General features: G+C 62.5%; 62 protein-coding genes and 4 pseudogenes (1 of these 66 only partly in view). 44 read left to right on the top strand and 22 right to left on the bottom strand.

The window, feature by feature from the left end; genetic code table 11:
* Together AC04SG_RS11125 and AC04SG_RS11120 are read left to right on the top strand one after the other, a co-directional pair.
* A pseudogene (locus tag AC04SG_RS11125) lies at nucleotides 1-33 on the top strand (DnaJ domain-containing protein); its annotated part reaches 120 nt to the left of the window's first position; the annotation flags it as partial.
* Between the two features lie 19 nt (nucleotides 34-52).
* Nucleotides 53-325, top strand: a pseudogene (locus AC04SG_RS11120) (RT0821/Lpp0805 family surface protein); the annotation flags it as partial.
* Nucleotides 326-368: 43 nt separating this feature from the next.
* Here AC04SG_RS11120 and AC04SG_RS11115 read toward each other — a convergent pair.
* The 4 genes from AC04SG_RS11115 to AC04SG_RS11100 all read right to left on the bottom strand — a co-directional run bounded on the left by AC04SG_RS11115 (nucleotide 369) and on the right by AC04SG_RS11100 (nucleotide 4,975).
* Nucleotides 369-1,880 (bottom strand): lipopolysaccharide biosynthesis protein, encoded by a 1,512-nt coding sequence (locus AC04SG_RS11115; protein ID WP_488551052.1) that lies wholly within the window; start codon nucleotides 1,878-1,880, stop codon nucleotides 369-371.
* Nucleotide 1,881: 1 nt separating this feature from the next.
* Complete coding sequence (locus tag AC04SG_RS11110; RefSeq protein WP_281401926.1) at nucleotides 1,882-2,814, bottom strand: glycosyltransferase family 2 protein; 933 nt, start codon at nucleotides 2,812-2,814, stop codon at nucleotides 1,882-1,884.
* A gap of 131 nt (nucleotides 2,815-2,945) precedes the next feature.
* Nucleotides 2,946-4,322: a sensor histidine kinase gene (locus AC04SG_RS11105; RefSeq protein ID WP_488551051.1), complete on the bottom strand. Its 1,377-nt coding sequence runs from the start codon at nucleotides 4,320-4,322 to the stop codon at nucleotides 2,946-2,948.
* Nucleotides 4,319-4,975, bottom strand: a complete 657-nt coding sequence (locus AC04SG_RS11100; protein WP_488551050.1) for a response regulator — start codon at nucleotides 4,973-4,975, stop codon at nucleotides 4,319-4,321. Before AC04SG_RS11100 ends, AC04SG_RS11105 begins: the two co-directional genes overlap by 4 nt.
* Nucleotides 4,976-5,240: 265 nt before the next feature.
* Between AC04SG_RS11100 and AC04SG_RS11095 the strand changes: the two genes are divergently transcribed.
* The 4 genes and pseudogenes from AC04SG_RS11095 to AC04SG_RS11080 all read left to right on the top strand — a co-directional run bounded on the left by AC04SG_RS11095 (nucleotide 5,241) and on the right by AC04SG_RS11080 (nucleotide 8,093).
* A complete protein-coding gene (locus tag AC04SG_RS11095; protein WP_488551049.1) occupies nucleotides 5,241-6,164 on the top strand; it encodes a DnaJ C-terminal domain-containing protein in 924 nt (307 codons plus the stop codon).
* A 35-nt stretch (nucleotides 6,165-6,199) separates the two neighbouring features.
* Nucleotides 6,200-6,415 (top strand): annotated as a pseudogene (locus tag AC04SG_RS11090) (methyltransferase family protein); the annotation flags it as partial.
* Between the two features lie 222 nt (nucleotides 6,416-6,637).
* A complete protein-coding gene (gene fabI, locus AC04SG_RS11085; protein ID WP_488551048.1) occupies nucleotides 6,638-7,459 on the top strand; it encodes an enoyl-ACP reductase FabI in 822 nt (273 codons plus the stop codon).
* Nucleotides 7,460-7,505: 46 nt separating this feature from the next.
* The gene (locus AC04SG_RS11080) at nucleotides 7,506-8,093 is read left to right on the top strand and encodes a histidine phosphatase family protein (RefSeq protein ID WP_488551047.1); all 588 of its coding nucleotides are present in this window, start codon (nucleotides 7,506-7,508) and stop codon (nucleotides 8,091-8,093) included.
* A gap of 178 nt (nucleotides 8,094-8,271) precedes the next feature.
* On the opposite strand, the gene AC04SG_RS11075 is transcribed toward AC04SG_RS11080, so the two are convergent.
* Nucleotides 8,272-8,526, bottom strand: a complete 255-nt coding sequence (locus AC04SG_RS11075) for a DUF1344 domain-containing protein (RefSeq protein ID WP_023747552.1) — start codon at nucleotides 8,524-8,526, stop codon at nucleotides 8,272-8,274.
* 184 nt (nucleotides 8,527-8,710) lie between these two features.
* Here AC04SG_RS11075 and aroC point away from each other — a divergent pair, with 184 nt between their 5' ends.
* The 3 genes from aroC to AC04SG_RS11060 all read left to right on the top strand — a co-directional run bounded on the left by aroC (nucleotide 8,711) and on the right by AC04SG_RS11060 (nucleotide 11,448).
* Nucleotides 8,711-9,826, top strand: coding sequence for a chorismate synthase (gene aroC / locus AC04SG_RS11070; protein ID WP_488551046.1), 1,116 nt, complete (start codon nucleotides 8,711-8,713; stop codon nucleotides 9,824-9,826).
* 81 nt (nucleotides 9,827-9,907) lie between these two features.
* Nucleotides 9,908-11,008 carry a 3,4-dihydroxy-2-butanone-4-phosphate synthase gene (gene ribB, locus AC04SG_RS11065; protein ID WP_488551045.1) on the top strand — a complete coding sequence of 367 codons (1,101 nt, stop codon included), beginning with the start codon at nucleotides 9,908-9,910 and terminating at the stop codon, nucleotides 11,006-11,008.
* Between the two features lie 17 nt (nucleotides 11,009-11,025).
* Complete coding sequence (locus AC04SG_RS11060) at nucleotides 11,026-11,448, top strand: hypothetical protein (RefSeq protein ID WP_488551044.1); 423 nt, start codon at nucleotides 11,026-11,028, stop codon at nucleotides 11,446-11,448.
* 63 nt (nucleotides 11,449-11,511) lie between these two features.
* On the opposite strand, the gene AC04SG_RS11055 is transcribed toward AC04SG_RS11060, so the two are convergent.
* Nucleotides 11,512-12,735 (bottom strand): MFS transporter, encoded by a 1,224-nt coding sequence (locus AC04SG_RS11055; protein ID WP_488551043.1) that lies wholly within the window; start codon nucleotides 12,733-12,735, stop codon nucleotides 11,512-11,514.
* Between the two features lie 119 nt (nucleotides 12,736-12,854).
* Here AC04SG_RS11055 and AC04SG_RS11050 point away from each other — a divergent pair, with 119 nt between their 5' ends.
* The 8 genes from AC04SG_RS11050 (at nucleotide 12,855) to AC04SG_RS11015 (ending at nucleotide 19,511) form a co-directional block, all read left to right on the top strand.
* Nucleotides 12,855-13,463, top strand: a complete 609-nt coding sequence (locus AC04SG_RS11050; protein WP_488551042.1) for a TetR/AcrR family transcriptional regulator — start codon at nucleotides 12,855-12,857, stop codon at nucleotides 13,461-13,463.
* Nucleotides 13,464-13,557: 94 nt separating this feature from the next.
* A complete protein-coding gene (locus tag AC04SG_RS11045) occupies nucleotides 13,558-14,535 on the top strand; it encodes a hypothetical protein (RefSeq protein WP_488551041.1) in 978 nt (325 codons plus the stop codon).
* Nucleotides 14,536-14,606: 71 nt separating this feature from the next.
* Nucleotides 14,607-15,533 carry a histone deacetylase family protein gene (locus AC04SG_RS11040; protein WP_488551040.1) on the top strand — a complete coding sequence of 309 codons (927 nt, stop codon included), beginning with the start codon at nucleotides 14,607-14,609 and terminating at the stop codon, nucleotides 15,531-15,533.
* Nucleotides 15,534-15,536: 3 nt separating this feature from the next.
* Complete coding sequence (locus tag AC04SG_RS11035; RefSeq protein WP_142866766.1) at nucleotides 15,537-15,788, top strand: exodeoxyribonuclease VII small subunit; 252 nt, start codon at nucleotides 15,537-15,539, stop codon at nucleotides 15,786-15,788.
* Between the two features lie 45 nt (nucleotides 15,789-15,833).
* Complete coding sequence (locus tag AC04SG_RS11030; RefSeq protein ID WP_488551039.1) at nucleotides 15,834-16,100, top strand: DUF2277 domain-containing protein; 267 nt, start codon at nucleotides 15,834-15,836, stop codon at nucleotides 16,098-16,100.
* Between the two features lie 10 nt (nucleotides 16,101-16,110).
* Nucleotides 16,111-17,031, top strand: a complete 921-nt coding sequence (locus AC04SG_RS11025) for a pirin family protein (protein ID WP_477349748.1) — start codon at nucleotides 16,111-16,113, stop codon at nucleotides 17,029-17,031.
* 109 nt (nucleotides 17,032-17,140) lie between these two features.
* A complete protein-coding gene (gene dxs / locus AC04SG_RS11020) occupies nucleotides 17,141-19,054 on the top strand; it encodes a 1-deoxy-D-xylulose-5-phosphate synthase (RefSeq protein WP_352560091.1) in 1,914 nt (637 codons plus the stop codon).
* Nucleotides 19,055-19,226: 172 nt separating this feature from the next.
* A complete protein-coding gene (locus tag AC04SG_RS11015) occupies nucleotides 19,227-19,511 on the top strand; it encodes a hypothetical protein (protein ID WP_488551038.1) in 285 nt (94 codons plus the stop codon).
* On the opposite strand, the gene AC04SG_RS11010 is transcribed toward AC04SG_RS11015, so the two are convergent.
* Nucleotides 19,508-19,867 carry a GFA family protein gene (locus AC04SG_RS11010; RefSeq protein ID WP_488551150.1) on the bottom strand — a complete coding sequence of 120 codons (360 nt, stop codon included), beginning with the start codon at nucleotides 19,865-19,867 and terminating at the stop codon, nucleotides 19,508-19,510. The genes AC04SG_RS11015 and AC04SG_RS11010 overlap by 4 nt on opposite strands.
* An 86-nt stretch (nucleotides 19,868-19,953) precedes the next feature.
* Nucleotides 19,954-20,367, bottom strand: coding sequence for a GFA family protein (locus tag AC04SG_RS11005; RefSeq protein ID WP_488551037.1), 414 nt, complete (start codon nucleotides 20,365-20,367; stop codon nucleotides 19,954-19,956).
* A gap of 267 nt (nucleotides 20,368-20,634) precedes the next feature.
* Between AC04SG_RS11005 and AC04SG_RS11000 the strand changes: the two genes are divergently transcribed.
* Both AC04SG_RS11000 and AC04SG_RS10995 read left to right on the top strand, forming a co-directional pair.
* Nucleotides 20,635-21,399, top strand: a complete 765-nt coding sequence (locus AC04SG_RS11000) for a TlyA family RNA methyltransferase (RefSeq protein WP_488551036.1) — start codon at nucleotides 20,635-20,637, stop codon at nucleotides 21,397-21,399.
* Nucleotides 21,396-22,631 (top strand): class I SAM-dependent RNA methyltransferase, encoded by a 1,236-nt coding sequence (locus AC04SG_RS10995; protein WP_488551035.1) that lies wholly within the window; start codon nucleotides 21,396-21,398, stop codon nucleotides 22,629-22,631. The genes AC04SG_RS11000 and AC04SG_RS10995 overlap by 4 nt, the downstream gene beginning before the upstream one ends.
* A 7-nt stretch (nucleotides 22,632-22,638) precedes the next feature.
* Here the strand turns inward: AC04SG_RS10995 and AC04SG_RS10990 are convergent, their stop codons facing one another.
* The 6 genes from AC04SG_RS10990 to AC04SG_RS10965 all read right to left on the bottom strand — a co-directional run bounded on the left by AC04SG_RS10990 (nucleotide 22,639) and on the right by AC04SG_RS10965 (nucleotide 26,758).
* Nucleotides 22,639-23,292 (bottom strand): transglutaminase-like cysteine peptidase, encoded by a 654-nt coding sequence (locus AC04SG_RS10990; RefSeq protein WP_488551034.1) that lies wholly within the window; start codon nucleotides 23,290-23,292, stop codon nucleotides 22,639-22,641.
* 190 nt (nucleotides 23,293-23,482) lie between these two features.
* Nucleotides 23,483-23,872: a type II toxin-antitoxin system VapC family toxin gene (locus AC04SG_RS10985; protein ID WP_488551033.1), complete on the bottom strand. Its 390-nt coding sequence runs from the start codon at nucleotides 23,870-23,872 to the stop codon at nucleotides 23,483-23,485.
* Nucleotides 23,859-24,134, bottom strand: coding sequence for an AbrB/MazE/SpoVT family DNA-binding domain-containing protein (locus AC04SG_RS10980; protein WP_142866757.1), 276 nt, complete (start codon nucleotides 24,132-24,134; stop codon nucleotides 23,859-23,861). The genes AC04SG_RS10985 and AC04SG_RS10980 overlap by 14 nt, the downstream gene beginning before the upstream one ends.
* A 75-nt stretch (nucleotides 24,135-24,209) precedes the next feature.
* Nucleotides 24,210-25,622, bottom strand: coding sequence for a metalloprotease TldD (gene tldD / locus AC04SG_RS10975; RefSeq protein ID WP_488551032.1), 1,413 nt, complete (start codon nucleotides 25,620-25,622; stop codon nucleotides 24,210-24,212).
* 83 nt (nucleotides 25,623-25,705) lie between these two features.
* Nucleotides 25,706-26,203: a GNAT family N-acetyltransferase gene (locus tag AC04SG_RS10970; protein ID WP_488551031.1), complete on the bottom strand. Its 498-nt coding sequence runs from the start codon at nucleotides 26,201-26,203 to the stop codon at nucleotides 25,706-25,708.
* 6 nt (nucleotides 26,204-26,209) lie between these two features.
* Nucleotides 26,210-26,758, bottom strand: coding sequence for an invasion associated locus B family protein (locus AC04SG_RS10965; RefSeq protein ID WP_488551030.1), 549 nt, complete (start codon nucleotides 26,756-26,758; stop codon nucleotides 26,210-26,212).
* A 364-nt stretch (nucleotides 26,759-27,122) separates the two neighbouring features.
* Here AC04SG_RS10965 and coxB point away from each other — a divergent pair, with 364 nt between their 5' ends.
* From coxB to AC04SG_RS10885, 16 genes and pseudogenes are all read left to right on the top strand, one after another.
* Nucleotides 27,123-28,019 carry a cytochrome c oxidase subunit II gene (coxB, locus tag AC04SG_RS10960; RefSeq protein ID WP_488551029.1) on the top strand — a complete coding sequence of 299 codons (897 nt, stop codon included), beginning with the start codon at nucleotides 27,123-27,125 and terminating at the stop codon, nucleotides 28,017-28,019.
* A gap of 38 nt (nucleotides 28,020-28,057) precedes the next feature.
* Nucleotides 28,058-29,710: a cytochrome c oxidase subunit I gene (ctaD, locus tag AC04SG_RS10955; protein WP_192256330.1), complete on the top strand. Its 1,653-nt coding sequence runs from the start codon at nucleotides 28,058-28,060 to the stop codon at nucleotides 29,708-29,710.
* A 70-nt stretch (nucleotides 29,711-29,780) separates the two neighbouring features.
* Entirely contained in the window at nucleotides 29,781-30,725 is a 945-nt protein-coding gene (locus tag AC04SG_RS10950) for a heme o synthase (RefSeq protein ID WP_352560068.1), read from the top strand.
* Nucleotides 30,722-30,883 carry a hypothetical protein gene (locus AC04SG_RS10945; protein ID WP_488551028.1) on the top strand — a complete coding sequence of 54 codons (162 nt, stop codon included), beginning with the start codon at nucleotides 30,722-30,724 and terminating at the stop codon, nucleotides 30,881-30,883. The genes AC04SG_RS10950 and AC04SG_RS10945 overlap by 4 nt, the downstream gene beginning before the upstream one ends.
* A gap of 8 nt (nucleotides 30,884-30,891) precedes the next feature.
* On the top strand, nucleotides 30,892-31,518 hold the full coding sequence (locus AC04SG_RS10940) for a cytochrome c oxidase assembly protein (RefSeq protein WP_142866751.1): 627 nt from the start codon (nucleotides 30,892-30,894) through the stop codon (nucleotides 31,516-31,518).
* Between the two features lies 1 nt (nucleotide 31,519).
* A complete protein-coding gene (locus tag AC04SG_RS10935) occupies nucleotides 31,520-32,401 on the top strand; it encodes a cytochrome c oxidase subunit 3 (protein WP_142866750.1) in 882 nt (293 codons plus the stop codon).
* Nucleotides 32,402-32,496: 95 nt separating this feature from the next.
* A pseudogene (locus tag AC04SG_RS10930) lies at nucleotides 32,497-32,625 on the top strand (L,D-transpeptidase family protein); the annotation flags it as partial.
* 22 nt (nucleotides 32,626-32,647) lie between these two features.
* A complete protein-coding gene (locus tag AC04SG_RS10925; protein ID WP_112563894.1) occupies nucleotides 32,648-33,034 on the top strand; it encodes a DUF983 domain-containing protein in 387 nt (128 codons plus the stop codon).
* Entirely contained in the window at nucleotides 33,031-33,786 is a 756-nt protein-coding gene (locus tag AC04SG_RS10920; RefSeq protein ID WP_488551027.1) for an SURF1 family protein, read from the top strand. The genes AC04SG_RS10925 and AC04SG_RS10920 overlap by 4 nt, the downstream gene beginning before the upstream one ends.
* Nucleotides 33,787-33,859: 73 nt before the next feature.
* Nucleotides 33,860-34,870: a 4-hydroxy-3-methylbut-2-enyl diphosphate reductase gene (ispH, locus tag AC04SG_RS10915; protein WP_488551026.1), complete on the top strand. Its 1,011-nt coding sequence runs from the start codon at nucleotides 33,860-33,862 to the stop codon at nucleotides 34,868-34,870.
* Between the two features lie 7 nt (nucleotides 34,871-34,877).
* Nucleotides 34,878-35,840 carry a homoserine kinase gene (locus AC04SG_RS10910; protein WP_488551025.1) on the top strand — a complete coding sequence of 321 codons (963 nt, stop codon included), beginning with the start codon at nucleotides 34,878-34,880 and terminating at the stop codon, nucleotides 35,838-35,840.
* Nucleotides 35,837-36,382 carry a ribonuclease HI gene (gene rnhA, locus AC04SG_RS10905; RefSeq protein WP_112563900.1) on the top strand — a complete coding sequence of 182 codons (546 nt, stop codon included), beginning with the start codon at nucleotides 35,837-35,839 and terminating at the stop codon, nucleotides 36,380-36,382. The genes AC04SG_RS10910 and rnhA overlap by 4 nt, the downstream gene beginning before the upstream one ends.
* Nucleotides 36,383-36,412: 30 nt before the next feature.
* Entirely contained in the window at nucleotides 36,413-36,988 is a 576-nt protein-coding gene (locus AC04SG_RS10900; protein ID WP_488551024.1) for a histidine phosphatase family protein, read from the top strand.
* Between the two features lie 96 nt (nucleotides 36,989-37,084).
* Nucleotides 37,085-37,366, top strand: a complete 282-nt coding sequence (locus tag AC04SG_RS10895) for a ribbon-helix-helix domain-containing protein (RefSeq protein ID WP_112563904.1) — start codon at nucleotides 37,085-37,087, stop codon at nucleotides 37,364-37,366.
* Nucleotides 37,356-37,667: a type II toxin-antitoxin system RelE/ParE family toxin gene (locus tag AC04SG_RS10890; RefSeq protein ID WP_488551023.1), complete on the top strand. Its 312-nt coding sequence runs from the start codon at nucleotides 37,356-37,358 to the stop codon at nucleotides 37,665-37,667. The genes AC04SG_RS10895 and AC04SG_RS10890 overlap by 11 nt, the downstream gene beginning before the upstream one ends.
* 92 nt (nucleotides 37,668-37,759) lie before the next feature.
* Complete coding sequence (locus AC04SG_RS10885; protein WP_488551022.1) at nucleotides 37,760-38,419, top strand: hypothetical protein; 660 nt, start codon at nucleotides 37,760-37,762, stop codon at nucleotides 38,417-38,419.
* A 2-nt stretch (nucleotides 38,420-38,421) separates the two neighbouring features.
* Here the strand turns inward: AC04SG_RS10885 and AC04SG_RS10880 are convergent, their stop codons facing one another.
* From AC04SG_RS10880 to AC04SG_RS10870, 3 genes are all read right to left on the bottom strand, one after another.
* A complete protein-coding gene (locus tag AC04SG_RS10880) occupies nucleotides 38,422-38,901 on the bottom strand; it encodes a DUF2938 domain-containing protein (protein WP_488551021.1) in 480 nt (159 codons plus the stop codon).
* Between the two features lie 69 nt (nucleotides 38,902-38,970).
* Entirely contained in the window at nucleotides 38,971-39,447 is a 477-nt protein-coding gene (locus AC04SG_RS10875; protein WP_112563912.1) for a peroxiredoxin, read from the bottom strand.
* A gap of 110 nt (nucleotides 39,448-39,557) precedes the next feature.
* Nucleotides 39,558-40,364, bottom strand: a complete 807-nt coding sequence (locus AC04SG_RS10870; protein ID WP_488551020.1) for a protein-disulfide reductase DsbD domain-containing protein — start codon at nucleotides 40,362-40,364, stop codon at nucleotides 39,558-39,560.
* 215 nt (nucleotides 40,365-40,579) lie between these two features.
* On the opposite strand from AC04SG_RS10870, the gene AC04SG_RS10865 reads away from it, so the two are divergent.
* Complete coding sequence (locus AC04SG_RS10865; protein WP_023668405.1) at nucleotides 40,580-41,188, top strand: YqgE/AlgH family protein; 609 nt, start codon at nucleotides 40,580-40,582, stop codon at nucleotides 41,186-41,188.
* Between the two features lie 30 nt (nucleotides 41,189-41,218).
* Here the strand turns inward: AC04SG_RS10865 and AC04SG_RS10860 are convergent, their stop codons facing one another.
* From AC04SG_RS10860 to thrC, 4 genes are read right to left on the bottom strand one after another with little or no spacing between them, the layout of a single operon-like run.
* Entirely contained in the window at nucleotides 41,219-44,107 is a 2,889-nt protein-coding gene (locus tag AC04SG_RS10860) for an EAL domain-containing protein (protein WP_488551019.1), read from the bottom strand.
* Nucleotides 44,108-44,109: 2 nt separating this feature from the next.
* On the bottom strand, nucleotides 44,110-44,706 hold the full coding sequence (locus tag AC04SG_RS10855) for a GNAT family N-acetyltransferase (RefSeq protein WP_192256360.1): 597 nt from the start codon (nucleotides 44,704-44,706) through the stop codon (nucleotides 44,110-44,112).
* 20 nt (nucleotides 44,707-44,726) lie between these two features.
* A complete protein-coding gene (locus AC04SG_RS10850; RefSeq protein ID WP_488551018.1) occupies nucleotides 44,727-46,019 on the bottom strand; it encodes a M16 family metallopeptidase in 1,293 nt (430 codons plus the stop codon).
* A gap of 14 nt (nucleotides 46,020-46,033) precedes the next feature.
* Nucleotides 46,034-47,431: a threonine synthase gene (gene thrC, locus AC04SG_RS10845; protein WP_488551017.1), complete on the bottom strand. Its 1,398-nt coding sequence runs from the start codon at nucleotides 47,429-47,431 to the stop codon at nucleotides 46,034-46,036.
* Nucleotides 47,432-47,559: 128 nt separating this feature from the next.
* Here thrC and AC04SG_RS10840 point away from each other — a divergent pair, with 128 nt between their 5' ends.
* The 7 genes from AC04SG_RS10840 to AC04SG_RS10810 all read left to right on the top strand — a co-directional run bounded on the left by AC04SG_RS10840 (nucleotide 47,560) and on the right by AC04SG_RS10810 (nucleotide 50,844).
* Entirely contained in the window at nucleotides 47,560-48,288 is a 729-nt protein-coding gene (locus tag AC04SG_RS10840; protein ID WP_488551016.1) for a hypothetical protein, read from the top strand.
* A 204-nt stretch (nucleotides 48,289-48,492) separates the two neighbouring features.
* Entirely contained in the window at nucleotides 48,493-48,816 is a 324-nt protein-coding gene (locus AC04SG_RS10835) for an ArsR/SmtB family transcription factor (RefSeq protein WP_112563924.1), read from the top strand.
* Nucleotides 48,813-49,238 (top strand): SRPBCC family protein, encoded by a 426-nt coding sequence (locus AC04SG_RS10830; protein WP_488551015.1) that lies wholly within the window; start codon nucleotides 48,813-48,815, stop codon nucleotides 49,236-49,238. Before AC04SG_RS10835 ends, AC04SG_RS10830 begins: the two co-directional genes overlap by 4 nt.
* 67 nt (nucleotides 49,239-49,305) lie before the next feature.
* Nucleotides 49,306-49,698, top strand: a complete 393-nt coding sequence (locus AC04SG_RS10825; protein WP_112564249.1) for a VOC family protein — start codon at nucleotides 49,306-49,308, stop codon at nucleotides 49,696-49,698.
* A gap of 25 nt (nucleotides 49,699-49,723) precedes the next feature.
* Nucleotides 49,724-49,945 carry a hypothetical protein gene (locus AC04SG_RS10820; protein WP_488551014.1) on the top strand — a complete coding sequence of 74 codons (222 nt, stop codon included), beginning with the start codon at nucleotides 49,724-49,726 and terminating at the stop codon, nucleotides 49,943-49,945.
* 5 nt (nucleotides 49,946-49,950) lie between these two features.
* Complete coding sequence (locus AC04SG_RS10815; protein ID WP_488551013.1) at nucleotides 49,951-50,415, top strand: DUF1801 domain-containing protein; 465 nt, start codon at nucleotides 49,951-49,953, stop codon at nucleotides 50,413-50,415.
* A gap of 12 nt (nucleotides 50,416-50,427) precedes the next feature.
* A complete protein-coding gene (locus AC04SG_RS10810) occupies nucleotides 50,428-50,844 on the top strand; it encodes a DUF1801 domain-containing protein (protein WP_488551012.1) in 417 nt (138 codons plus the stop codon).
* Between the two features lie 25 nt (nucleotides 50,845-50,869).
* Here the strand turns inward: AC04SG_RS10810 and AC04SG_RS10805 are convergent, their stop codons facing one another.
* Entirely contained in the window at nucleotides 50,870-51,559 is a 690-nt protein-coding gene (locus AC04SG_RS10805; RefSeq protein WP_352560033.1) for an HAD family hydrolase, read from the bottom strand.
* Nucleotides 51,560-51,748: 189 nt separating this feature from the next.
* Here AC04SG_RS10805 and AC04SG_RS10800 point away from each other — a divergent pair, with 189 nt between their 5' ends.
* Nucleotides 51,749-52,882 carry a DNA methyltransferase gene (locus AC04SG_RS10800; RefSeq protein WP_488551011.1) on the top strand — a complete coding sequence of 378 codons (1,134 nt, stop codon included), beginning with the start codon at nucleotides 51,749-51,751 and terminating at the stop codon, nucleotides 52,880-52,882.
* The last annotated feature ends 353 nt before the right edge of the window (nucleotides 52,883-53,235 follow it).

The raw sequence follows: 53,235 nt of genomic DNA, 5'->3' as shown, positions 1-53,235 counted from the left end.
GCGAAGGACCGGTTTGCCGCTGCCGAGTGCGCCGGCGCAGGCGACATCGGCGGACGCCGATAACGCTTCCGACCAGACCACGATCGGCAATGCGGTCTCTTCAGCCGACATAGAGGAGCTTCGCGGCCAGGCCGTGCCGTGGGCGAATGCCGGCACCGGCTCGCGCGGCTCCATCACGGAACTCGCCGAGTTGCAGGACAACGGCCAGACCTGCCGCAGTTTTACCGCCTCGCGTGAAAGCTTCGACGGCGTCGCTTTGTTCAAGGGTGAATTGTGCATGGCCGGCGCCGGCGGCTGGCGCATGCAGGATTTCAAGGCGCTCTAGGCGGTTATGACAAGTTGGCCGGGAGCTTTCTATCCCTGAGGCCTCAATGAGCGAATTTCCGGTAGAAGCGACCCGCAAATATGAGGCCCTCAAAAGCAAGGTCGGCCATGCCTTTTCGGCTTGAGCTGAATACCATGACAACTCCCAAGAAGATCCCATATGACGCGACGAGAGAGATGAATAGCGCCCCGAAATTACCCGGCAATGATGCTTTCAGGCCATACTCTGAAACGCCGGTTATTATCGCCGCAAAAAAGTACGGCCACAGTGTCCCCAGAAGCTGCCTGTAGGTAAGCGGGCCTCTTCTTGTTGCCCCCCACCACAGGACAGGGCCCTGGATGGTGCCCACGCATATGTAAAAAGCGGCTACGCCGGTAATTCCCCAAGGCAATCCACAAACGAATGAAGCGACGAACAAGGTGGAGCTCAAGGCCCCCCAGTTTCGCATTTCCTTGGTCCGGTCCTGACTGATGAAGAGCCAACCGGTGCTGCTGCTGATCGGTGCGAAAATTGCGCCAAAAGCAAGAACCGAAAACACCTGCGAAACCTCCGCCCATTTCTGCCCCAGCAAAGTGACGATGAGCAATTCGCTGTTTATGATGGCAAATATGACTACGGGATACGTCGCAAGAATAATCAATTCCAACATTCTGAAGTAAAAGCGGCGGTACGTGTCGGGATCATTCCGCGTTCTAGCCAAAGACGGGAGGGCGACCTTGGCTATCGGTGTGGTTATCTGGCTCAGTGGCATCAGTAGAAGTTTGTATGCCCGGTCGTATATTCCGAGTGGAGATTGACCTAAATATCGGCCGATTAGTATGTTGTCAAAATTTCTAGCGAAAAAGTTCAAGAAATTAAATGACGTTATGTTGGCGCCAAAATTCAAAAGCTTGAAATTTTCGCTATTGAGGACGGGTTTGCTGGGAATCCATCTGATAAGGATCCAAGTCAGCAAGAGAGTGCTCAGCGACACGGCGATTTGGCTGTAGACCAACGCCCAGTAGCCAGATCCATGCCAAGCGAAAAGGAGGCCTGTCGCCGCTCCAACCGAAAAACTCCCCAGTTCAACCAAAGCGATTTTTGAAAAAAGCAGTTGACGATTTAGCAAGGCCATATGCTGTGCGCAGAGCCCGCCGACTACGAAGGTTGCGCTGAGAGCCAATATGATCGGCACAAGGCGGGGCTCTTTGAAAAAAGCGCCTGCTGCCGGAGCGAGAGCTGTCACAGCTAAACAGACGGCCGCACTCAGCCCGACGTTAATCCAGAAAATGAAGCTTAGCTGGTCCTGGGTAATCTCGGCCCGTTGGACTGTAGCCTGCGTCAAACCAAAATCCGTAAACAGAGCTGCGAACGCAAACAATGGCGCCGCCATCGCCACGATGCCAAAGTCCTCAGGCAGGAGAAGTCGAGCAATAAGAATTTGATAGCAGAATTGCATCAAGAACTTGAGTCCCTGAGACACGAAGTTTACGGCCGCCCCGTTTACCGAGGCGACCTTCAGCTCCGTTCGGGACATGCGACTTTCTGAAAACGAAAATTTTTTGCGAGCCGCCATTTCAATTCGCTTGAGCCATCGTAACCTTGCCTTTGGCTTTTTTCAGGATAGACGCGGCGATCCGCCAATCCGTTATCCCTGCGATCGCAAGGGGCACCAGTTTGCGCTCCCTTATCAGAGTTTGAGCCTTGTATTCCGCCGAGAGGCGCTTCATCGCGCTAATGCGCTCCTTCAGCAGCGAAACGAGTTTCAGATTGCCCGACAGGCGTCGATCGAGCAAAAGCCTGTGCGATTGGTCGACCTGGCCATCGTAGTTTACCTTGGTCCTGCTCCAACCCGATCGGCGGTGGGTGTATATGTAACCAGGCGCGTTATCAGCCACATATCTTGCACCTTCCAGAAGGGCGTCCGTCACGAAGAGAAAATCCTCTCCGTGGCGAGAATAGGACGGGTAGCGCAGTGATCGATCGGTCAGGAACTTCCGCTTGAAGATAGGCTTGAGCAGTCCCCAGTCCGTATCCATGCCGAAGGGCCTCGCGTGAGCCAAAAAGGTCTCAATGTCTATCAGTGTTACGTCTTTAGTAAATCCGATGGTCGCGGGCCAGGACGTGTCGCTCGCCGGATCGTAATACGCGAACTTGTCGGTTACGATATCAGCTTCCTGTGAGGCAGCCATATCAACAAGTCGTTCAACCCGTCCCGGCGCGTATGCGTCATCTGCATCCAGAATTGCCACCCAGTCTCCTCGCGCGGCTTCCAGGCCGGCATTCCGGGCTTCTGCGGGTCCTCCATTTTTCGGCAAGCGAACAACGACGACGCGTTTGTCTTTCCGCGACAGCGCTCCGGCAACCTCGTGGGTGGCGTCTGTCGAGCAATCGTCGATGATTAAGATTTCGAGGACTAAATCACCCTGCGCCAGGGCGGAATTGACGGCGCGCTCCAGAAACGGAGTCGCGTTGTAGGCGGCGATCAGGACGGACACAGTTGGTCGCATGGGATGCTCTCGCGTGATCCAGGGGGTATTGGATCAGGCGTACCAGCCGTCGCTGAGAGCACGATTAGGCTGCGATGAAGCGAAACTGAAATCGAAGCGTCGCGCCGTGCATGACGGGCAGGGCCGCGACTTCAGGCTTGCGGCAACGTCACCGCGATGTGCAGGCCACCACCGGGCGAAGGCTGGCTAAGCTCGAGATGCGCGGAAAGACGCTCGACGATACCCGAAACGATGGCTAGACCCAGTCCGGTTCCCTCCACCTCAGGCGTATTCGCGCGATAAAACCGCTGGAACACCGCCTCCCGATGCTGAGCAGCGATGCCTGGACCATTGTCGATGATCGAGAGCCCCCAAGCGCCGGGTTCGGGAGAGATCGAAACTTTGATCTTACCGCCGGCGGGCGTGTACTTGATGGCATTGTCGATCAAATTGCCTATCAACAGGCGAAGCATGGCTTCGTCCGCATTGACCTCGGCCAACTCGTCGCCGTCGAGCGAAACATCGTGCCGCTTGAGCGTAATGAGCGCACCGAACTCGGCCATGACCGAGGCGGTGACTTCATAGAGCCGCACCGCTTTCAACTCGACCGGCTGATGGCTGATGCGCGCCGCCTGGAGCATCTGCTCGATGAGGCGGGTAGCCTTGTCGTTGCTGGCCATCAGGTTAGCAAGGATCGTCTCCCGTTCGGTGTCGCTGTCGCTATGGCGTAGTATCTGCAGCAGCAGCTTTATGCCGGCATGTGGTGTTCGCAACTGATGCGCTGCCTGGTCGGCGAAGCGCCTTTCCGCCGTCAGCGATCGGTCAAGCTTGGTGAGCAACTGGTTCACCGACATGCCCAGCGGGTAGAGGTCGCGCGGCAACTTATCCATCGGAATGACGGAGAGGTCGTCGGGCGAGCGACTGCGGATTTGACGGACCAGGCCGTGAATGGGCCCCAAACCGTTGTTTATTCCATACCAGACCAAAAGCCCGATGACTGGCACGAGCACCAACAGAGGGAAGAAGAGGTTGAGCATAATATTCGATACAAGCGTGTCGCGCAGGGTTCGCTTTTCTCCCACCTCGACAACGATCCCGGTATTCGGGATCGGAAGCGAATAGACCAGCCACGCCTCATTTGCATATTTCAGGTCGGTGAAGCCGGCCCTTTGGATAGGGATGCTCGCGGGGAAGGCCCCGTTGGAAAATATCCGGATTTGTCCGTCTTTCCACAGGCGGAATATGTGCGCGTCGGCGTAGTCGTCCGCCTGATCGTTTATGGCGAGTTGATTGCCCATCGAAAAGTCCATGTCTTTGACCTGGATAGGCGGCTGGCTGCCGGGTTTTTCGATCTGATGTTCCAGCAGCGTCCAAAGCACGTTGGCGTCATTGATCAGCTTTGCATCGTAGATATTGTCGATCTCCCGCCTGGCGCTGCGGAAAGCAAAAATCCCAATGACGGCGATGGCGATGAGGATCGTCGGCGTTATCCGGAGAAAGAGTTTCCAGGTCAGGGGCCAGCGCTTCATGGCTCGATCATATAGCCGACGCCCCGGATGGACCGGATGAACTCGGCGCCAAGCTTTCTGCGCAGATTGTAGATTATCACTTCGGTCGTGTTGCTCTCAACGGCACTGTCCGCGCTGTAGAGTGCGTATTCGATGTCGCTTTTGGTGACGTATTTGCCTGCCCGCTCCATCAGTAGCTTAAGCAGCCGGAATTCCTTGGCGGTCATCGTGATCTGGCCTTCGGCGCCGCGTACCACCATTGCCGCCGGATCCATTTCGACATCGCCGCTTTTCAGAATGATGTCGGTGCGGCCCTCCCGCCGGCGCATGAGGGCGCGCAGCCGTGCCAGCAATTCATCCAGATCGAACGGCTTTACCAGATAGTCGTCGGCTCCGTTGTCGAGCCCTTCGACCTTTTGAAGAGATGTATCGCGGGCGGTGAGCATGAGGATCGGTACGGCGTTGCGTTTTCTTCGCACCGACCGCAAGACCTCTATCCCGTTGACCTCGGGCAGGTTGATGTCGAGCACGACCACCTCGAAGACGAGATTTTCAAGGGCCGCGATCGCGGCCTCGCCATCCTGAATCCAGTCAACGCCATAGGCATGCTTTTCGAGGGCCTTCTTCAGCGAAGAGCCGAGGATCATGTCGTCCTCAACCAGAAGCAGGCGCATGGTTTGCTATGCCCTTCCGTCAGCTGAACCGGCTGCCCTCCGGTTGCAGACCAATGGCCGCCATCGCGGCTTTTTGCGGGCAAAATCAGCTTATGGTCGGGGTGTCTCGTCACGATTGCGAGAGATCGCAAACGCACTCGGACGAGTGGCTCAAAACGACGCCGGTGGTATTCTGGTTGGATAGGCGGCCCGCCACTGGAATTTCTTCCTATGCGAGCGCATATAGGGGGCAACATGGATTCACTCTTTTTCCAGAGCAGGACGAATGCGCGACCCCTATGAGGTGCTGGGCGTTGCCAAGAACGCATCGGCCAAGGACATAAAATCGGCCTACCGCAAACTCGCCAAGAAGCATCATCCGGACCAGAACCCGAATGATCCCAAGGCGAAGGACCGGTTTGCCGCCGCCAACCAGGCCTATGAGGTCATTGGCGACGAGAAGACCCGTGCGGCGTTCGACCGCGGCGAGATCGACGCCGACGGCAAGCCGAAATTCCAGGGTTTTGAGGGCGCTGCCGGTGGCGGCGATCCGTTTGGCGGCTTTCGCCGCCAGCAGGGCGCCGGCGGCTCGCGCTTCGAATTCCGCTCGGGCCGTCCGGGTGGCGATCCGTTCGACGGCAACAGCGACATTTTCAGCCAGATCTTCGGCGACGCTTTTTCCGGCGCGCGCGGCGCCGGCGACCGCCGTCAGCCGGTGCAGGCAGCGGACCTCAACGTGACGCTCGACGTCACCATCGAGGAGATGGCGACCGCCGAAAAGGTGACGGCTATGTTCCCAGACGGCCGCAAGATCGCGGTCAAGCTGCCGGCCTATGTCGAGGAGGGCCAGACCATCCGGCTGAAGGGCCAGGGCGAGCAAGGACCGGGGCAGCCGGGCGATGCACTGGTCAAGATCCACATCCGCAGGCATCCGCGCTACCGCATCGAAGGTCGCGACCTGCATGCCGATCTGGAGGTAGCGTTGGCCGATGCGGTGCTGGGCGCCAAGGTGCCGGTCGACACGCCGACCGGCAGGCTGGCGGTCAATGTCCCGGCCTGGTCGAGTTCGGACAAGGTTCTGCGGCTGAAGGGCAGGGGCTTGCCGGAAAAGACCGGCGGCCATGGCGATCTCTACGCCCATGTCCGCATCATGCTGCCGGAAGGTGGCGACAGCGAGCTCGAAGCGCTGATGCGCGGCCGCAAGGGCTGACGCGGCTGCATTTCGCCTGCCAGGGCAATTCCAGGATCCGGCACCCGATCTATGTCGGCTTTCTCCTGGCCTTCTGGGCGACGCCGTCCATGACATGGGGCCATCTTCTGTTTGCTGCAGGCAGCACCGGCTACATCCTGCTCGGCATCTTCCTCTAGGAACGCGATCTCGTCGCGATTTTCGGCGATCAGTACCGCCTCTACCGCAAGCAGGTGGGAATGCTCATTCCCTGCCGCAAAGTCGCGGAATAGGGTCGCATCCGGTACCGACCAGCCGATTCGGCTGGTCGGTGGCGGGCCCGGGCCGTCGAGGCGCGCTGGCCTGAGCCATTTGAAGCTCACAAACACGTTACACACCCCCAATCGTTGTTTGCCGAGTGTCTGAATTGAACGCGCGGCCCGTCTGCGCTTGATGCGCCTTTCTGCCTGTGCGATAGGCACTCCAAAGCAGAAAATCTTTCGGAGAGCGCTGACATGGCGGGTGGACAGGGCCTTATGGCCGGCAAGCGCGGGCTTATACTGGGCGTCGCCAACAACAGATCGATCGCCTACGGCATCGCCAAGGCCTGCGTCGACCACGGCGCCGAGATCGCGCTGACCTATCAGGGCGAAGCGTTCAAGAAGCGCGTCGAGCCGCTTGCGGCGGAATTGGGCGCCTTTGTCGCCGGCCATTGCGATGTCACCGACCCGGCGAGCCTCGACGAGGTCTTCGCCAATGTCGCCAAGCATTGGGGTGGCAAGCTCGACTTCCTCGTCCATGCCATCGCTTTTTCCGACAAGGACGAGCTGACCGGCCGCTATGTCGAGACGACTCGCGACAACTTCCTGCGCACCATGGACATTTCGGTGTTTTCCTTCACCACCATCGCCAAGCGTGCCGAGGCGCTGATGACCGATGGCGGCTCGCTGCTGACGCTGACCTATTACGGCGCCGAAAAAGTGATGCCGCATTACAACGTCATGGGTGTTGCCAAGGCCGCGCTCGAAGCCAGCGTGCGCTATCTCGCCGTCGATCTCGGCGGCAAGAAGATCCGGGTCAACGCCATCTCGGCCGGGCCGATCAAGACCTTGGCTGCTTCGGGTATTGGCGATTTCCGCTACATCCTGAAGTGGAACGAATACAATTCACCGCTGAAGCAGACCGTCACCCAGGAAGAGGTCGGCGATTCCGGCGTCTATTTCCTGTCCGACCTGTCCCGTGGCGTCACCGGCGAAGTGCACCATGTCGATTCCGGCTACCACGTCGTCGGCATGAAGGCGGTCGACGCGCCGGATATTTCGACCGTCAAGGACTAGTCCTGCCGCAATCTCTGCCCGTCTGTCCTGCTTTCTGGAAGACCTGATGGTTCCGCTCGTCTACATCGTGCGCCACGGCCAGACGCAGTGGAATGCCGAGTTCCGGCTGCAAGGGCAGGCCGACACCGACCTCAATGAACTCGGCCGCGAGCAGGCGACCCGCAACGGACAACGCCTGGCCGAACTGATCCGGAAGCCCGAAGATTTCGACTTTGTCGCCAGCCCGATGAAGCGGACGCGCGAGACGATGCAGCGGCTACGCTTGGCAATGCAGCTCGATCCCGACGCCTTTCGCACCGACCCGCGCCTGGTCGAGGTGCATTTCGGCGACTGGCAGGGGTACACCTTTGCCGAACTCGAGGCGCGCAGCCCAGGCTCGGTCAAGCCGCGCCGCCGCGACAAATGGAATTTTCAGCCGCCGGGCGAGGGCGCCGAAAGCTACCAGATGCTGCTCGAACGGGTGAAGCCGTGGTTCGAAGCGCTGGATCGCCAGACGGTCTGCGTCACGCATGGCGGCGTCGTACGGACCCTGTTTCGGATGGTGGAAGGCGTTTCCGAAGACGAAGCGGCAAGGCTGGAGGTGCCGCAGGACCGCGTGCTCAGGCTGCAGGACGGGCGGCTGGAGTGGCTTTAGGCTAAGCAATTCCAGGAAAAGTGTGAAACGGTTTTCCGTCCGGAATTGCGTGAATCAAAGAGATAGCCGGAGCATCGAGCGGCGAACAAACAGGACGTCTGTCCTGTTTTTGTCCGCAGGGCGAAAAACCCTGTTCGATGCTGGTCCTATTCGGTGTCGGCCCTACTCGGTGCCGGCCTTACTCGGTATCAGGCAGTTCCATGTCGGTGACGACGTTCTCGCCATTCGTCACGTCATAGGCGATCACGATATCCATGCCGGGCTTCAGCGAGTCGAGATCGGTCTCGGCGTTGAGCTTGTAGGACTTTCCGTCCTCCAGCGTCAGCGTCAGCGCGTCCTTGTCGACCTTCTTGATCAGGCCTTCGGTCTGGCCGGCATAGGCGGCGGTGGAAATCAGCAACATGGCGGCAGCAGCGCCGATCAGGGTACGCATCGTCGTCCTCTTTGTCATTGCGCCTGCACGGGTGGCGGCGAGCTTTCAACGGGCGGATGGAAGAGAGCAGAAACCAACCGAATGTGTCAAAACTAAAACCGCCGGATCACAGTTTGACCGCTGTGGAAAACGCCAATAGAAGGCACCCTTGATCCGGTTCCGCTGCCGGGCAGGGCAAAATTCCATGTCTCACAACACGTTCGGCCATCTCTTCCGCGTCACCACCTGGGGCGAAAGCCATGGCCCGTCGCTCGGCTGCGTCGTCGACGGCTGCCCGCCCGGCATCCGCTTCACGCGGGCCGAAATCCAGGCTGAACTCGACAAGCGCCGTCCCGGCCAGTCACGTTTTGTGACGCAGCGCCGCGAACCGGATGAAGTCAAGGTGCTGTCAGGCTTCATCCTCGACGAGGATGGCGAGACGATGATCACCACCGGCACGCCGGTCTCGATGCTGATCGAGAATGTCGACCAGCGCTCCAAGGACTATGGCGAGATCGCCCGCCAGTACCGTCCCGGCCACGCTGACTACACCTATGACGTCAAATACGGCGTGCGCGACCATCGTGGCGGCGGCCGCTCCTCGGCGCGTGAGACGGCAGCGCGCGTGGCTGCCGGCGCGCTTGCCCGCAAGGTGGTGCCCGGCATGGTGGTGCGCGGCGCGCTGGTCTCGATGGGCGAGAAATCCATCGACCGCGCCAACTGGAACTGGAATTTCGTCAGTGATGCCGAAAACCCGTTCTTCACTCCGGATCCAGCGTCCGTTCCGGTCTTCACGCAGTATCTCGACGGCATCCGCAAATCCGGCTCCTCGGTCGGAGCGGTGATCGAAATCGTTGCCGACGGCGTGCCGGCCGGCCTCGGCGCGCCGATCTACGCCAAGCTCGACCAGGACATTGCGTCCGGTCTGATGTCGATCAACGCCGTCAAGGGCGTCGAGATCGGCAATGGTTTCGAAGCCGCCCGCATCACCGGCGAACAGAATGCCGACGAGATGCGCATGGGCAATGACGGCAAGCCTGTCTTCCTGTCCAACAATGCCGGCGGCATTTTGGGCGGCATCTCGACCGGCCAGGCGATTATCGCCCGTTTCGCCGTCAAGCCGACCTCGTCGATCCTGACGCCGCGCAAATCCATCGACAAGGACGGCAACGATGTCGATGTCATGACCAAGGGCCGCCACGACCCCTGCGTCGGCATCCGCGCCGTGCCGATCGGCGAGGCCATGGTTGCCTGCGCGATCGCCGATCACTATCTGCGGCATCGAGGACAGACGGGAAAGGGAGTAGGCAGTAGGGATTAGGCAATTGGCAACAGGCCAGCCCGACCTTCCTCCCCTAATCCCTACCGCCCAACCCCTATTCCCTGCGAGCGAAGCGAGCCAATGCCTTACGACCAGAAGAAAATCGTCGAAGCCCTCCGCGCTTTCGAACGCGGCGAAATCGTCGTCGTCATGGACGATGACGGACGTGAGAATGAGGGCGACCTGATCGTTGCCGCCGTGCATTGCACGCCGGAAAAGATGGCCTTCATCATCCGCCACACCTCCGGCATCGTCTGCACGCCGATGCCGCGCGAGGAGGCGAAGCGCCTGAACCTGTCGCCGATGGTCGCCGACAATGATTCCGCCCACACCACCGCCTTTACCGTCAGCGTCGATTTCAAGCATGGCACCACGACCGGCATTTCAGCCGACGACCGCACGCTGACCGTGCGCAACCTCGCCAACGGCAATGTCGGCGGTTCGGATTTCGTCCGTCCGGGCCATATCTTTCCGCTGATCGCCCGCGAAGGCGGCGTGCTGATGCGCTCGGGCCATACCGAAGCCGCGGTCGACCTGTGCAAGCTCGCCGGCCTGCCGCCGGTTGGCGTGATCTCGGAACTGGTCAACGACGACGGCACCGTCAAGCGCGGGCCGCAGGTGGCAAGCTTTGCTGAGGAGCACGGCCTCAAGCAGGTTTCGGTCGCCGACCTCATCGCCTACCGGCAGCGCAAGGAAACGCTGGTCGAGCGCGTCGCCTGTTCGGACATCGACACGCTGGGCGGCAAGGCGCAGGTCTTCACCTACACGCTGCCCTGGGATTCCATGCACCATGTAGCGATCGTCTTCGGCGATATAAGGGATGGCGAGGACGTGCCGGTGCGGTTGCATTCCGAGGACGTGGTGACCGACGTCTTCGGCACCAGCCATCGGCTCGATGGCATCATGAAGGCGATGGGCGAGCGCAAGCGCGGCGTCATCGTCTATCTCCGGGAGGGCTCCGTCGGCGTCGCCCACCAGGAGCGCAAGCGGCCGCAGAGCGGCGACCGCGAGGACCACGAAGAGGCGCGCCGCCGCGAGAACGAATGGCGCGAAATCGGCCTCGGCGCGCAAATCCTGAAGGATCTCGGCATTTCGTCGATCAACCTGATCGCCTCGCGCGAACGCCACTATGTCGGCCTCGAAGGCTTTGGCATTCACATCGCCAAAACCGAAATTATCTAGGGTGGTGGGGCAATCGGATGAGCTTCGAGGCATACCTCAATTACTTTGAAGGCGGCGAAGAGAGCTACTTCCCCACTTCGATCATCGAGGAAGCCTTCGCGCCGTTCATCACCAGGCGTGAAGCTGAATTCTCATGCTGGGTCGTCACCTATGACGTTGCTTCGTCGGCCGACCTCTATCTCAATCTGGACCCCGATGACGCCTCGCAATGTTCCGGCTTCACCATCGCGCGGCCGCCAGACGATCCGCGCCTCTACGATGCGTTGTGGAAAATCGTGCGCGTCACCAGTTCGGTCGTTTATTGCGCTGGAGAATGCCCGCCCTTGGTCGGGCGCGCTGAAACAATACCCCATCTGAACCCGGATATGGTCGAGACACTGGGAAGTCCCGTCGTCGTTGTTGATGGGGACGAGATTCGCAACAGGTTTGAACAGTCCTAGGAAGCCCGGCTTCTTCAAGGTGAACGGCGTCCGGTCCGTGAGCTGAACCGGACGCTTGTGCTCCTATTCCGCGGGAACGGCGGCAGCCTCGCATCCGTCCAGCTCGCATTCATGGGTGGCCAGGCTGCGCTGTCCGGCCAGCACCGTGACCAGTGCGATAGTGCCGGCCGCGACCGAGACCCAGAACCCGTTCCGGGCGCCGAACTCGTCCACCACCGCGCCGGCGGCAAACGAGCCCAGCGCCATGCCGATGCCGATCCCGGTCATCACCCAGGTGATGCCCTCGGTCAGCATCGCTTCCGGCACGTGCCGCTCGATCAGGCCGAAGGCGGTGATGAAGGTCGGCGAAATCGCCACGCCGCTGACGAACACGGTCAGCGCCAGCACCGGCACGGTGCCGGCCGTCAGGGGGAGCAAAGTGCCGAGCGCGACAAGAGCGACCGCGATGGCCAGTTGGCGCTGCAGCGGTGCCTTCAGATTGAGCGCGCCGACAACGAGGCCGAGCACGAACGATCCCAGCGCATAGACGCCGATGACGAGGCTGGCGGCGCCCGGCTGGCCGAGTTCCTTGGTGATCGCCACCGTGCTCACTTCCGTCGTCGCGAAGGTGGCGCCGACGAAGATCAGGGCGAAGGTGATGATCTGCACTGGGCGCAGCCGGATTGCCGAGCCGCTTGTGACACGATCCACCGGCCGCACTTGCGGCTCGGTCGAGCGCTGCAGGATGAAAGCTGTCGAGCCGATGGCGAGGAACAGCGTGCTCACCAGAACACCAGCTTCCGGGAAGAGCGCGGCGCTCAAGCCCACCGACAGCGATGCGCCGGCGATGTAGACGAGTTCGTCCGCAGCCGACTCGAAGGCGAAAGCGGTGTTCATCTGCGGCCGGCCGCGGAAAATCTCGGTCCAGCGCGCGCGCACCATGGCCGGCATGCTGGGCATGGCGGCAGCCGCCAATGCCGACACGAACAATGTCCATATGGGCCAATCCTGATTGGCTGCCGCAATCAGCACCGCGAAGGCGAGTACGGTGACGATGGTGGTGGGAACCACGATCCGCGTCTGGCCGAGGCGGTCGACCAGCCGTGAGATTTGCGGTGCCACGAAAGCGTTGCTCAGCGCGAAGGCCGCCGCGACGGCGCCGGCCAGCCAGTATTCGCCATGCGTTTGCGACAGCATTGCCACGATTCCGATCGGCGCCATGGCGATCGGCAGGCGCGCCAGGAAGCCGGCGCTGGCAAAGCCCTTGGCTCCGGGGGCACGAAAGATTTCGGCGTAGGGGTTTTGCATTGCGGGCTCCTCGACAAAGGCCAATTCAACAATTACATACGATGCGTATGATTTTAAGATAGTGCATACGCGGCGTATGTCAATTGGCATACGATGCGTATGTGAATAGGGCCAGAACCATGCACAGACCCCGCAAGGAGATGATCGCCGAAACGCGCGCCAAGCTGATCACGGCGGCCCGCCATGCCTTCGGCACGATCGGCTATGCCGAGGCCTCGATGGACGATTTCACCGCCTCGGCCGGGCTGACGCGCGGCGCGCTCTACCATCATTTCGGCGACAAGAAGGGGCTGCTGCAGGCGGTCATCGCCGAGATCGACGGCGAGATGGCGGTTCGCATAAATGAGATCGCGTCGAAAGCGCCGACCCGCTGGCAGCATTTCGTCGACGAATGCACGACCTATATCGAAATGGCGCTGGAGCCCGAAATCCAGCGCATCATGTTCAGGGATGGCCCGGCCGTGCTGGGGGATCCAGCACTTTGGCCGAATGCCAATGCCTGCGTCGGTTCAATGACCGATCATCTGACCAGTCTGCAGCAGGAGGGGGTGGTCGTGCCCGGCGTCGACCCCGAAACCGCTGCGCGGCTGATCAACGGCGCCAGCAGCCAGGCGGCGCAGCGCATAGCCAATTCGAGCGACCCCGAAGCGACGTCGAAGACCGTGGTTGCGGCCTTCAAGCAGTTGCTAGAGGGGCTGCTCAAGAAGCAGGGTCCGCAGCCGGTCTGAAATCTCACCGGCCGAGGCCCGGCATTTGCCGAGATTGACAATTTTCGACCCAGGCTCATCCTCCCCAGCCATCTCTGAGGGGAGATTCGGGCGCATGTGGGATTTCGATATCGGCAGGTCGGTGTCCATCATGATCAGGACATGGCCATTCATCGTCTTTCGCATGATCGTCTATTTCGGCATCACGCTCGCCTACATCGTGGCGACCGGTAGCGGCGCCTCCGTCGGCTATGGCGTTGGCCATATCTCCACCGATCCCGACGGGCCGCTGTCGTTTGCGCTGTGGGGCGGCATCGTCGGCATCGGCGTCGTTTCGATCGCGCTTTATTGGGTCCGCGAATACATCCTCTACGTCGTCAAGGCCGGGCATATCGTCGTCATGGTGCATCTGATCGACGGCCGCGACATCCCCAATGGCCAGGACCAGATCGCCTATGCCAAGGATGTGGTGAAGGAGCGTTTCGCCGAGGCCAACATCCTTTTCGTACTCGATCAGCTGGTCAAGGGCGCCATCCGCGCCATCACCGGCCTGATCGGCGGCATCGCCGCCTTCCTGCCCATTCCGGGTCTGGGCGGCCTGGTCGCCTTCATCAACACGGTCATCCGCCTGTCGCTGACCTATGTCGACGAGATCATCCTGGGCTACAACATCCGCATCAACTCGTCCTCGCCCTTCGAGACGGCGCGGCAAGGCGTCGTGCTCTATGCCCAGAACGGCAAGACCATGGTCAAGAACGCGGTCTGGCTGGCGGTGATCATGTGGGGCGTGTCCTTCGTCATCTTCCTGCTGATGCTGGCGCCGGCCGCCGCCATCATGTGGTTCATTCCGGGGCAGCTCGGCGGCTGGGCCTTCGTGCTGGCGATCCTGCTGGCCTGGGCCTTCAAGGCGGCATTCATCGAACCCTTCGCCATCGCCTGCCTGATGCAGGTCTATTTCAAGACCATTGAAGGCCAGGTGCCGAACGCCGAGTGGGACCAGCGGCTGGCCGAGGCGTCGTCCAAGTTCCGGGAGCTCAGGGACAAGGCGCTGGCCTCATTCGGCGGCTCGCGCTGGACGCAGCCGAGCACCTAAACCCTGTTGAACGTCGAGGCGACGCGGCGTCAAACCATGGTCAAAGCGGCCGGGCGCGCCTATATCGGGTCATGGTCACAAGGCTCTACACCCATCCGATCTTCCTCGAACATCTGACGCCGCCCGGTCATCCGGAGCGGCCCGACCGCTTGCGCGCCATCGAGCGCGTGCTCGACGACGAGGCCTTTGCGGCGCTCGACCGGGTCACGGCGCCGCAAGGCGACGAGGCCACCATTCTCTATGCCCACCCCGAGGATTTCGTCGCCCGCGTCCGCGCCGCGATCCCCGAGAGTGGCATTGCCCCGATCGACGCCGACACCAGCGCCAGCCCGAAAAGCTGGCAAGCGGTGGTCACCGCCATCGGTGCGGCCAATGCCGCCGTCGACGATGTCTTCGAGGGCCGTATTGCCAACGCCTTCGTCGCCGCGCGTCCGCCCGGCCACCACGCCGAAAAGACCACCGCCATGGGCTTTTGCCTGTTCAACACCGCGGCGATCGCTGCGCGCTATGCGCAGAAGAAACATGGCGCCGAACGCGTCGCCATCGTCGACTGGGACGTGCACCACGGCAACGGCACGCAGGACATTTTCTGGGACGATCCGTCGGTGCTTTACTGCTCTACGCACCAGATGCCGCTCTATCCCGGCACGGGCGCCAAGACCGAAATCGGCGCCGGCAATATCGTCAACGCGCCGCTGGCGCCACAGACCGGCTCGGACATGTTCCGCGATGCCTTGCTGTCGCGTGTCCTGCCGGCGCTCGACAATTTTGCGCCTGACCTGATCATTATTTCCGCCGGCTTCGACGCCCACCATCGCGACCCGCTGGCCGAGATCAACCTCAGCGAGGACGATTTCGACTGGGCGACCGGCCAGTTGCTGGAACGCGCCGGGCGCCACAGCGGCAACCGGCTCGTCAGCCTGCTCGAGGGCGGCTACGATCTGCAGGGATTGGCATTTTCGGTCGCCGCCCATGTCGGGCGGCTGATGAAGGGATAGACTATGGCTGGCGAAGCAAATGAAGACGTCAAGGCGATGAGCTTCGAGCAGGCACTCGACGCGCTCGAAAAGATCGTCGATGATCTCGAACGCGGCGACGTGCCGCTCGATCAGTCGATCAGGATCTATGAACGCGGCGAGGCGCTGAAGGCCCATTGCGACCGGCTGCTGAAGTCGGCCGAAGACAAGGTCGAGAAGATCAGGCTGTCGCGTGACGGCAAGCCGGTGGGAACCGAGCCGCTCGACGCGGAGTAATTTGTCAAACGGGGCGGGCAGAGAAAGCAGGTAAGGAGTTCAAGCATGTGCAGAAACATCAAGACCCTGTTCAATTTCGATCCGCCGGCGACCCATGACGAGATCCGCGACGCCGCCCTTCAGTTCGTGCGCAAATTGAGCGGAACGACGCGCCCCTCGCAACGCAATCAGGCCGCCTTCGATCGCGCCGTCGAGGCGATCGCTGCATCGGCGCATGAATTGCTGCATTCGCTGGAAACCACACACCATCCGCGCAATCGCGAAGAGGTGGCAGCCAAGGCAAAAGCCAAATCGGCGCTGCGCTTCGCCTGAGGATATCCAGATGAGTTTTTTCCCCGGCCGGGACCCTGAGCCTGGCGACGCCTTCGCCAGCGACCAGATTGAGCTGATGGTCATTCCGAACGCCAAGGACATTGACGGTTTTCAGGTTCGCCGCGCTCTGCCGACGGCAAGGCGGCGCCTGGTCGGTCCCTTCATCTTCTTCGATCGCATGGGTCCGGCCATATTGCGCGCCGGCCAGGCGCTCGATGTCCGGCCACACCCGCATATCGGGCTTTCCACCGTCACCTATCTGTTCGACGGCAAGATCAGGCACCGCGACTCGCTCGGCACCGAGATGGTCATCCAGCCCGGCGACGTGAATTTGATGACCGCCGGCCGCGGCATCGTTCATTCCGAGCGCACACCCGAAGAATTGCGCGGCGCGCCGATGTCGGTCTCCGGCCTGCAGACCTGGCTGGCGCTGCCCGACGGCAAGGAGGAGGTGGCGCCGGTGTTCGAGAACACCGCGGCGCTGCATCTGCCCGAAATCGACGCCGAAGGCGTCAGCGGTCGCGTTGTGATCGGCGATTTCCAGGGTTTGCGCTCGCCGGTAAGAGCCGACACCGAGACGCTCTACGCCGATCTGCGCCTGGCGCCCGGCGCCAGTGTGAAAATTCCCGCCGACGCCGAGGAACGCGCCATCTACACGCTGGACGGCGATGTCTCGATATCGGGGGACCGCTTTCCGGCCGAGCGTCTGCTGGTGTTCCGGCCCGGCGACGAACTCGTCGTCTCATCCGAACGCGGCGCCCATTTCATGCTGTTTGGTGGGGCATCGCTCGGCTCTCCACGCCACATCTGGTGGAATTTCGTCTCGTCGTCGAAGGAGCGTATCGAACAGGCCAAGCAGGAATGGAAGACGGGCCGCTTCGATATCGTTCCTGGAGATGAGGAAGAGTTCATTCCGTTACCGGACAATTAACGTCAGCAACACCCGCGTCACTGACACGCATTTACATTCGGCGGGCGGAGGCATATTTCGCCCATGATCAACGCGCATGAACGAAAATAGCTGGGCAGGCTCCTAAACAGTGAACGCAACGCTGCACACGCCGCTTCTCGACAAGGTCCGCATTCCAGCCGATCTGAAGAAGCTTGACGAAAGCGAGCTGCCGCAGCTGGCCTCGGAGCTGCGCGCCGAGCTGATCGATGCCGTCTCGCATACGGGCGGGCATCTCGGCGCCGGCCTCGGTGTCGTCGAACTGACCGTGGCGCTGCACTATGTCTTCAACACGCCGGAAGACCGCGTGATCTGGGATGTCGGCCACCAGGCCTATCCGCACAAGATCCTGACCGGTCGCCGCGACCGCATCCGCACGCTGCGCCAGGAGGGCGGCCTGTCCGGCTTCACCCGCCGCGCCGAGAGCGAATACGACCCGTTCGGCGCCGCCCACTCCTCCACCTCGATTTCCGCCGGCCTCGGCATGGCCATGGCGCGCGACCTCTCGGGCGGCCACAACAATGTCATTGCCGTCATCGGCGATGGCGCCATGTCGGCCGGCATGGCATTTGAAGCATTGAACAATGCCGGCGCGCTCGATGCCCGCCTGATCGTCATCCTCAACGACAACGACATGTCGATCGCCCCGCCGACCGGCGCCATGAGCGCCTATCTGGCGCGGCTCGCCTCAGGCAAGACCTATCTCGGCCTGCGCGATTTCGGCAAGAAACTGACCTCCTATCTGGGCAAGCGAGCCGATCGCGCCATCACGCGGGCGGTCGAACATGCGCGCGGCTACGTCACCGGCGGCACGCTGTTCGAGGAGCTTGGCTTCTACCATATCGGCCCGATAGACGGGCACAATCTCGAACATCTGATCCCGGTCTTGAAAAATGTCCGTGATAATGCCGACGGCCCGGTGCTGATCCATGTCGTGACCCAGAAGGGCAAGGGTTACGGCCCGGCCGAGGCCGCGCCCGACAAATATCATGGCGTCAACAAGTTCGACGTCATCACCGGCGCGCAGACCAAGGCGCCGGCCAATGCGCCGGCCTACACCAAGGTGTTCGCCGAAAGCCTGATCCAGGAAGCGCACGCCGACGACCGCATCGTCGCCGTCACCGCCGCCATGCCGAACGGCACCGGCCTGGACCTGTTCGGCGAAGTGTTTCCGACCCGGACCTTCGATGTCGGCATCGCCGAGCAACATGCGGTGACCTTTGCCGCCGGCCTCGCCACCGAAGGCTACAAGCCCTTCGCCGCCATCTACTCGACCTTCCTGCAGCGCGCCTATGACCAAGTCGTCCACGACGTGGCGATCCAGAAACTGCCGGTGCGTTTCCCGATCGACCGCGCCGGCTTTGTCGGTGCCGACGGCGCCACCCATTGCGGCGCCTTCGACACCACCTTCCTGGCGACGCTTCCGGGCTTTGTGGTGATGGCGGCTGCCGATGAGGCGGAGCTTCGCCACATGGTGCGCACCGCCGCCTATTACGACGAAGGCCCCATTGCCTTCCGTTATCCGCGTGGCAACGGTGTCGGCGTCGACATGCCGGAGCGCGGCTCGGTGCTCGAAATCGGCAAGGGCCGCATCGTCAGGGAAGGCACCAAGGTGGCGCTGCTCTCCTTCGGCACACGGCTGCAGGACTGCCTAATCGCCGCCGAGGAACTCGGCGCTGCCGGGCTTTCGACGACGGTTGCCGACGCCCGCTTTGCCAAGCCGCTCGATGAGGATCTGATCCGCCGTCTCGCCCGTTCGCACGAAGTGCTGGTGACGGTGGAAGAGGGCGCTGTCGGCGGGTTCGCCAGCCATGTGCTGCAGTTCCTCGCCCATGAAGGCCTGCTCGAAAGCGGCCTGAAAGTGCGGCCGCTGGTGCTGCCGGACGAGTTCACCGACCACGCCAAGCCGGAAAAAATGTATGCCGACGCCGGGCTAGACGCCGCAGGCATCGTGCGCACCGTGTTCGTTGCGCTTGGCCATTCCGCGCGCGCGCAACGCGCCTGACAAATCTCGCGCAACGCGCCTGAATCAAAATCTCACACCTCTGATGCATTTTGCCGCTTGCCGGCATAACGCTCTGTTAACGCTGCCCTTTGGCGTTTCGCTTACCGTGTCTTTTGGCCGTTTTTCAACGCCGCCCTGCTAGAACCCGACCAAGGCAGGGAGTTAAAAAACAATGCGAATGCTTCTGTGCGGCGCGGCCCTTTTGGCTGTCATCGCCGCGCCGGCCGTGGCCGAAACCCGCTATGACCGCAAGCTCGAACAGGCGGTGGTCGAGATCGTCGCCGGCAAGATGGGCAACATCAGGGGCGGCTTTTCCTACAAGCATGTGCCGCAGCTCGTCGTCGTGCCGGACGTATCGGCTGCGTCCGTCGAGAGCTCGCCCAAGCAGGCTTTCGGCGACGCCGGTGACGGGCTGACGCCCGCCGTCGAGCGTGAGGTTTCGCGCACCATTTTCTAGAACCACATATCGCGCACGCAGCGCCCATCGCGCGGTAGATCGTCAAAAGTGTCCAGCCCGTCGAAATGATCGATCGGTAGGTCCGCGACCGCCTCGGGCGGCGCCAGCCTGACATTCACGGCAATCCGCGTGCGGCCGCTGTCGCTGCTGCGCAAGCCGCGCCAGGCAAGCACGCAGGCACAGGTCGGGCAGAACAGGATTTCGAAAGACGGCGTCTCCTTGCCGGCCCGCGTATAGGAAAGCAGAGGTCCCGCAACGCGGATGCGCTCGTCGACAAAATCATAGGCCCACAGCGTGCCGTAGCGGCGGCAAAGCGTGCAGTTGCAAGCGGTGATCGGGCCGGGGTCGCCCTCCAGGGTCCAGTGGGCGGCGCCTCAATGGCAGGTTCCCTTCAGCATTCAGCCTCCTAGGCATTGCCTCGTCCATCCGCCTGGGCATTCCTTCAACTGGGCATGTTCTCGAACTGGGGGAGGTCAAGTGGCTTTACCCATCCGAGACGACGCCTGGTGAACATCTCGAGTTTCGGCGCGATCAACTCGGGGCGGTCGAGACTTCCGAGCTGGACGAACACCGTGCCGGGGAACCCTTCGAGATGGTCCGTGAATACCCGCGCGGCGCATTCCGGGCAGTAATTCCGGTCGAGCCCATTGCCCGAATTGGCGATATAGTGAAACGCTTTCGGTTTGCCGCTGATCAGCGTGAAATCATCCTCTGGCACGGCGAAAAACGTCGCAGCTTCGCCGCCGGAAGCCTTCTTGCAGTCGAGGCAGTGACAAATTGCAATGAAAGTGGGATCGGTATCAAACTCGAACTTGACGGCGCCGCAGGCGCACTTCGCAGTATACTTCTTGGCCATGACTTGTCCCCTCTATCGCAATGACGGTGGTTTAACGTGCGCGCACGGCATTGCATGAAGTGTCGTTAGGGATCGCCTCCAAACGTCCAGCGCGCGGGCGCCGCAATGGCAGGTTCACATCAGCATTCGTACTTCGCATGCCTCGTCCACCCGCCTGGCCATCTTGCCGGACTTTGCGCGATAATCAACCGGCGGCGGGCGGCCAGCTTTTCTCACCTCCCATCCCAATGTCCTTGCCTTCGCGACCGGCTTTCGCCATGAAGGCCGATGAACTCCCCTCTGCCAGCCAGCACACGCCAGCGGCTCGACGAATTGCTCGTCCAGCGCGGCCTGTTTGCAAGCCGCTCGCGCGCCCGCGACGCGGTCGAGCGTGGAACTGTCTCAGTCGACGGCGTGGTCGCCCGCAAGCCCGGCCAGACCGTCCTGCCGCAATGCCTCATCGTCATCGACGATCCCGCGCAGGGCTATGTCTCGCGCGCGGCGCTGAAGCTGATTGCGGGGCTCGACCATTTCAGTCTTGATCCCTCGGGCTCGGAAGCCCTTGATATCGGCGCCTCGACCGGCGGCTTCACGCAGGTGCTGCTGGAACGCGGTGCGGTCCACGTTACGGCAATCGATGTCGGCCACGCCCAGATGCATCCCGATGTCTCGTCCGACCCGCGCGTCACCGTGATCGAGGGTTTGAACGCCCGCGAGCTCACGGCCGCTGATCTCGGCGGCCGTATCCCGGATTTCATCGTTTCCGACGTCAGCTTCATTTCGCTGAAACTGGCGATGCCGCCGGCGCTTGCCATCGCCAGGCCGGGAGCGCGAGCGGTGTTTCTGGTCAAGCCGCAATTCGAGGCCGGCCGCGAGGCGATCGGCAAGGGTGGCCTGCTGAAAGACCCCTATGACGCCGCCCGCGTTGCCGGCCTGCTGCAGGAATGGCTCGAAGGCGTCCCTGGCTGGCGTACACTGGGTCTGCACATGTCGCCGATCGAAGGCGGCGACGGCAACCGCGAATTCCTGCTCGGTGGGATCAAGGACCGATGAGCACGCGCTTCACCATCAAGAGATTGGGCTCGCAAGGCGATGGCGTCGCCGAGACGGAAACCGGCGAGCTGTTCATTCCCTTCACGCTGCCGGGCGAAACTGTCACCGCGGCGCGCGAAAGGGATCGCGCCACTCTGATGGCGGTGCTGGAAGCCTCGCCGCTGCGTATCGACCCGGCCTGCCGGCATTTCACAGAATGCGGCGGCTGCGCCGTCCAGCATCTGCAAGCCGACGCCTACCACCAGTGGAAACGCGACAAGGTGGTGCATGCCTTGAAGGGCATTGCCAGCGACATCGGCGCCTTGGTGCCGTGTGCACCCCACACACGCCGCCGCGTCGTGCTTGCCGCCCGGCGCGCCGACACCGGTATGCTGCTTGGCTTCCATCGCCATCTGTCGCCGGAAATCATCCCGATCGAGGAATGCCCGATCTCGCTGCCGGAGATCGTCGCAGCACTCGATCGCTTGCGATCGGTCGCCGACCTGGTTTGCGCCACCACCAAGTCGTTCCGCATGGTGGTCACGGTGACGGGTTCGGGCCTCGACGTCGCGGTCTATGAGTCAGGCAAACTGGGCGAGAACCAGCGCCGGGTCGCCTCCAACTTCGTCATGGCCAATGGATTTGCCCGGCTTTCGATCGACGACGAGATCGTCATCGAGCCGAAAAAGCCGGTGGTCATGTTCGGAACCGTCGCTGTCGCAGTGCCGCCCGGCGCCTTTCTGCAGGCCACCGAAGCCGCCGAACAGACGATGGCCGACATTGTTGGCGGACATCTGAAACGCGCCAAGAAAGTCGCGGATCTCTTCGCCGGCTGCGGCAGCTTTGCGCTTCGGCTGGCGGCGAAATCCGAGGTCCACGCGGTCGAAGGCGACGCACCCGCCCTTTCGGCGCTCGACCGCGGATCACGCTTCGCCACGGGCCTGAAGCGCGTAACCGGCGAACGCCGCGACCTGTTCCGGCGCCCGCTGACGTTCAAGGAACTGAACGCCTTCGACGGTGTCGTCTTCGACCCGCCGCGCGCCGGCGCCGAAGACCAGTCGAAGCAGATCGCCCGCTCCGACGTGCCCTTCGTCGCCGCCGTCTCCTGCAACCCGGTGACGCTGGCCCGGGATTTACGCATCCTCATGGATGGCGGCTACGTGCTGAAAAGCGTCACGCCGATCGACCAGTTCCTCTGGTCGCCGCATGTCGAGGCGGTGGCGCTGCTGGAGAAGCCAAAGAGACGGCGGTAGCCGCAGCCTAGCTTGGCGACATCCGTTTCGGCGTGCCGCCGCGTTGGTTGATCGACACCCAATTGTTTGGGTTCTGCTGCGACTGGCGTTTCAGGAAATAATAGCCCGTCGCGTTCCAGGGCCTGATCTCATCGACCAGATTGTCGAGGACAAGATCGCCCTTGTCGGTCTTCACCGTCAGGATGGTGTGGCCTTCATTGTTGAGGTCGCGCACCACCGTCATCAACAGCGCCTGCCGGGGGAAACCTGCCTGCAGAAGCAGCTTGCGCTTGTAGAGCGCGTAGATCTTGCAGTCCCCCTTGCCGTCCACAGGATAGTCCCAGTGGTCTTCCATGGTGCCCCAGTGATCGAAGTTGCTGACGGGCTTGATGGATCTGTTCGCCTTCTGATTGACCCGCTTGAGGATGCTCAGCTTCTGCGCGGTCAGCTTGACATCGGCGGCCGGCAGAGCGGGCACCTTGCACTCTTTTGGCCGGCGATGGCAGAAATCGACCCAGCCGTAGGGAACGCTGGTGCTTCCGCCGACAGCGGCAGCGGATTGCGTCGACCGCGCCTTAAACCATGTCGATTGTGCCGCCGCCGGACCGGCTTGCAGCGCTGTCGCGCCAATCAAGGAAACGAAGCCAAGGAGGAGAGCCAGGACGCCGGGCCGCATTGCCATCACCAACACCGCAACGAGAAGCTGGGTACGGCGTTTGTGCGCAAACGGCAGCCCAGGCAGTTCAACAGTTACTAATTTCCTAATGTGAATTGTGTTCGCTTCAAGGTGCCGGCTGAGATTTGAAGTTGGAAAACAGCCTGCGCATTCGGGGTGACGTCGAATGGCAGGCCGCTACCGGCGCGCCTCTTTGCTATGCTTCCTGCACGCCATCATGTCCGGCCGCCTTTGCAGCCTTCAGGAAACTGCGGTCAAAGGTTGCAAAGCTAGCACAATGAGCTGCTTTCCCCAGATGCAGCGCATCTGCAAAATCCATTCCCGCTTCGGACAGATCGAGCGCAGAGGAGACAATCGCAGCGTCTTCCAGTTCAACCGTGGGCAACCCGCCGAACCGTCGCAGCGCGCCCACGACCGCGGCTTGGCCATAGCCATAGGCACTGCGCAGCACCCATTCGGCCTCCAGGACTACCGTGACGGCGACAAAGACGGGTTGACCATCGATCAGCCGCCGGGCTCGCGGGGACTGCTCCGGATCGTCGTTCGTCAAATACCTGACGATAACGTTGGTATCAATCGCGAGCATTGCGCCGCCGGGCTTCCGCAAGGACGGCCGCGTCCATCTCCTCCAGAGTCTTCGGCCTGCCACTGTGCGGTAGGACACCGAAGACATCTTCTGGTCGCGTCGGGGCAAAGGCCGGCGCCAATTTCAAAAGCACTCCGTCCGGCGTATCTTCGACCTGCAGGCGTGTGCCCGCACCCCAATCTTTGCGCTTCCGGATCGCACTGGGCAGGATTACCTGTCCCTTGGTGGAGACGGTCGTTGTAAGCTTTTCTGTAGCAGCCATCGCGCACGCCTTTGTGTAAGACAAAGGTAAGATATCCTTATTGCGTCAGCTATTCAAGCCTGGCGGGTTGGCACCTCAAACCCTGGTGCCGCCCACCGTCATCTGGTTCATCCTGAGATGCGGCTGGCCGACGCCGACCGGCACGCCCTGGCCGGCCTTGCCGCACATGCCGATGCCGTTGTCGAGCTTCATGTCGTTGCCGATCATCGACACGCGGTGCATGGCGTCCGGCCCGTTGCCGATCAGCATGGCGCCCTTGATCGGCTGCGTCACCTTGCCGTTCTCGATCATGTAGGCCTCGGTGCAGCCGAACACGAACTTGCCCGAGGTGATGTCGACCTGGCCGCCGCCGAAGGAGACGGCATAGATGCCGTTCTTGACCGAGGCGATGATCTCGTCCGGCTCCATGTCGCCCGCCGTCATGTAGGTGTTGGTCATGCGCGGCATCGGCTGGTGCGCATAGCCTTCGCGCCGGCCATTGCCGGTCGCCTTCATGCCCATCAGCCGGGCGTTCTGGCGGTCCTGCATGTAGCCGACCAGTCTGCCGTCATCGATCAGCACGTTGCGGGCCGATGGCGTGCCTTCATCGTCGACGGTCAGCGAACCGCGCCGCTCGGGCATGGTGCCGTCATCGACGACGGTGACGCCCTTGGCCGCCACCTGCTGGCCGAGCAGGCCGGCGAAGGCCGACGTCTTCTTGCGGTTGAAATCGCCTTCCAGCCCGTGGCCGACGGCCTCGTGCAGCATGACGCCCGGCCAGCCGCTGGACAGCACGATGTCGAACGTGCCGGCCGGGGCCGGGATCGCTTCGAGATTGACCAGCGCCTGCCTGAGCGCTTCCTTGGCCGCATGCTTCCAACTGTCCTCGACCAGGAACTCGCCGAACGCCTTGCGCCCGCCCATGCCGTAGGAGCCGCTTTCCTGGCGGTCGCCATCGCCGACCACGACGGAGACGTTGATGCGGACCAGCGGGCGGATATCGCGCACCATCTGGCCGTCGGCGCGCACGATCTCGACATGCTGCCAGGACGCGGCGAGCGAGGCCGTCACCTGGCGCACGCGCGGATCCTCGGCCCGCAGCCAGGCGTCGATTTCCTGCAACAGCTTGGCCTTGACCTCGAAGGAAGGCGAGGGGATCGGGTTCTCGTCGCCGTAGAGATGGCGGTTGGTGCGGACAGGGGCGGCGGCAAGCGTGCCGGAATAGCCGCCCTTGACGGTCGACACCGCGTCCGCCGCGCGCAGCAGCGACGCTTCGGAAAGATCGCTGGAATGGGCGTAGCCGCTCGCCTCGCCGGCCACCGCACGCAGGCCAAAACCCTGGTCGGTGTTGAAATTGGCGGTCTTCAGTTTGCCATTGTCGAACATCAGCGCTTCGCTCTCGCTGTATTCGAGGAACAGCTCACCGTCATCGGCGCCGTTAAGGGTGTCGGCGACGATCCGCTTGATGCGATCGTCTGAAATGTCGAATTGGCCGATCAGGCTGTTCATGGTGGATCCTTCAACAACGGTTTCACCGCATGTAGGCGCCGGGGCGCTGTTCGGCAATCTCCGCGACGGAAACACAGAAGCCCCTAAGTCAGCCGCCGCGCCATCATGATTTCGTCAATCTCCCGGCCTTCGTAAAGAAAGCCGGCGGGGATGCGGCCGATTTCATGAAAACCTTCGCGTTGATAAAATCGCGTTGCCGCCGGATTTTCCGCGCTTACCGCCAGTTCGACCTGCCTGATACCCAATCTCCGGGCATGGTCGAGCAAAAAATCGAGCATCGCAACGGCACGCCCGCCGCCGCGCTCTGTGTCGCGCACATAAACCATGATGATGGTGGCGCGGTGCGCCATCTTGCTGGCCTGCTGCCGCATCAGGCCCATTATGCCGACGGGTTCATCGCCGCTGAGGCTGACGACAACCGGGTTGTTCGTCAGGCGCTGCCGCCATTCCTCATCCGGCAGACTTTCCCAATCCGCAAGCCTGCTGGCGAAGGCTTCGGGGCAAACACGCAAAGCCTCCAGGCGAATTCGCTTGAAGGTCTCGAAATCGTCGGGAGCGAGCAGCTTCAGGGCCACGGACAATTGGGCTCACGGCAGGGCGGCAAAACCGTCGGCGAAGCCTTTGAGGTCGACGGGGATGCCGATGCCTTCTTCCGGCGTCTGGAAGACGATGAAGGTGGCCGACGTCCCGGTCTTCAGCGTGTCGAGCAGCGGCTTTTCAAGAATGACCTCGGCATAGCAGCCATCCTGGAAGCAGCGCACGAAATAGGCGCGGCCGATATCCTTGCCGTCGACATTGAGGCCGAGCCCGTTGGGCAGCAGCACGCCGAGCGGCGCCAGCACGCGCAGGATCTCGGCCTTGTTGTCGGCGGTGCGCAGCACCACGACCGAAAGTCCCATTTCCGGGCGATCCTCGGCGACAACGTTTTGCATCATCACGCACTGTTCCGAAGTGGCGCCGGCCGGCGTGTCGCAGATGATCGACCACGCGCCATGCGTCGACTTGACCGTGCCGCTCGGCTGCGCTGCATTGGCAGTGCCGGTTGCGGACGAGCCGATACCGATCAGGGCGGCGAGAAAGATGACCTTCGCCCCGCTTCTCGAAAGCCAGGAGTTTCTCGAAAGCCAAGAGGTCATGACGGCTCCATTAGCGAATCACGGCACTTTAAGCCGCGCCAAGGCCAAGTAAAGGATAGGGCGACCGCCGGTCAGCCCCGGCAAGCGCAATAATGCGCTTTTCCCTAGCAAATTCGCCCGAATTGCGACCGTCGGGCGCATTCCGGCCACAAGCCCGCATAGCCTATCTGTCGACGATCCGCGCAAGCCGCGAGGCCGTTGAAACGGCGCGCTCGCGCTTGCGCGCAAAAATGCCGCACGGTTTTGCCCGCTCCTTTCTTGCGGAGGGAAATAGAGTATGGTTTGAACCAGCCTTGGGACTGTCCGGGATTCCCATCCCGGCGATGTACGATATTCCTGCGCCACGACGGCAGGGAACCGGGAGATGATGACGGCGATGAGAAAATTCCCAACAAGCGCCAAATTGATGGCAACAGCAGCTGCTGCCGCCGCATTTTTCGCCGGTGCCTCCGCTCATGCGGCCCAGCCGCAGCCATGGGAGATGAGTTTTCAGCCGCCGGCGACCGACATGATGCGGCAGATCGAGTGGTTCGGGAACTACACGATGTGGTTCGTCGTCCCGATCACCGTGCTGGTTCTGGCTCTGCTTGCCTGGTGCATCTTCAGGTTCCGCGCCAGCGCGAACCCGGTTCCGTCCAGGACCAGCCACAACACGCTGATCGAGATTATCTGGACCGTCGGGCCGGTCGTGATCCTGCTCTTCATCGCCATTCCCTCGTTCCAACTCCTGACCGCGCAGTACACGCCGCCGGAAGAGGCCAAGCTGACCGTCAAGGCGACGGGCAATCAGTGGAACTGGGACTATGAGTATCAGACCGAGAACACGCTCTCCTTCAACTCGGCCATCCTTCAGGATGCCGATCGCGCGGCGATCGGCAAGGAAGACCGCAAGGTCTATCCGCGCCTGCTGGCGGTCGATAACGAGCTGGTGGTGCCGGTCAACACCATGACCCGTGTCCTAGTCACCGCCACCGACGTCATCCACTCCTTCGCCATGCCGGCCTTCGGCATCAAGATGGACGCGGTTCCCGGCCGCACCAACGAGACCTGGTTCAAGGCGGAAAAGGAAGGCCTCTATTACGGCCAGTGCTCGCAGCTCTGCGGCAAGGACCACGCCTTCATGCCGATCGCCATCCGCGTCGTCTCCGACGCGCAATACAAGACCTGGCTGGCAGCAGCCAAGACCGACCTTCCCGGCGCCAACAAGGCGCTGATGGCCGAGGTCGACGGTACCAACAAGGTAGCGGCCGCCGGCAATTGATGCCGCGGGTTAGCAAGAATTAGGGAACGGAGCCGACCATGGCAGAAGCTGCAGCTCACGACGACCACGACCACAAGCCCTATCATGGCTGGGTCCGGTGGGTGTACTCCACCAACCACAAGGACATCGGCACGCTCTATCTGATCTTCGCGATCTTCGCGGGCATCGTCGGCGGCGCGCTTTCGGTCGTCATCCGCATGGAGCTGCAGGAGCCCGGCATCCAGATCTTCACCGGTCTGGCGCAGATGGTCTACGGCATGAACGGCGACGCCGCCATCGATGGCGGCAAGAGCATGTACAACGCCTTCGGCACCGCGCACGCGCTGATCATGATCTTCTTCATGGTCATGCCGGCGCTGATCGGCGGCTTCGCCAACTGGATGGTGCCGATCATGATCGGCGCGCCCGATATGGCTTTCCCGCGCATGAACAACATCTCGTTCTGGCTGCTGCCGCCGGCCTTCATCCTGCTCATCGCCTCGGCCTTCATGCCGAGCGCGCCCGGCGCCTACGGCGTCGGTGGCGGCTGGACGCTTTATCCGCCGCTGTCGACCTCCGGCCAGCCCGGACCGGCCATGGATCTGGCGATCCTGTCGATCCACATTGCCGGCGCCTCGTCGATCCTCGGCGCCATCAACTTCATCACCACCATCTTCAACATGCGCGCGCCGGGCATGACGCTGCACAAGATGCCGCTGTTTGCCTGGTCGGTGCTGATCACCGCCTTCCTGCTGCTGTTGTCGCTTCCGGTTCTGGCCGGCGGCATCACCATGCTGCTCACGGACCGCAATTTCGGCACCACCTTCTTCACCCCGGACGGCGGCGGCGACCCGCTGCTGTTCCAGCACCTGTTCTGGTTCTTCGGTCACCCCGAGGTGTACATCCTGATCCTGCCGGGCTTCGGCATCATCAGCCATATCGTCTCGACCTTCTCGAAGAAGCCGGTGTTCGGCTATCTCGGCATGGCCTACGCCATGGTCGCGATCGGCGCCGTCGGCTTCATCGTCTGGGCGCACCACATGTACACGACCGGCCTGTCGCTCGACACGCAGCGCTACTTCGTCTTCGCCACCATGGTCATCGCGGTGCCGACGGGCGTGAAGATCTTCTCCTGGATCGCGACGATGTGGGGCGGGTCGATCTCGTTCAAGACGCCGATGCTGTGGGCGCTCGGCTTCATCTTCCTGTTCACGGTCGGCGGCGTCACCGGCGTCCAGCTCGCCAATGCCGGCCTCGACCGCTCGCTGCATGACACCTATTTCGTCATCGCTCACTTCCACTACGTGCTTTCGCTGGGCGCGGTGTTCGCCATCTTCGCCGGCTGGTACTACTGGTTCCCGAAGATGACCGGCTACATGTACTCGCCGGTGATCGCCAACACCCACTTCTGGGTCACCTTCGTCGGCGTCAATTTGATCTTCTTCCCGCAGCATTTCCTCGGCCTCGCCGGCATGCCGCGCCGCACCATCGACTATCCCGACGCGTTTGCCGGCTGGAACATGGTGTCGTCCTACGGTTCCTATATCTCGGCCGTCGGCGTGGTGATCTTCCTCTATGGCGTCTTCGAAGCCTTCCAGAAGAAGCGGGTGGCCGGCGCCAATCCATGGGGCGAGGGTGCAACGACGCTCGAATGGCAGTTGCCTTCGCCGCCGCCCTTCCACCAGTGGGAACAGCTGCCGAAGATCAAGTAAGGCAGCCCGAATACGAAACCGCCGGCCCGCCGGCGGTTTCGGCCAACGGAATGATTGGACTCAACTACGCATGGCCCTGGTCGACGACCCATTGATTGACGAAGCGGGCTTTCGAATTTCGGAAGCCACTGCGGGCGACTTTTTCGCCCTCTTGAAGCCGCGCGTCATGTCGCTGGTGGTGTTCACGGCCTTTGTCGGCATGGTGGCGGCGCCCGTGACCGTCAACCCGCTGATAGCGATGGTCGCAATCCTGGCGATCGCCATTGGCGCCGGCGCCTCGGGCGCGCTCAACATGTGGTACGACGCCGACATCGATGCCGTAATGAGCCGGACCGCCGGCCGGCCGGTCCCGTCCGGCCGCATCCTGCCCGGCGAGGCCTTGAGTTTCGGCCTTGTGCTGTCGGCGCTGTCGGTGATGACGCTTGGCGTGCTGGTCAACTGGCTGTCGGCGGCGCTGCTCGCCTTCACCATCTTCTTCTACGCCGTCGTCTATACGATGTGGCTGAAGCGCTCGACACCGCAGAACATCGTCATTGGCGGTGCCGCCGGCGCCATTCCGCCGGTGATCGGCTGGGCGGCAGTGACCGGAACGGTCAGCTTCGAAAGCCTCGTCCTGTTCCTGATCATCTTCCTGTGGACGCCGCCGCATTTCTGGGCGCTGGCGCTGTTCAAGTCCGACGACTACGCCAAGGCCGGCATCCCGATGATGCCTGTTATCGCCGGCCAGGCCTCGACCCGCCGCCAGATTTTTGCCTATGCGCTGATCCTCGCGCCGATCGGCGTGCTGCCCTGGGTGCTCGGTTTCACCACCGCGGGCTACGGTATCGCTTCGCTGGCGCTCGGCGCCGGCTTTGTCTGGTATGCCTGGAAAGTGCTGCGTATGACCGATGACGACCGCGTCATGAAGCCGGCCAAGGCGCTGTTTGCCTATTCGCTGCTCTACCTGTTTGCGATCTTCGCCATCTATCTGGCCGACTGCGTCGTCGGTCGCGCTCTGGCCATCGGTGGAGCATGACCATGATCGACAAGAAGCTTGAACTGGTCACGCTGACCGAGCGCCAGCAGAAGGCGCGGCGCAACCGTTCGGCCGCGATCGGCCTGGCGCTGGCGGCGCTGGTTGTCGTTTTCTACGTCATCACCATCGTCAAATTCGGCCATACCGGATCGATGTGAGGCCGACGATGACCCGCCAGACCATGACCGACCCCGGGAAGAAAAACACCAACCGCGTTGTCGCCGCCGTCTGCGTCGCCTTCTTCGGCGGCATGATCGGCATGGCCTACGCCGCGGTGCCGCTCTACAAGATGTTCTGCCAGGCCACCGGCTATGGCGGCACCACGCAGCGCGCCGAGAAGCAATATGCCGGCCGCATCCTCGACCGCGACATCACCGTGCGCTTCGACGCCAACACCAATGGCATTCCCTGGCAGTTCCAGCCGGTCGCCCGCTCGGTCACCATCAAGATCGGCGAGACCACACAGGCGCATTACAGCGCCACCAACAAGTTCGACCGCGCCGTCACCGGCCGCGCCACCTTCAACGTGCAGCCGGAGCTGGCAGGCCCTTACTTCAACAAGGTCGAGTGTTTCTGCTTCACCGACACGACACTGAAGCCCGGCGAGACGCTGGACATGCCGGTCGTGTTCTATGTGGATCCAGACATCGTCAACGTGCCGGAACTGAAGGACTTGAAGACGATCACCCTGTCCTACACCATGTTCCCGGTCGAAAAGAACAAACCGGTCGCTTCATCGGCGCCGGACAGCACCACCAAAGTTTCAGATACCGAAGCAAATCTCGGGGGTTGATATGGCAGACGCGCACGCAAAACCACAACACGACTACCATCTCGTCAACCCGAGCCCGTGGCCCTTCCTGGGCTCTATCGGCGCGCTGGTCACCGCCGTTGGCGGCGTCGCCCTGATGCAGTATCTCAAGAATGGCGATTTCCCGGTCTTCGGCCACAACATCGCCAATCCATGGCTGTTCTTCATCGGCCTGGTCATCGTCCTCTACACCATGTTCGCCTGGTGGTCGGACACGATCAAGGAAGCGCATGAAGGGCATCACACGCGTGTCGTGTCGCTGCATCTGCGCTACGGCATGATCATGTTCATCGCTTCGGAAGTGATGTTCTTCGTCGCCTGGTTCTGGGCTTATTTCGATGCCAGCCTGTTTCCGGGCGAGGTGCAGCAATATGCCCGCACCGCCTTTACCGGCGGCGTCTGGCCGCCGAAGGGTCTCGAGGTCCTCGATCCCTTCCATCTGCCGCTTTACAACACCATCATCCTGCTTTTGTCGGGCACGACGGTGACCTGGGCGCACCACTCGCTGATCCATGGCGACCGCAAAGGCCTGATCAACGGCCTGGTGCTGACCGTCGGCCTCGGCATGCTGTTCACCATGGTGCAGGCTTACGAGTACATTCACGCGCCGTTCGGCTTCAAGGATTCCATCTATGGCGCCACCTTCTTCATGGCGACCGGCTTCCACGGCTTCCATGTGATCATCGGCACCATCTTCCTGCTGGTCTGCCTGATCCGCGCCATGAAGGGTGACTTCACGCCGAAGCAGCATTTCGGCTTCGAGGCGGCTGCCTGGTACTGGCACTTCGTCGACGTGGTCTGGCTGTTCCTGTTCAGCGCGATCTATGTCTGGGGATCGGCCGGCGCGCTGATCGAAGGCCACTGACGGCTTTCATCGGGGAGTTAACCCCAAGGAATCAGAGAGGCGGCCGCGGCAATGCGGCCGCCTTTCTTCTTTTTGCGCCCATCATGGTCTACTGCTTCGGTTGGCTGGGCTGGCTGCTTCAATTGGTCGACTGGACCGATGGCTGCATTGGGGGTACCGACTCCGACATGGATGAAATCTGGGCTATGGTGCCGGATGGAACGCCGATCGAAATTGAGCCGTAGAACATGAGCGAAGACACTATCCGTGAGTGAAGATAGGGCGATCTGGCCACCCATCGAGCCGATTTCGGCCGGCCTGCACGGCCGGTGTCCGCGTTGCGGCGAAGGGCGGCTGTTCTCCGGCTTCCTGACCGTCGGCAAGCGCTGCATGAATTGCGGCCTCGACTATTCCTATGCCGATGCCGGCGATGGCCCGGCCGTGTTCGTCATCCTGATCATCGGCTTCATCATCGTCGGGTTGGCGCTGTGGGTGGAGGTGACGCTGAGCCCGCCGCTCTGGCTGCATTTCATCATCTGGATACCGCTGGCGGTGGCGCTGTGTCTGACGGCGCTGAGGCTGATCAAAGGCGTGCTGCTGACGCTACAATACACCAACAAGGCTGCTGAAGGCCGGCTGGACCACGAGCAATGAGCGAGGCGCTGGCCAAAACCACCGGCCGTTCGCGGCCGAAGACGGCGTTGCTGCTCGGCCTCGGCCTGGTGCTGTTCGTCATCCTGCTGGGGCTAGGCACCTGGCAGGTGCAGCGCCTGCACTGGAAGGAAGGCCTGCTGGCGACCATCGACCAGCGCACCCACTCGGCGCCACGGCCACTGGCGGACGTCGAGAAGGAATTCGCCGCCACCGGCGATGTCGACTACACGCCGGTCACCGTCAGCGGGAGGTTCCTGCATTCCGGAGAGCGGCACTTCTACGCCACCTGGGACGGTGACGCCGGCTTCAATGTCTACACGCCGCTGGCGCTCGACGATGGCCGCTTCGTGCTGATCAACCGCGGCTTCGTGCCCTACGATCTCAAGGACGCCGCCAAACGCCCGCAAGGGCAGGTGACGGGCAAGGTGACGGTCACCGGCTTGGCGCGCAATCCGCTGCCGGCAAAGCCGTCGATGATGCTGCCCGACAATGATGTGGCCAAGAACATCTTCTACTGGAAGGACCGCGACGTCATGGCGGCAAGTGCGGGCATGCCCGCGGGTGCCGTGCTGGTGCCGATCTTCATCGACGCCGACAAGACGCCGAACCCCGGTGGGCTGCCGGTCGGCGGCATCACCATCATCGATCTGCCGAACTCGCATTTGCAATATGCGTTCACCTGGTATGGCCTTGCCGCCGCCCTTGCCGCGGTTCTGATCATCAGGTTGCGCCGCCCGGCAAAGCCTGAATGATGCCAGCCGCCCTTGACAGGGCAGGGGTGCACACCTCATTTCGCCTCACGATACGATCAACCGATCCGGAATCATGCTGCAGACCGCCACAAAACCTCCTCTGACGATCCGGCTCTGCCAGCCGCGCGGCTTTTGCGCCGGCGTCGACCGCGCCATCCAGATCGTCGTGCTGGCGCTGAAGAAATATGGCGCGCCGGTCTATGTCCGCCACGAGATCGTGCATAACCGCTATGTCGTCGAAGGCCTGCAAAGCCTGGGCGCGGTGTTCATCGAGGAACTGTCGGAGATCCCGCCCGAGCATCGCAAGTCGCCTGTAGTGTTTTCGGCCCATGGCGTGCCGAAATCGGTGCCGGCCGACGCCCAGGCGCGCGAACTCTTCTATCTCGACGCCACCTGTCCGCTGGTGTCGAAGGTGCACAAGCAGGCGATGCGCCACCAGCGGCTCGGCCGCCATGTGCTTCTGATCGGCCATGCCGGCCATCCCGAGGTGATCGGCACGATGGGCCAGTTGGCGGAAGGCGCCGTGACGCTGATCGAGACCGAAGCCGACGCCGCTACCTTTGCGCCGGTCAACCCTGAGGCGCTCGGCTTCGTCACCCAGACGACGCTGTCGGTCGAAGACACCGCCGGCATCATCCGGGCGCTGCAGGAGCGCTTCCCTCAATTGCATGCGCCGGCCGCCGAATCGATTTGCTACGCCACCACCAACCGCCAGGAAGCGGTCAAGGACACCGCTGCCGGCGCCGATCTCTATCTGATTGTCGGCGCGCCGAATTCTTCCAATTCGCGCCGACTTGTCGAAGTGGCGGAGCGCGCCGGCGCCACCATGTCGCTTCTCGTACAGCGCGCTTCCGAAATTCCGTGGAATGACATCACTGACATTTCGACGCTCGGCCTGTCGGCCGGCGCGTCGGCGCCGGAGATCATCGTCGACGAGATCATCGACGCTTTCCGCCAGCGCTTCGAGGTGACCATCGATCTTGCGATCACCGCGACCGAAACGGAGGATTTTCCAGTCATGCGGGTTCTGCGCGATGTCGAACTGACGCGGGCCGACATGGCCTTCGTCAACGGAGCCGCGTGAACAGCCCATGGCGGTCTACACCGATGTCAACGAGGGCGAACTCGGCGCGTTCCTCAGGGCTTATCCGGTCGGCGACCTCTTGTCCTACAAGGGGATTGCCGAGGGCACCGAGAATTCGAATTTTCTGCTGCACACATCGAGCGGCTCCTACATCCTCACGCTCTACGAAAAGCGCGTCGACAAGGCCGACCTGCCGTTCTTCCTCGGTCTGATGGGGCATCTCGCCCGCAAAGGGATTTCCTGCCCGCTGCCGGTAACCGCGCATGACGGCACTGTCATCGGCACGCTGGCCGGCCGCCCGGCGGTCATCATCACCTTCCTCGAAGGCCTGTCGCTGCGGCGGCCGACAGCGGCGCATTGCGGCGAAGTCGGCAAAGCGCTGGCCGCCCTGCATCTCGCCGGCCAGGATTTTGCGATGACCCGCGACAACGCGCTGGGCATCGACGGCTGGCGCAAGCTCTGGAACGCCTCACGCGAGCGCGCCGATGAGGTCGAGCCGGGACTGGCCGCCGAGGTCGACGCCGATTTCACCGATCTCGAACGCCATTGGCCGCAGGGCCTGCCGGCGGGCATCATCCATGCCGACCTGTTCCCGGACAATGTCTTCTTCCTCGGCGAAAAACTGTCGGGCCTGATCGACTTCTATTTCGCCTGCAACGACCTCTACGCCTATGACGTCGCCACCTGCCTCAACGCCTGGTGTTTCGAGAAGGATTTCTCCTTCAATCTGACCAAGGGCACGGCGCTGCTGGCCGGCTATCAGAGCGTGCGGCCCTTGAGTGACGGTGAGAAGGCGGCGCTGCCGATGCTGGCGCGCGGCTCGGCGCTGCGCTTCATGCTGACCCGGCTCTATGACTGGCTGACCGTTCCCGATGGCGGGCTGGTCATGAAGCGCGATCCGACCGAATATATCCGCCGCATGCGCTTCCACCGCGCCATCAGCTCCCCTTCGGAATATGGACTGACATGACCAAGCAGGTTGAAATCTTCACCGACGGCGCCTGCTCGGGCAATCCCGGTCCCGGCGGCTGGGGCGCCATCCTGCGCTTCAACGGCAAGACCAAGGAATTGTCGGGCGGCGAGGCTGAGACCACCAACAACCGCATGGAACTGCTGGCCGCCATTTCGGCGCTGAATGCGCTGAAGGAGCCGTGCGCCGTCGAGCTTCACACCGACAGCAAATATGTCATGGACGGCATCTCGAAGTGGATCCATGGCTGGAAGAAGAACGGCTGGAAGACCGCCGACAAGAAGCCGGTCAAGAACGGTGAGCTCTGGCAGGCGCTGGACGAGGCCAACCGGCGTCACAAGGTGACCTGGAACTGGGTCAAGGGCCATGCCGGCCACACCGAGAACGAACGCGCCGACGAACTCGCAAGGGAAGGCATGGCGCCGTTCAAGAAGGGCTCGGCCGCATCTGCAACCCCGAAGCCTGCAGCCGCGCTGAAGCCGGCCGCGCCGGCCAAGCAGCCGGCAACCCCGAGAGCGCGGCGCTCGACCCAGAGCTATTGAGTTTAGGCTTCCCGGCAGGAAACCTCACCCGTGCCGATTGCATACTACATCACCCATCCCCAGGTTCAGATCGACGCCAACGTTCCCGTGCCGGAATGGGGACTGTCCGAGATCGGACGGGCGAGGGCGTTGGCCATGCTCGAGAAGCCATGGGTCGGCTCGATCCGGCGTGTCGTCTCGTCGGCGGAGCGCAAGGCGATAGAAACCGCTGAGATACTGGCCAGGCAGCTTGGCCTCACGGTCGAGGTGCGCGAACGCATGCATGAGAACGACCGCTCGGCAACCGGCTTCCTGCCACCGCCGGAGTTTGAGGCAGTCGCCGACCGGTTCTTCGCCAATCCGCACAAAAGCATTCGCGGTTGGGAGCGCGCCATCGATGCCCAGCAGCGCATTGTGAGCGAGGTCGAGGCTGTACTAGACGCCGCCGTTGGCGGCGATATTGCTTTCGTCGGCCATGGTGGCGTCGGAACGCTGCTGCTGCTTTCACTCAGCAATCGCGAGATCAGCCGCGAGGCGGATCAGCCGGCCGGCGGCGGCAACTATTTCGCCTATGACATCGGCGCGCGCAGCATCCTCCACGGATGGCGACCGATCGACGGCCGCTGATGCGGCCAGAAGCGGCAGTCCGCAGTGCAGCAATCGGATTGTTGGAGAGGAGCAAAAGGAGTATTATTTACTACCTTAGAGCAAGAGTAAGATCCTATGGCAAACGTGGAAAAGATAAGCGTGGCCGTGACGCCGCAACAGGCGGCGACCATGCGCGAGGCAGTGGAAGCGGGTGAATACGCCACCACGAGTGAGATCGTGCGCGAGGCGATGCGTGATTGGCTCACCAAGCGCGAGCTTCGACAAGAGGACGTGCGCCGGCTGCGTCAGCTATGGGATGAAGGCAAGGCAAGCGGGAAGCCGGAGCCTGTAGACTTTGACGCGCTGAGAAAGGAAGCTCGGCAGCGGCTGGTGAAAGCCTCGTCGAATGGCCGCTAGGGTAGTCTGGTCGCCAGCGGCCAGAGCTGACCTGATTGACATCTATCTGACAATAGGCGGCGAAAGCCTTCGAGCAGCCGACCGCTATTACGACCGGCTGGAGTCGCGGGCCATGCAATTGGCCGATCAGCCACGCATGGGCGTGAGGCGACCCGACATCCGTCCCTCAACCCGAATGCTGGTCGAGGCGCCGTTCCTGCTGCTTTACGAAACGATCCCGGACACAGACGACGGCTTAGTCGAGTGCGTCGAGATAGTACGCGTCGTGGACGGGCGAAGAGACTTGCGCCATCTGTTCTGACCAGAAGCCAGCAATTCTAGGCTTTGCGTTAAAGTCGATTTCATCCCTGGGTAATAGAACGGCGCAATCGACCTTGGCGATGAGGCGCGGCGATGTTCGGACGCAGGACTTTCGGCAAGCAGCAGCGCAGCTTTGCCGATCTCAAGAAAATGATGCGTCCGACGCCGGATGCCGATGGCGTGAGGCGCGTTTTCTCGAAGGAACTCTGGGACGATCCGAAGATCGGCGCCTTCCTGCGCGAGGCCGGCTTCGCGTCGGACGATCAGCGCAACATCATGCGCACGGCGGACGACTACATCGCTCTTTTCGCCGCGGCCAGGTACCGGCTTCAGGTGCGCACCGAGACCTTCAACAGCGAGATGGCAGCGCGCCATGGCTATTGCCGCGCCATGCCCTTTCTGGTCATCGACCAGCCGATCTGGGACGGTGAGCATGGCGCGTTCCTCTATGCCCAGATGGATCTCATCGGCTTCGACGATTGGAACGTCGTCATGCTGGCGGCGGATGCGCGGACCACGCAATCCTGCGGCCTGCCGGCGCATCCCGGCTCGGTGCCGGCGCTCACCCATGCGATGACCGGGCACGTGATCCGATGGAAGGCGCGCCATGAATCCGTGCTGGAGGAATTCGGCGTCACCGCCACCGGCGGGCGCAGCATCACGCGGGAACAATTCGAGGCGGAGAAAGATGCGCTGCGTCAGGAAATCATCGACACTGTCGCCGCGATGAAGCCACGCACCGTCAGCGAATAGGGTTAGCGGATCAGCAGGGCCGTGCCGTAGAGGCCGAGCGCGAACACCGTGTGCGAAATCACGTTGAAGGCGCGGATCTGCATCGGATTGGGGCGCTTTGAAGCCGCCCAGCCGGCGCCCATGCCGGGCGCCAGCAGGAACCAGCCGGCACCAATAGTGACCATGCCGAGAATGAAGGCCGGCAGGAAGGTCGGTGCGTCCAGCCACGCCTTGCCCACCAGCGCCACCAGGATGATGCCGTAGACGATGCCGGTGAAATAGTGGAACGCCCAGCCCAGCGCCGTCTCATGCGCGTAGGGCGCGGCGTGGGCGATGTCGTCATGGAAAACCTTGCCGTCCCGGAGATGCCAGACCCAGCGGCCGGGCGGCCCCCAGTTCGGCCGTGGCTGACTGAGCGCCAGATGCAGGAACAGCGCCCACAGGTCTATCAGCACCGTGGCGCCGATGCCGATCGCAACACTGCGCCAGATGATGTCAAACATCGTCGAGGTCCCCCAAAAGCAGACCATCGCGCCAGGCAGGCGCGATCGCCAGGTTATGGCAATCCGGGATTACAGCTGGCTCAGAATGTGAGCCGCACCCGACGTGTCGACACCGGGCTTGGTCTCGACATTGAGCGCGGTTACCTTGCCATTGTCGACGATCATCGAAAAGCGTCTCGCTCGCAGCCCCATATCGTTGCTTACGAAATCGAGGCCGACCGACTTGGCGAAGTCGCCAGTCCCATCGGCCAGATAAAGGATCTTGCCTTCACCACCGGTGAAATTGGCCCAGGCGCCCATCACATGGACGTCGTTGACCGAGACGACGGCGATGGTGTCGACGCCGCGCGCCAGGATGGCGTCGTGGTTCTCGAGATAGCCCGGCAGATGGTTGTTGCTGCAGGTCGGCGTGAAGGCGCCGGGAACGCCGAACAGCACCACCTTCTTGCCCGCAAAAATCTCGGCCGAGGTGATCACCTTGGCGCCGTCGGCGGTCATTTCCTTGAAGGTCGCATCGGGCAGTTTGTCGCCAACGGCAATGGTCATGATGGTCCTCGTGTGAAAGCAGGGAAGGTTTCTTGCGATAGCGAAATCAGGCATCTCCCGCAACCGCCGACAAGGCCTGGATCAAGGGAAAGCCTGGATCGGGGCTTGTATCAGGGGAACGGCAGAACGCCCTCGACCGCGCCTTCCGCACTTGTCAGGGTGTAATACAACCCGCCATCGGTCGGTGTCGCCGACGGTCGGTCGAGGATCGGTATGGTAAACACCAGCCGGCCGTCCTTTTCGCTGCGCGCAGGCGCCCCGAACATGTAGTCGCGCTCGCCGGCGACGAAGAAATCCGCCGCCTCCGGATCGCCGGGAAAAGTCGCCTCGACAACCAGCGTCTCGTGGTCGCCGGGCAGGATCTTGATGCCGAAATCGGCTTTGGCAGGGGCGGGCAAGGTGGCAAGGGCCGCCTTCACCAGAGCCGCATCCTCGGCATTGTCGGGATCGGCGGCGGGATCGACGCTCAACCGCGTCTGCACCGGAATGCAGATCGTCTCGCAAATGCCGAGAAAAATGTCGGCATCGATGACGGCCGCATCCCCAGGCGATGACAGGGTGAATGTCACCGGCAGCGAAACCGGATGGTTGTAGCCGGCCCATTTGCCGTAGCCGTCGTCATGGCGCTGCGGCGGCGGGAAGGAAAACGCCGCATCGGTGATGTTGGTGCTGGCCGAGACATCGATCTGCGGTGGCACGCCGGCATCGCCCGGGTCGCGCCAATAGGTCTTCCAGCCGGGCTTGAGCGCAATGTCGAGCACGCCATGGATGCGGCCGGCGCCGTCGGCCTTGCCTGATGTCACCAGCCGCACCTTGCCGCCTTCGCTGTTGTACCAGTCCGAAGAGGAAGCCGCGGCGGGAAGGGCTGCTCCGCATCCGATGGCGACGCCGAGCAGCAGGATTTTCAAGCTTTGCATGGCGGTGATTTGATCGTCAGTTCATGGCCGCGCAATGTTTTCATGGCGCTCTGCGTATCATATTTGCGTGACTTTTGGGCGAGGGACAGTCGAGTTCAAGCATTCCGTCGGGGGAACATGGTAGTCAGGAATCCGTTGTTCCAGCTATTGGGCTTTGGGCGAATCGCGCGCGGCGCACCTTTTCGGCGCTCAGGAAACGCGTTACGCTCCGCTCCATGGACTTGTTGCGCCACAAAAAGACGGCCGGCGGACGCGGCTTTCTCGACGACCAGTTCCTGATTGCCATGCCCGGCATGAAGGACGACCGCTTCACGCGCTCGGTCATCTATATCTGCGCGCACAGCGACGAAGGCGCCATGGGCCTGATCATCAACCAGACGCAGCAAATGCTGTTTCCCGACCTCCTGGTGCAGCTCGGCATCATGAACGAGCAGGAGGCGATCCGGCTGCCGGCGCAGGCGCGCGACTTCGTCGTGCGCAATGGCGGCCCGGTCGACCGCAGCCGCGGCTTCGTGCTGCACTCGGGCGACTACCGGGTGGAATCCTCGCTCACAGTCTCCGACGACATCTGCCTCACCGCCACCGTCGACATCTTGCGCGCCATCTCGTCCGGTCGCGGCCCGCGGCGCGCGCTGATGGCTCTCGGCTATTCCGGCTGGGGCGCCGGCCAGCTGGAAACCGAGATCGCCGAGAATGGCTGGCTGACCTGCCCAGCCACGCCGGAGCTTCTGTTCGACGCCGACATCGAACGCAAATACGACCGCATCCTCGCCTCGATCGGCATCGACCTGGCGCATTTGAGCCTGGCGGCCGGGCACGCCTGACCTGGCAGCCACCCAGAGGCCAAACGGCCTCTAAGCCTGCGTCATCGGGTACTGCTCTTTCAGCGCCTTCAACACCTGGTCGCCGGGCATCGGCGCGCCGAACATGAAGCTCTGGACGTATTCGCAGCCCATCTGGCGCAGTTCCAGCGCATCGCTTTCGTCGGAAATGCCCTCGGCCACCACTGACAGGCCGAGCTCGTGCGCCATATTGACCATGGATTTGAGCAGCACAGCGCGTTTCGGCGTCGCGTCATCGACAAAACTCTTGTCGATCTTGATGGTGTCGAAGGGGAAGCGCGTCAGATAGGCGAGCGACGAATAGCCAGTGCCGAAATCGTCGAGCGACAGGCCGATGCCGAGCTGCTTCAGCTTGGTCAGCACATGCGAGGTCTGCTCGGGATTGTCCATCACCAGCGATTCGGTGAGTTCGAGCCGGAAGCAGCGCGGCTTGAGATTGGCGCGCGCGATGACCGAGCGGACATCGCTGACCAAGTCGCGGCGGATCAATTGGCGGCTGGACAGATTGACCGACACCGACAGCGGCGTGTCGCCGATCTGCTTTTGCCAGCCGGCGAGGTCTTCGGCCGCCTGCTGCATGGCAAACAGGCCAAGCTGCACGATCAGGCCACAGCTCTCGGCGACCGGAATGAAATCACCGGGCGGGATCATGCCGCGGCGCGGGTGGTCCCACCTGAGCAGCGCTTCGAAGCCGGCAATGCTGCCGTCCTCGAGCCGCACGATCGGCTGGTAGGCAAGGGTGAATTCGCGCCGCTCGATGGCGCGGCGCAGATCGGATTCGAACTGCAGACGGTCTGTGCCGACGGTGCGGAAGGCCGGCCGGAACGGCTCGATCCTGTCGCCGCCGAAGCGCTTGGCCTGGTGCATGGCAAGCTCGGCGTCCTTGACCATGTCCTCGGCCGAAGTCTGCGCCGAAGTCCAGGTGATCAGGCCGATCGAGGCAGTCAGCACGATCTCGCGCTTGGCGAAGGTGATCGGATTGTTGATCGCGTGCTTGATGGCGTCCGCCACCGCCGCGATGCGGGACGGGTCCTGTTCGGACAGCAGCATCAGCGCGAACTGGTCGCCGGCAAAGCGCGACAGCGAATCCTTCGGCTTCAGCAGCCGGTGCAGCCGGCGCGCTATGGTGAGCAGGATGGTGTCGCCGGCCGAGATGCCAAGCCCGTCATTGACCTGTTTGAACCGGTCGATGTCGATGACGAAGACGGTCGGCCGCACCTTCTCTTCGGTGCGCGCGATCGAGATGATGGCTTCAAGCCGGTTCATCAGAAGTTCGCGGTTGGGCAGGCCGGTCAGATTGTCGTGAACGGCGTCGTGCAGCAGCCTTTCCTCGGACTTTTTCTGCTCGGTGACGTCGACCATGGTGCCGACGCAGCGAATCACTTCGCCGTCCGAGCCGATCACCGGCCGCGCTCTCAGCAAGAACCAGTGGTAGTGGCCGTCGGCCCCGCGCAGGCGGAAATTCTGCGACACCCGGCCACGCCGGTGTTCCAGCACCACGTCGAGCGTGGTGCGGAACGTGTCGCGGTCGTCGGCATGCAGCACCGGCAGCCAGTTGCGGGCCGCACCCCCCAGGCTATTGGGCGCAAGGCCAAGCTGGATGCTGACATCGGGCTTGGTGACGACGCGGTCGCGCAGCACGTCCCAGTCCCACACCGTGTCGCCGGAGCCGGCCACCGCCAGCGCCTGGCGCTCGAGGTCGGAGAACAGGCCCTGATGCAGCGCGCCGCCGGCAAAGGCGTGCTGCATGACGGTGAAGCCGATCAAAAGGATGATCAGGATCAGCCCGCCGCCCAATGCCGGCTGGGCGATGTCGTTGTCGAGCATGCCGGTGATCGCCATCCACGATCCGCATAGCCAGAGCAGCACCATCACCCAACTCGGCACCAGCATGATCGCACGATCGTAACCACGAATACCGAGCAGGATGATCAGGCCAAGCCCGGTCAGTGCCGTGGCGGCGAAGGACAGCCTGGCAATGCCGGCGGCGACGGCCGGATCGACGATGGCGACACCGGCGATCAGCAACAGGCCGAGGATCCAGACCACCGCGCCATAGCTGAAATGGCCGTGCCATCGGTTAAGGTTGAGATAGGCGAACAGGAACACCACAAAGGTCGCTGCAAGCGCCACCTCCGTTCCCGCCCGCCACATCTGCTCATTGCCGGGCGATATCTCTATGATCTTGTTTAAAAAGCCGAAATCAACGCAGATATAGGCAAGTACCGCCCAGGCTAAGGCAGCTGTCGCCGGGAACATCGAGGTTCCCTTGACGACGAACAGGATGGTCAGGAACAACGCCAAAAGGCCGGCAATGCCGATGACGATGCCGCGAAACAGCGTATAGGAATTGACCGAGTCCTTGTAGGCTTCCGGCTCCCAGAGATAGACCTGCGGCAGCTTGGGCGAGGCGAGTTCGGCGATGAAGGTGATCACCGTTCCCGGGTTCAGCGTCACCCGGAACACGTCGGCGTCGGAGCTTGACTGGCGGTCGAGCGCGAAGCCCTCGCTGGGTGTGATCGCGGCGATGCGGGTGGCGCCGAGATCGGGCCAGAAGATGCCCGAATTCACCAGCCGGAAATGCGGCGCCACGATCAGGCGGTCGAGCTGCTGGTCGGTGGTGTTGGCGAGCGCAAACACCGCCCAGTCACCGCTTGAGCGCGCGTCATTGGCCTCGACCTCGATGCGCCGCACGATGCCGTCGGGGCCGGGCGCGGTCGACACCTGGAAGTTTTCGCCCTGATTGACGTAGATCTCGACGGCGCGCGACAGGTCGAGCGCGATATCGTCGCGGGCAATCTTGATCGGTTCGACAGCGAAGGCCGGGAGCGCCGCGCAGAGCGTGACGACAGCCGCCAGAACAAAGGCAAACAGCGACCCGTTTCGCAGGAAATTCGTCAAAATCAGTCCTTCGTTCCAGCGCCCGGCGGATCGTCCGCGATCCGGGCGTAGAGGTAATGGTCCTGCCAGATGCCGTTGATCCTGAGGTAGGATCGCAAAAGTCCTTCGCGCCGGAATCCGGCTTTTTCAAGCACGCGGATCGACCGGGCATTGTCGGGAATACAGGCAGCTTCGATCCGGTGCAACCTCAGCGTATCGAAGGCAAAGCGGCAGACCACCTTGACCGCGTCGGTCATCAGGCCGCGGCCGCCAAACCGCTCGCCGATCCAGTAGCCGACATGGCCGCTCTGCGAGACGCCGTGGCGGATGTTGCCCAGCGTAATGCCGCCGGCGAGCTTGCCGCTGGCCTTCTCGAAGATGAAGAAGGCGATGGCGGTGCCCTGCGCATAATCTTCGCGGTAGCGGCCGATGCGCAGCCGCCAGGCCGTGCGGTCGAGCTCATCGGGCGTCCAGCGCGGCTCCCACGGTTCGAGGAAGCCGCGGCTTTCGCCGCGCAGCGCCGACCATTCGCGATAGTCGTTGGTGTAGGGCACGCGCAACGTGACCCGGTCGCCCTTCAGTGCCGGCAGGTCTCGGCGAAAGAAAGGGAGCGCAAACACGGGGCGTGCCTTGAGGGGACTTAGACGGCGAGCTTGCGGGCCGTGGTGTGCGTGCCCGCAAGCGAATCGAGGATCGCCTCATAGGGCGCGAGCGTACCCACGGGGCCGACGGCGGTCAGCGTCGGCTTGGTCGAAAACAGCCGTGACGACAGGTCGGTCAGCCGCTCGACGGTCAGTGCCGACAGTCGTTCCATCAACTCCTCCTTGGCGATCGGCCGGCCGAACAAAAGCAGCTGCCTGGCGATCTGCGAGGCGCGGCTGGCCGGGCTTTCCGCAGACATGATCAGTCCGGCGCGGTATTGCGCGCGCGCCCGGTCGAGTTCTTCCTGCAGGATGTTTTCGCCGGCCTTCTGCAGTTCGTCGATGATGACGGGCACCAGTTCGGCAATGTCGCTCTGTCCGGTCGCGGCATGCACGCCGAAAACGCCGGTGTCGGAAAAGCCCCAGTGGAAGGCATAGACCGAATAGCACAGGCCGCGCTTTTCGCGCACCTCCTGGAACAGCCGGGACGACATGCCGCCGCCGAGGATCATCGACAGCACCTGCGAGGCGTAGAAGTCGCGCACATGATAGGCGCGGCCTTCGAAGCCGAGCACGATCTGCGCGTCCATCAGGTCGCGATCCTCCCGGAAATCGCCGCCAACATACTGCGCATATTGCGGCATCGTGCTGTCGGCCTTGCTGCGGAAGCTGCCGAGCTGCTTTTCCACCTCGCGCACGAAATTGTCATGCTTGATGTCGCCGGCCGCAACGACCACCATCCGCTCGGCGCCATATTGGCGCTCGATGAAATCGTGCAGCTGTTTGGAGGTGAAGGATTTGACGGTTTCCGGCGTGCCGAGGATCGAGCGGCCGATCGTCTGATGGCGGAACGCCGTCTCGGTGAAACGGTCGAAGACGATGTCGTCGGGCGTGTCGTGCGCGGCGCCGATCTCCTGCAGGATCACATGCTGCTCGCGCTCCAGCTCCTGCGGGTCGAACTCGGACTCCTGCAGGATGTCGGCAAGAATATCGACCGCCAGCGGCACGTCGTCGGACAGCACCCTGGCATAGTAGGATGTCGTCTCGACGCTGGTTGCGGCGTTGATCTCGCCGCCGACATCCTCGATTTCCGAGGCGATTTCGAAGGCACTACGCCTTTTCGTGCCCTTGAAGGCCATATGCTCGAGCAGATGGGCCATTCCGTGTTCTTCGTCACGCTCATTGCGAGCGCCCGACTTGACCCAGGCACCAAGGGCAACGGATTCGAGGCTTGGAAGGGTTTCGGTGGCGACTGTCAGGCCGTTCGACAGACGGCTTACCTCAACACCCATATGGCAAGTACTCCCTAACGCGCTGCCCTTGAGTGGCGGCTCACGTAATCTTCCACCATTTTCAGGTCGGATGGAAGTACCGTGTATTTTTCGTCGGCTGACATCAAGGACCCCAGCCATGCAGGCAGGGCCGGCGACACGGCGCAGGCGGCTTCGACAGCCGCCGGGAATTTGGCCGGATGGGCCGTGCCTAGAACCACCATCGGCACCGCGCCGTCAGCCTTGCCGGCGGCGACATGCACGGCCGCGGCGGTGTGCGGGTCGAGCAGGTAGTTGCTTGATTCCAGCGTCGAGCGGATGGTGGCGGCGACCTCATCCATATCAGCCCGGCCGGCATCGAATTCGGCCCGCATCCTGGCCATTTCAGCCGTTTCGATGGTGAAGGCGCCGGACTGTTTCAGTCCGGCCATATAGCGCCGCACCGTTTCGGCATTGCGGTCGGAGGCCTCGAACAACAGCCGCTCGAAATTCGACGACACCTGTATGTCCATCGATGGCGAGGTCGTCGCAAACACACCTTTGGTGCGGTATTCGCCGGTCGCGAAGGTGCGCGCCAATATGTCGTTGTCGTTGGTTGCGACGATCAGCCGCTCGATCGGCAGGCCCATCTTCTTGGCGGCGTAACCGGCGAAAATGTCGCCGAAGTTGCCTGTCGGCACGGTGAAGGAAACAGGCCTGTCTGGCGCGCCGAGCGAAAGCGCCGAGGAAAAATAATAGACGATCTGGGCCATGATGCGGGCCCAGTTGATCGAATTGACGCCCGACAGCGAGACACTATCGCGAAAGGCGTGGTCGTTGAACATGTCCTTCAGCAACCCTTGGCAATCGTCGAAATTGCCTTCGATGGCCAACGCCTGGACGTTGGCCGCCGTCGATGTCGTCATCTGCCGCTGCTGCACCGGCGAGACGCGGCCATGCGGGAACAAAACGAAGATATCGGTGCGGTCGCGGCCGGCAAAGGCGTCGATGGCTGCACCGCCGGTGTCGCCCGAGGTGGCGCCGACGATCGTGGCGCGCTGGCCGCGCTCAGCCAGCACATGGTCCATCAGCCGGGCAAGCAGCTGCATGGCGACGTCCTTGAAAGCCAGCGTCGGACCGTGGAAGAGCTCGAGGATGAAAGCGTTCGGACCGGTCTGCACCAGCGGGCAGACGGCCTGGTGGCGAAAGGTGGCATAGGCTTCGCGCACCAGGCGCTCAAAGACGGGGGCTGCGATCTCGCCGTCGAGGAACGGCGTCAGCACGCGGATGGCGAGGTCGGCATAGGGCAGGCCGCGCATGGCGCGAATCTCGGCTGCCGAAAATTGCGGCCACTCTCGCGGCACATAGAGCCCACCGTCGCGTGCCAGTCCGGCCAGCACCGCGTCGGAAAATCCCAGCGCGGGCGCTTCCCCGCGAGTACTCACATATTGCATGTCACAGACCCGTTGCCGCTTGGCGTTTCCGTTCACCACAGAGTGGTTAATTTCTGCGCTGGCTCAGTCGCATTTTTGCCGCGCCATTGCTATACGTCACCAGCTTTGCGAGAGGGAAGTGCAGTTTCATGGCGTTTTACAAGTTCGACCGTCGCGTTGTCGCGGGTCTGGCGCTCACCGGCTTTATGCTTGCCGCCGCCGGCTGCCAATCGAGCGACAATGGCATCCTCAACCTCGGATTGGGCAAGAAGACCGACCCGAATGCGCCGATACCGCCGCAGGATCCCAAGGTGCTCGCCAGCCAGTTGCAGGCCTATTGTCCGAAAGTGACTTTGCGTGACGGCACCGCCTATTTCAACACCTACGCCAAGGGCGCGTCGCAACCGAAAAAGAAAAAGGTCGACGCCGCGCAGGATGCCGAGGCCGCTGCCGCCGCGCAGACGGCGCCGGATGGCACCATCGTCGACCCGAACAAGGATCCGACCAAGATCATCTACCAGGCCTCGATCAGCGATGTGAGCCGCGATTGCAGCCGTGCCAACGGTCAGCTGACGATGAAGGTTGGCGTTGCCGGCAAGGTCGTGCCGGGACCGATGTTCACCCCCGGCACCATCACCATGCCTATCCGCATCGCCGTCATGCATGGCACCGACGTGCTTTATTCGCAGATCCACCCCTATCAGATCCAGGTCAGCGATCCCTCGACCGCCACCCAGTTCGTCTTCACCGATTCCAACGTCGTCGTGCCCGAGCCCTCTGCCAAGGACTACCAGGTATATGCCGGCTATGACGACACTGCGCCGGCGGCGGCGGACAAGAAGTCCGGCAAGAAGAAGCGAGCTCCCGCCACGAACTAAGCCGCACCTGGGCGTCGTCGCTGTTGCGGCGGTGGCTGTCAACTCTTTGAAAGATCAAACGATCTGACCATGACCCTGCAGGAATGCGTCTGCAGGTGGCTTGGCGTGTGCGCCTTGGAACCTGGTCCATTGCGCCGGCGCACTTGACTCATTCATATCTCGGCGGTTATACGTCAATCAATAGCTCGCAGGTTATTGATCCAGATGCCAGACGCCCACGACACTCTGTTCAGAACGCTTGCCGACCCGACCCGGCGGGCCATCTTCGAGCGCCTGTGCCGCCAGGGTGAGCAGACAGTGGGAGCGCTGACGGCGCAGTCCGGAGTCTCGCAGCCGGCGGTGTCGAAGCATCTGGGCGTCCTGAAGCAGGCCGGACTGGTGCTCGACCGCCACGCCGGAAGGCAGACCCATTACAGCGCGCAGCCCGGCGCGCTCGCTCCGTTGACCGACTGGACAGTTCAGATGACCGGGTTTTGGGAGAGCCGCTTCGACCATCTCGAGGATCTGCTGAAAAGGATGGACCAGTGAGCAAGCCGGAACTGCGCACCGTCGTCGTCGAACGCGAAATACCCTGGCCGGCGGAAAAGATCTGGCGCGCGTTGACGCAGCCGCATCTGATGGAGGAGTGGCTCATGAAGAACGATTTCAAGCCTGTCATCGGCCACAGTTTCAATCTTCGCGGCGACTGGGGCGGCGTGCTCGATTGCGAGGTGCTGGCCATCGAACCAAACAGGACGCTGTCCTACAGCTGGGATTTTGCGCATGAGGATGCGGCCTACAATCTGAAGAGCGTGGTGACGTTCACACTCACGCCCACGAGCACCGGGACCCATCTGCGCGTCGAGCAGTCCGGCTTCCGTCCCGATCAGAAACAGGCCTATGGCGGCGCCAGGGTCGGGTGGCAGCAGTTCCTCACCAAGCTGGAGCAGCTTCTGGCGAAGCCAGATTGAGGCCTGCCGGTACAAGTCGGCGCCATGCCCTGATTGCGGGCCCACCGAGCGCACAAAGGAGAAAATCATGAAGATCAAGCTGACCAGCGTCTACGTGGACAACCAGGACAACGCCCTGCGTTTTTACACCGACGTGCTGGGCTTTGCCGTGAAGGCCGATTTCAGCAATGGGCCTTTTCGCTGGCTGACCGTAACCTCACCCGATGAGCCCGAGGGAACCGAATTGCAACTCGCGCTCAACGACAATCCGGCCGCCAAAACCTACCAGCAGGCCATCTTCAAGCAGGGTCAGCCCGCGCTCATGCTGTTCACCGACGATATCAAGGGCGACTATGAGCGCATCAAGGGGCGCGGCGGTGCGTTCGCCATGGCGCCGACCGAAGTAACCGGCTCGACCATCGCCCAGCTCAACGACAGCTGCGGCAATCTCATCCAGATCACCCAGCTGGCACGCTGGTAAGCGCTCGTTTCAAGAGGAGGTGGCAATGAACTGGAACAAGTGGATAAGGCAAACCCACCGTTGGCTGTCGATCATCTTTACGGCGACCGTGGCAGCCAATTTCATCGCCATGGCATTCGGGCAGCCTCCGGCATGGGTGGTCTATTCGCCGCTACTGCCGCTCTTCCTGCTGCTGTTCAGCGGGCTCTATATGTTCGTGCTGCCCTATGTCGCCCGGCCGCACGGCGAGCAGCGCGCGCAAGGGTAGCGACGATGGCCAAGGCGCCCGGAAAATCGAAGGTCGCAAAGCCGGTCACGGCCAAGCCAACGTCCGGCCAGCCAGCGCTGCTTTCAGGCGGCAACCCGCAGATCGCCAAGGCCTATGGGGATGCCCCCGTGCAAGCCTATATCGCGGCCATGCCGGGCTGGAAAAGCGATGTCGGGCGCCGCCTCGACGCGCTCATCGTCGGCGCCGTTCCCAGCGTCTACAAGGCGGTGAAGTGGAACTCACCGTTCTATGGCATCGAGGGCGAGGGCTGGTTCCTCAGCCTGCATTGCTTCACCAGATACGTCAAAGTCGCCTTCTTCCGCGGCATGTTGCTGGATCCCATTCCTCCCGGCGGCTCCAGGCAGAAGGAAGTGCGCTATCTCGACATTCATGAAGGCGAAGAGATCGACGAGGCCAGGTTTGCCAGCTGGGTGAAGCAGGCCAGTAAATTGCCCGGCGAGAAGATGTGAACGGAGGAGACCATGAAGACCAGCGGTGCGTACAAGTCAGAGGCAGGACCCTCTGCCTCCGAGCGGATAGATGCCAGGATCCGCGAGCTGGATGACTGGCGCGGCAAAACACTCGCCAGCCTGCGCAAGACCATCCTCGATGCCGATCCTGAGATCATCGAGGAGTGGAAGTGGATGGGCAGCCCGGTATGGTCACGTGACGGCATGATCGCCGTCGGCAACGCCCACAAGGACAAGGTGAAGCTGACCTTTTCGCACGGCGCCAGCCTGCCGGACCCCGGCAAGCTGTTCAACAACGGCTTTGGCGGCAAGGTGTGGCGGGCGATCGACGTTTCCGAGTGCGACGAGATCGATGCGGATGCGCTGAAAGCGCTCGTCCGCGCCGCCATTGCCTATAACAGGGCAAAGAAGAAACCGGCGCGAGCCTAGTCCGCTAAGGCCAAGGACTGAGCTCTCAGGCGTCGGCCGACCACTCCGACAGCGCCGCAATCGTGCCGCCTAGCTCGGCCCAGCGGCGGATGACCGTTTCGGCGCCGGCCTCGGTCAGCGCGTCGGCTTGGCCGGGATAGCTGTGCGCGGCGCCGGTGAAACCGATCACGCGCATGCCCGCAGCCCTGGCGCCGGCGACGCCATGCACGGAATCCTCGATGACGAAGGTGTTTGCCGGATCGGCGTTGAGTTTCTCCGCTGCGACCAGGAACACGTCAGGCGCGGGCTTGGTCTTCTTGCTCGGTATCTCCAGGCCTGAAAAAATCCGACCGGCGAAGAACGGCAGCAGGCCCACCTTCTCCAGCATGAATTCGATCCGCTCCGAGCGTGAATTCGAGCAGACGCAGCGCGGCGCTGTTACCGCAGCCACAGCCTCGCGCGCACCGTCGATGGCGCGCACATCGCTGCGCAATTTGCGGTCGACCAGCTCTTCGGCGCGGTCGATCATCGATGCCTGGAACGGTATCGCCGACTTCGCCTCGACCCGCATCATGATGTCCTTGAAGGTCAGCCCGGCGTAGCTTTCCGCGATCTCCTCGGCCGATATTTCGAAGCCGGCCAGCGTCAGCAGCTCGGCCTCGACGCGGGCGGCGATGATTTCGGAATCGACGAGCACGCCGTCGCAATCGAAGATGACAAGATCTGGCTGGGGCATGGCAATCCGGAACGAGGGAGGGTGATGGAGGCCCGGCAGGGCTCAAGCGGCGCGACATACACCAACGGGCCGGGCTGCGCAAATTAACGACATCAGGGCTGCCGGGTCGGTTGCGTCCTTCACCGAATATTTACGCTGATCGGTAACCATAACGGGGAGTAAACAGTAACGCGTGCTTTGGGTGTAAAAATGTCTGCCGTGCGTCTTCTCGACGACCTTTCTCACGCTCCCCAGCAATCCGAGTGGCTGGACACCATCCTCAAGGGCGATTGCGTCGCCGCACTCGACCGGCTGCCGGAAAAATCCATCGACGTCATTTTCGCCGATCCGCCCTACAATCTGCAGCTCGACGGCGACCTGCACCGGCCCGACCAGTCCAAGGTCGATGCCGTCGACGACGATTGGGACCAGTTCGAGAGTTTCGAGGCCTATGACGCCTTCACCCGTGCCTGGCTGCTGGCGGCCCGCCGCGTGTTGAAGCCCAATGGCACCATCTGGGTCATCGGCTCCTATCACAACATTTTCCGCGTCGGCGCCAAGATGCAGGATCTCGGCTTCTGGATCCTCAACGATGTGGTCTGGCGCAAGACCAACCCGATGCCGAACTTCCGCGGCCGCCGCTTCCAGAATGCGCATGAGACCATGATCTGGGCTTCTCGCGACCAGAAGGGCAAGGGCTACACCTTCAACTACGAAGCCATGAAAGCCTCCAACGACGACATCCAGATGCGTTCCGACTGGCTGTTTCCGATCTGCACCGGCGGCGAGCGGCTGAAGAACGACAATGGCGACAAATTGCATCCGACGCAGAAGCCGGAAGCGCTGCTTGCCCGCATCATGATGGCCTCGACCAAGCCGGGCGACATCGTGCTCGACCCGTTCTTCGGTTCCGGCACCACCGGCGCCGTCGCCAAGCGCCTCGGTCGCCATTTCGTCGGCATCGAGCGCGAGCAGGCCTATATCGACGCCGCCAATGAGCGCATCGATGCTGTGCGGCCGCTGGAGGGCGCCGATCTCACCGTGCTCACCGGCAAGCGTGCCGAGCCGCGCGTCGCCTTTGTCAGCCTCCTCGACACCGGACTGATGCAGGCCGGCGCCACGCTTTATGACTCCAAGAAGCGCTGGGCCGCCAAGGTGCGCGCCGACGGCACGGTGGCGATCGGCGACAGCGCCGGCTCGATCCACAAGATCGGCGCCGAAGTGCAGGGGCTGGACGCCTGCAATGGCTGGACCTTCTGGCACTATGAGCGCTCTGGCGGCCTGACCCCGATCGACGAATTGCGCCGCATCGCCAGGCTCGGCATGGAGCGGGCAGGGGCCTGAGCCAGGCGCAAAAAGCCAAAGCCGTAATCGGCAATATACCACGCGTCAGCGCCGCCCCTCACCTGCCTGCCGGCATCCTCTCCCCGTATAGCGAGGGGGAGAGGGGCGCTGTCATCGGCGATTTCGCCAATTGCGACTGTTAGCAATGAAGGCGCCGGGGTTTCGGCTGCCCCTTTCTCCCCGTCACTATACGGGGAGAAATGTCCGGTGTCCGAACCGGATAGATGGGTAACAGAATGGACCGATTAGATGGGTGACAGTTTTCTCCCTCGCCGGGAGGACCGGCGATGGTTTGGCGAGAGACTGGCATCATGGATGAGCGGCTTCGGTTTGTGGTGGGGTGGCTGACCGGC

This window comes from Mesorhizobium sp. CNPSo 4684 (genome assembly GCF_057784315.1).
This window is presented reverse-complemented; position numbering and strand designations above follow the sequence as displayed.

Excerpts from the sequence above, each read along its gene's own strand:
- AC04SG_RS11115 (WP_488551052.1), bottom strand. The coding sequence starts at position 1,880 with ATGGCGGCTCGCAAAAAATTTTCGTTTTCAGAAAGTCGCATGTCCCGA.
- AC04SG_RS11110 (WP_281401926.1), bottom strand. The coding sequence starts at position 2,814 with ATGCGACCAACTGTGTCCGTCCTGATCGCCGCCTACAACGCGACTCCG.
- AC04SG_RS11105 (WP_488551051.1), bottom strand. The coding sequence starts at position 4,322 with ATGAAGCGCTGGCCCCTGACCTGGAAACTCTTTCTCCGGATAACGCCG.
- AC04SG_RS11100 (WP_488551050.1), bottom strand. The coding sequence starts at position 4,975 with ATGCGCCTGCTTCTGGTTGAGGACGACATGATCCTCGGCTCTTCGCTG.
- AC04SG_RS11095 (WP_488551049.1), top strand. The coding sequence starts at position 5,241 with ATGCGCGACCCCTATGAGGTGCTGGGCGTTGCCAAGAACGCATCGGCC.
- fabI (WP_488551048.1), top strand. The coding sequence starts at position 6,638 with ATGGCGGGTGGACAGGGCCTTATGGCCGGCAAGCGCGGGCTTATACTG.
- AC04SG_RS11080 (WP_488551047.1), top strand. The coding sequence starts at position 7,506 with ATGGTTCCGCTCGTCTACATCGTGCGCCACGGCCAGACGCAGTGGAAT.
- AC04SG_RS11075 (WP_023747552.1), bottom strand. The coding sequence starts at position 8,526 with ATGCGTACCCTGATCGGCGCTGCTGCCGCCATGTTGCTGATTTCCACC.
- aroC (WP_488551046.1), top strand. The coding sequence starts at position 8,711 with ATGTCTCACAACACGTTCGGCCATCTCTTCCGCGTCACCACCTGGGGC.
- ribB (WP_488551045.1), top strand. The coding sequence starts at position 9,908 with ATGCCTTACGACCAGAAGAAAATCGTCGAAGCCCTCCGCGCTTTCGAA.
- AC04SG_RS11060 (WP_488551044.1), top strand. The coding sequence starts at position 11,026 with ATGAGCTTCGAGGCATACCTCAATTACTTTGAAGGCGGCGAAGAGAGC.
- AC04SG_RS11055 (WP_488551043.1), bottom strand. The coding sequence starts at position 12,735 with ATGCAAAACCCCTACGCCGAAATCTTTCGTGCCCCCGGAGCCAAGGGC.
- AC04SG_RS11050 (WP_488551042.1), top strand. The coding sequence starts at position 12,855 with ATGCACAGACCCCGCAAGGAGATGATCGCCGAAACGCGCGCCAAGCTG.
- AC04SG_RS11045 (WP_488551041.1), top strand. The coding sequence starts at position 13,558 with ATGTGGGATTTCGATATCGGCAGGTCGGTGTCCATCATGATCAGGACA.
- AC04SG_RS11040 (WP_488551040.1), top strand. The coding sequence starts at position 14,607 with ATGGTCACAAGGCTCTACACCCATCCGATCTTCCTCGAACATCTGACG.
- AC04SG_RS11035 (WP_142866766.1), top strand. The coding sequence starts at position 15,537 with ATGGCTGGCGAAGCAAATGAAGACGTCAAGGCGATGAGCTTCGAGCAG.
- AC04SG_RS11030 (WP_488551039.1), top strand. The coding sequence starts at position 15,834 with ATGTGCAGAAACATCAAGACCCTGTTCAATTTCGATCCGCCGGCGACC.
- AC04SG_RS11025 (WP_477349748.1), top strand. The coding sequence starts at position 16,111 with ATGAGTTTTTTCCCCGGCCGGGACCCTGAGCCTGGCGACGCCTTCGCC.
- AC04SG_RS11015 (WP_488551038.1), top strand. The coding sequence starts at position 19,227 with ATGCGAATGCTTCTGTGCGGCGCGGCCCTTTTGGCTGTCATCGCCGCG.
- AC04SG_RS11005 (WP_488551037.1), bottom strand. The coding sequence starts at position 20,367 with ATGGCCAAGAAGTATACTGCGAAGTGCGCCTGCGGCGCCGTCAAGTTC.
- AC04SG_RS11000 (WP_488551036.1), top strand. The coding sequence starts at position 20,635 with ATGAACTCCCCTCTGCCAGCCAGCACACGCCAGCGGCTCGACGAATTG.
- AC04SG_RS10995 (WP_488551035.1), top strand. The coding sequence starts at position 21,396 with ATGAGCACGCGCTTCACCATCAAGAGATTGGGCTCGCAAGGCGATGGC.
- AC04SG_RS10990 (WP_488551034.1), bottom strand. The coding sequence starts at position 23,292 with ATGGCAATGCGGCCCGGCGTCCTGGCTCTCCTCCTTGGCTTCGTTTCC.
- AC04SG_RS10985 (WP_488551033.1), bottom strand. The coding sequence starts at position 23,872 with ATGCTCGCGATTGATACCAACGTTATCGTCAGGTATTTGACGAACGAC.
- AC04SG_RS10980 (WP_142866757.1), bottom strand. The coding sequence starts at position 24,134 with ATGGCTGCTACAGAAAAGCTTACAACGACCGTCTCCACCAAGGGACAG.
- tldD (WP_488551032.1), bottom strand. The coding sequence starts at position 25,622 with ATGAACAGCCTGATCGGCCAATTCGACATTTCAGACGATCGCATCAAG.
- AC04SG_RS10965 (WP_488551030.1), bottom strand. The coding sequence starts at position 26,758 with ATGACCTCTTGGCTTTCGAGAAACTCCTGGCTTTCGAGAAGCGGGGCG.
- coxB (WP_488551029.1), top strand. The coding sequence starts at position 27,123 with ATGATGACGGCGATGAGAAAATTCCCAACAAGCGCCAAATTGATGGCA.
- ctaD (WP_192256330.1), top strand. The coding sequence starts at position 28,058 with ATGGCAGAAGCTGCAGCTCACGACGACCACGACCACAAGCCCTATCAT.
- AC04SG_RS10950 (WP_352560068.1), top strand. The coding sequence starts at position 29,781 with ATGGCCCTGGTCGACGACCCATTGATTGACGAAGCGGGCTTTCGAATT.
- AC04SG_RS10945 (WP_488551028.1), top strand. The coding sequence starts at position 30,722 with ATGACCATGATCGACAAGAAGCTTGAACTGGTCACGCTGACCGAGCGC.
- AC04SG_RS10940 (WP_142866751.1), top strand. The coding sequence starts at position 30,892 with ATGACCCGCCAGACCATGACCGACCCCGGGAAGAAAAACACCAACCGC.
- AC04SG_RS10935 (WP_142866750.1), top strand. The coding sequence starts at position 31,520 with ATGGCAGACGCGCACGCAAAACCACAACACGACTACCATCTCGTCAAC.
- AC04SG_RS10920 (WP_488551027.1), top strand. The coding sequence starts at position 33,031 with ATGAGCGAGGCGCTGGCCAAAACCACCGGCCGTTCGCGGCCGAAGACG.
- ispH (WP_488551026.1), top strand. The coding sequence starts at position 33,860 with ATGCTGCAGACCGCCACAAAACCTCCTCTGACGATCCGGCTCTGCCAG.
- AC04SG_RS10910 (WP_488551025.1), top strand. The coding sequence starts at position 34,878 with ATGGCGGTCTACACCGATGTCAACGAGGGCGAACTCGGCGCGTTCCTC.
- rnhA (WP_112563900.1), top strand. The coding sequence starts at position 35,837 with ATGACCAAGCAGGTTGAAATCTTCACCGACGGCGCCTGCTCGGGCAAT.
- AC04SG_RS10895 (WP_112563904.1), top strand. The coding sequence starts at position 37,085 with ATGGCAAACGTGGAAAAGATAAGCGTGGCCGTGACGCCGCAACAGGCG.
- AC04SG_RS10890 (WP_488551023.1), top strand. The coding sequence starts at position 37,356 with ATGGCCGCTAGGGTAGTCTGGTCGCCAGCGGCCAGAGCTGACCTGATT.
- AC04SG_RS10885 (WP_488551022.1), top strand. The coding sequence starts at position 37,760 with ATGTTCGGACGCAGGACTTTCGGCAAGCAGCAGCGCAGCTTTGCCGAT.
- AC04SG_RS10880 (WP_488551021.1), bottom strand. The coding sequence starts at position 38,901 with ATGTTTGACATCATCTGGCGCAGTGTTGCGATCGGCATCGGCGCCACG.
- AC04SG_RS10875 (WP_112563912.1), bottom strand. The coding sequence starts at position 39,447 with ATGACCATTGCCGTTGGCGACAAACTGCCCGATGCGACCTTCAAGGAA.
- AC04SG_RS10870 (WP_488551020.1), bottom strand. The coding sequence starts at position 40,364 with ATGCAAAGCTTGAAAATCCTGCTGCTCGGCGTCGCCATCGGATGCGGA.
- AC04SG_RS10865 (WP_023668405.1), top strand. The coding sequence starts at position 40,580 with ATGGACTTGTTGCGCCACAAAAAGACGGCCGGCGGACGCGGCTTTCTC.
- AC04SG_RS10850 (WP_488551018.1), bottom strand. The coding sequence starts at position 46,019 with ATGGGTGTTGAGGTAAGCCGTCTGTCGAACGGCCTGACAGTCGCCACC.
- thrC (WP_488551017.1), bottom strand. The coding sequence starts at position 47,431 with ATGCAATATGTGAGTACTCGCGGGGAAGCGCCCGCGCTGGGATTTTCC.
- AC04SG_RS10840 (WP_488551016.1), top strand. The coding sequence starts at position 47,560 with ATGGCGTTTTACAAGTTCGACCGTCGCGTTGTCGCGGGTCTGGCGCTC.
- AC04SG_RS10835 (WP_112563924.1), top strand. The coding sequence starts at position 48,493 with ATGCCAGACGCCCACGACACTCTGTTCAGAACGCTTGCCGACCCGACC.
- AC04SG_RS10825 (WP_112564249.1), top strand. The coding sequence starts at position 49,306 with ATGAAGATCAAGCTGACCAGCGTCTACGTGGACAACCAGGACAACGCC.
- AC04SG_RS10820 (WP_488551014.1), top strand. The coding sequence starts at position 49,724 with ATGAACTGGAACAAGTGGATAAGGCAAACCCACCGTTGGCTGTCGATC.
- AC04SG_RS10815 (WP_488551013.1), top strand. The coding sequence starts at position 49,951 with ATGGCCAAGGCGCCCGGAAAATCGAAGGTCGCAAAGCCGGTCACGGCC.
- AC04SG_RS10810 (WP_488551012.1), top strand. The coding sequence starts at position 50,428 with ATGAAGACCAGCGGTGCGTACAAGTCAGAGGCAGGACCCTCTGCCTCC.
- AC04SG_RS10805 (WP_352560033.1), bottom strand. The coding sequence starts at position 51,559 with ATGCCCCAGCCAGATCTTGTCATCTTCGATTGCGACGGCGTGCTCGTC.
- AC04SG_RS10800 (WP_488551011.1), top strand. The coding sequence starts at position 51,749 with ATGTCTGCCGTGCGTCTTCTCGACGACCTTTCTCACGCTCCCCAGCAA.